Origin of the sequence: Paenibacillus sp. YIM B09110 (assembly GCF_037167145.1) — a bacterium.
In the GTDB taxonomy this organism is placed as follows: Bacteria; Bacillota; Bacilli; order Paenibacillales; family Paenibacillaceae; genus Pristimantibacillus.
The window spans coordinates 115344-173014 of sequence record NZ_JBANSP010000004.1 but is presented as its reverse complement, the minus strand read 5'-3'; the positions used below and the strand labels follow the sequence as shown (position 1 = coordinate 173014).

General features: G+C 51.6%; 55 protein-coding genes and 1 other annotated feature (2 of these 56 cut by a window edge). Of the genes, 51 read left to right on the top strand and 4 right to left on the bottom strand.

Going from position 1 to position 57671, the window contains the following annotated elements; all coding sequences use genetic code 11:
- From hemA to murC, 12 genes are all read left to right on the top strand, one after another.
- Positions 1-371, top strand: the 3' portion of a protein-coding gene (gene hemA, locus V8F51_RS07520; RefSeq protein ID WP_337099556.1) for a glutamyl-tRNA reductase. It extends 1012 nt beyond the left edge of the window; 371 of the gene's 1383 nt are visible here — the last part of the coding sequence; its start codon lies off the left edge, out of view; it ends in the stop codon at positions 369-371.
- A gap of 45 nt (positions 372-416) precedes the next feature.
- Positions 417-1229 carry a cytochrome C assembly family protein gene (locus V8F51_RS07515; RefSeq protein ID WP_337099555.1) on the top strand — a complete coding sequence of 271 codons (813 nt, stop codon included), beginning with the start codon at positions 417-419 and terminating at the stop codon, positions 1227-1229.
- Positions 1230-1263: 34 nt separating this feature from the next.
- On the top strand, positions 1264-1962 hold the full coding sequence (locus tag V8F51_RS07510) for a precorrin-2 dehydrogenase/sirohydrochlorin ferrochelatase family protein (RefSeq protein WP_337099554.1): 699 nt from the start codon (positions 1264-1266) through the stop codon (positions 1960-1962).
- Positions 1946-2911: a hydroxymethylbilane synthase gene (gene hemC / locus V8F51_RS07505; protein WP_337099553.1), complete on the top strand. Its 966-nt coding sequence runs from the start codon at positions 1946-1948 to the stop codon at positions 2909-2911. Before V8F51_RS07510 ends, hemC begins: the two co-directional genes overlap by 17 nt.
- Positions 2912-2914: 3 nt before the next feature.
- Positions 2915-4465, top strand: a complete 1551-nt coding sequence (gene cobA / locus V8F51_RS07500; RefSeq protein WP_337099552.1) for a uroporphyrinogen-III C-methyltransferase — start codon at positions 2915-2917, stop codon at positions 4463-4465.
- A gap of 16 nt (positions 4466-4481) precedes the next feature.
- Positions 4482-5480, top strand: a complete 999-nt coding sequence (gene hemB / locus V8F51_RS07495) for a porphobilinogen synthase (RefSeq protein WP_337099551.1) — start codon at positions 4482-4484, stop codon at positions 5478-5480.
- Between the two features lie 4 nt (positions 5481-5484).
- Positions 5485-6786, top strand: a complete 1302-nt coding sequence (gene hemL / locus V8F51_RS07490) for a glutamate-1-semialdehyde 2,1-aminomutase (protein ID WP_337099550.1) — start codon at positions 5485-5487, stop codon at positions 6784-6786.
- Between the two features lie 110 nt (positions 6787-6896).
- A complete protein-coding gene (locus V8F51_RS07485) occupies positions 6897-7850 on the top strand; it encodes an RluA family pseudouridine synthase (protein ID WP_337099549.1) in 954 nt (317 codons plus the stop codon).
- 190 nt (positions 7851-8040) lie between these two features.
- Positions 8041-9423: a LysM peptidoglycan-binding domain-containing protein gene (locus V8F51_RS07480; protein WP_337099548.1), complete on the top strand. Its 1383-nt coding sequence runs from the start codon at positions 8041-8043 to the stop codon at positions 9421-9423.
- A 602-nt stretch (positions 9424-10025) separates the two neighbouring features.
- Positions 10026-10282: a binding site (T-box leader), on the top strand.
- A 54-nt stretch (positions 10283-10336) separates the two neighbouring features.
- Positions 10337-12997 (top strand): valine--tRNA ligase, encoded by a 2661-nt coding sequence (locus V8F51_RS07475; RefSeq protein WP_337099547.1) that lies wholly within the window; start codon positions 10337-10339, stop codon positions 12995-12997.
- 26 nt (positions 12998-13023) lie between these two features.
- Complete coding sequence (locus V8F51_RS07470) at positions 13024-14409, top strand: bifunctional folylpolyglutamate synthase/dihydrofolate synthase (protein ID WP_337099546.1); 1386 nt, start codon at positions 13024-13026, stop codon at positions 14407-14409.
- A gap of 7 nt (positions 14410-14416) precedes the next feature.
- A complete protein-coding gene (gene murC / locus V8F51_RS07465) occupies positions 14417-15811 on the top strand; it encodes a UDP-N-acetylmuramate--L-alanine ligase (protein WP_337099545.1) in 1395 nt (464 codons plus the stop codon).
- Positions 15812-15924: 113 nt separating this feature from the next.
- Here murC and V8F51_RS07460 read toward each other — a convergent pair whose 3' ends face one another.
- Positions 15925-16680 carry a class I SAM-dependent methyltransferase gene (locus tag V8F51_RS07460; protein WP_337099544.1) on the bottom strand — a complete coding sequence of 252 codons (756 nt, stop codon included), beginning with the start codon at positions 16678-16680 and terminating at the stop codon, positions 15925-15927.
- Positions 16681-16683: 3 nt separating this feature from the next.
- On the bottom strand, positions 16684-17064 hold the full coding sequence (locus V8F51_RS07455) for a VOC family protein (protein WP_337099543.1): 381 nt from the start codon (positions 17062-17064) through the stop codon (positions 16684-16686).
- A 259-nt stretch (positions 17065-17323) separates the two neighbouring features.
- Between V8F51_RS07455 and V8F51_RS07450 the strand changes: the two genes are divergently transcribed.
- From V8F51_RS07450 to yajC, 31 genes are all read left to right on the top strand, one after another.
- Positions 17324-18763, top strand: a complete 1440-nt coding sequence (locus V8F51_RS07450; RefSeq protein WP_337099542.1) for an SPOR domain-containing protein — start codon at positions 17324-17326, stop codon at positions 18761-18763.
- Between the two features lie 61 nt (positions 18764-18824).
- Complete coding sequence (locus tag V8F51_RS07445; protein ID WP_337099541.1) at positions 18825-19067, top strand: DUF4321 domain-containing protein; 243 nt, start codon at positions 18825-18827, stop codon at positions 19065-19067.
- Between the two features lie 111 nt (positions 19068-19178).
- Complete coding sequence (locus V8F51_RS07440) at positions 19179-19808, top strand: Maf family protein (protein WP_337099540.1); 630 nt, start codon at positions 19179-19181, stop codon at positions 19806-19808.
- Between the two features lie 194 nt (positions 19809-20002).
- The gene (gene radC / locus V8F51_RS07435; protein WP_337099539.1) at positions 20003-20692 is read left to right on the top strand and encodes a RadC family protein; all 690 of its coding nucleotides are present in this window, start codon (positions 20003-20005) and stop codon (positions 20690-20692) included.
- Between the two features lie 40 nt (positions 20693-20732).
- A complete protein-coding gene (locus V8F51_RS07430; RefSeq protein ID WP_337099538.1) occupies positions 20733-21767 on the top strand; it encodes a rod shape-determining protein in 1035 nt (344 codons plus the stop codon).
- Between the two features lie 36 nt (positions 21768-21803).
- Entirely contained in the window at positions 21804-22688 is an 885-nt protein-coding gene (mreC, locus tag V8F51_RS07425; protein WP_337099537.1) for a rod shape-determining protein MreC, read from the top strand.
- On the top strand, positions 22685-23209 hold the full coding sequence (gene mreD, locus V8F51_RS07420) for a rod shape-determining protein MreD (protein WP_337099536.1): 525 nt from the start codon (positions 22685-22687) through the stop codon (positions 23207-23209). The genes mreC and mreD overlap by 4 nt, the downstream gene beginning before the upstream one ends.
- Before the next feature lie 95 nt (positions 23210-23304).
- The gene (locus V8F51_RS07415; protein WP_442956409.1) at positions 23305-23970 is read left to right on the top strand and encodes a septum site-determining protein MinC; all 666 of its coding nucleotides are present in this window, start codon (positions 23305-23307) and stop codon (positions 23968-23970) included.
- A gap of 3 nt (positions 23971-23973) precedes the next feature.
- On the top strand, positions 23974-24765 hold the full coding sequence (gene minD, locus V8F51_RS07410) for a septum site-determining protein MinD (protein ID WP_337099535.1): 792 nt from the start codon (positions 23974-23976) through the stop codon (positions 24763-24765).
- Between the two features lie 7 nt (positions 24766-24772).
- Entirely contained in the window at positions 24773-25921 is a 1149-nt protein-coding gene (locus tag V8F51_RS07405; protein WP_337099534.1) for an FtsW/RodA/SpoVE family cell cycle protein, read from the top strand.
- A 148-nt stretch (positions 25922-26069) separates the two neighbouring features.
- Entirely contained in the window at positions 26070-26984 is a 915-nt protein-coding gene (locus V8F51_RS07400) for a M23 family metallopeptidase (protein ID WP_337099533.1), read from the top strand.
- Positions 26977-27858, top strand: coding sequence for a M50 family metallopeptidase (locus V8F51_RS07395; RefSeq protein WP_337099532.1), 882 nt, complete (start codon positions 26977-26979; stop codon positions 27856-27858). Before V8F51_RS07400 ends, V8F51_RS07395 begins: the two co-directional genes overlap by 8 nt.
- Before the next feature lie 35 nt (positions 27859-27893).
- The gene (locus tag V8F51_RS07390) at positions 27894-29087 is read left to right on the top strand and encodes an Rne/Rng family ribonuclease (RefSeq protein ID WP_337099531.1); all 1194 of its coding nucleotides are present in this window, start codon (positions 27894-27896) and stop codon (positions 29085-29087) included.
- A gap of 171 nt (positions 29088-29258) precedes the next feature.
- Positions 29259-29570, top strand: a complete 312-nt coding sequence (gene rplU / locus V8F51_RS07385; RefSeq protein ID WP_337099530.1) for a 50S ribosomal protein L21 — start codon at positions 29259-29261, stop codon at positions 29568-29570.
- 13 nt (positions 29571-29583) lie between these two features.
- Positions 29584-29919: a ribosomal-processing cysteine protease Prp gene (locus V8F51_RS07380; RefSeq protein WP_337099529.1), complete on the top strand. Its 336-nt coding sequence runs from the start codon at positions 29584-29586 to the stop codon at positions 29917-29919.
- Between the two features lie 56 nt (positions 29920-29975).
- Positions 29976-30287, top strand: a complete 312-nt coding sequence (gene rpmA, locus V8F51_RS07375; RefSeq protein WP_337099528.1) for a 50S ribosomal protein L27 — start codon at positions 29976-29978, stop codon at positions 30285-30287.
- Between the two features lie 137 nt (positions 30288-30424).
- A complete protein-coding gene (locus V8F51_RS07370; protein WP_337099527.1) occupies positions 30425-31162 on the top strand; it encodes a Spo0B domain-containing protein in 738 nt (245 codons plus the stop codon).
- Positions 31163-31175: 13 nt separating this feature from the next.
- Complete coding sequence (obgE, locus tag V8F51_RS07365) at positions 31176-32501, top strand: GTPase ObgE (protein WP_337099526.1); 1326 nt, start codon at positions 31176-31178, stop codon at positions 32499-32501.
- Positions 32502-32665: 164 nt separating this feature from the next.
- Entirely contained in the window at positions 32666-33103 is a 438-nt protein-coding gene (locus V8F51_RS07360) for an ACT domain-containing protein (RefSeq protein ID WP_337099525.1), read from the top strand.
- Between the two features lie 39 nt (positions 33104-33142).
- On the top strand, positions 33143-34429 hold the full coding sequence (locus V8F51_RS07355; RefSeq protein WP_337099524.1) for a homoserine dehydrogenase: 1287 nt from the start codon (positions 33143-33145) through the stop codon (positions 34427-34429).
- 13 nt (positions 34430-34442) lie between these two features.
- Positions 34443-35420 (top strand): homoserine kinase, encoded by a 978-nt coding sequence (thrB, locus tag V8F51_RS07350; RefSeq protein WP_337099523.1) that lies wholly within the window; start codon positions 34443-34445, stop codon positions 35418-35420.
- Positions 35417-36298 carry a prephenate dehydratase gene (gene pheA / locus V8F51_RS07345; protein ID WP_337099522.1) on the top strand — a complete coding sequence of 294 codons (882 nt, stop codon included), beginning with the start codon at positions 35417-35419 and terminating at the stop codon, positions 36296-36298. The genes thrB and pheA overlap by 4 nt, the downstream gene beginning before the upstream one ends.
- 192 nt (positions 36299-36490) lie before the next feature.
- Positions 36491-38293, top strand: a complete 1803-nt coding sequence (locus V8F51_RS07340; RefSeq protein ID WP_337099521.1) for a LysM peptidoglycan-binding domain-containing protein — start codon at positions 36491-36493, stop codon at positions 38291-38293.
- Between the two features lie 139 nt (positions 38294-38432).
- Positions 38433-39065 (top strand): BofC C-terminal domain-containing protein, encoded by a 633-nt coding sequence (locus tag V8F51_RS07335; protein WP_337099520.1) that lies wholly within the window; start codon positions 38433-38435, stop codon positions 39063-39065.
- 278 nt (positions 39066-39343) lie between these two features.
- Positions 39344-39847, top strand: a complete 504-nt coding sequence (gene ruvC, locus V8F51_RS07330) for a crossover junction endodeoxyribonuclease RuvC (RefSeq protein WP_337099519.1) — start codon at positions 39344-39346, stop codon at positions 39845-39847.
- Positions 39844-40479: a Holliday junction branch migration protein RuvA gene (ruvA, locus tag V8F51_RS07325; RefSeq protein WP_337099518.1), complete on the top strand. Its 636-nt coding sequence runs from the start codon at positions 39844-39846 to the stop codon at positions 40477-40479. The genes ruvC and ruvA overlap by 4 nt, the downstream gene beginning before the upstream one ends.
- Before the next feature lie 20 nt (positions 40480-40499).
- A complete protein-coding gene (ruvB, locus tag V8F51_RS07320) occupies positions 40500-41507 on the top strand; it encodes a Holliday junction branch migration DNA helicase RuvB (protein WP_337099517.1) in 1008 nt (335 codons plus the stop codon).
- A 47-nt stretch (positions 41508-41554) separates the two neighbouring features.
- Positions 41555-43669 (top strand): SpoIID/LytB domain-containing protein, encoded by a 2115-nt coding sequence (locus tag V8F51_RS07315; protein ID WP_337099516.1) that lies wholly within the window; start codon positions 41555-41557, stop codon positions 43667-43669.
- Between the two features lie 10 nt (positions 43670-43679).
- Complete coding sequence (gene queA / locus V8F51_RS07310) at positions 43680-44726, top strand: tRNA preQ1(34) S-adenosylmethionine ribosyltransferase-isomerase QueA (protein ID WP_337099515.1); 1047 nt, start codon at positions 43680-43682, stop codon at positions 44724-44726.
- A 24-nt stretch (positions 44727-44750) separates the two neighbouring features.
- A complete protein-coding gene (gene tgt, locus V8F51_RS07305; protein ID WP_337099514.1) occupies positions 44751-45884 on the top strand; it encodes a tRNA guanosine(34) transglycosylase Tgt in 1134 nt (377 codons plus the stop codon).
- Positions 45885-45898: 14 nt separating this feature from the next.
- Entirely contained in the window at positions 45899-46219 is a 321-nt protein-coding gene (gene yajC, locus V8F51_RS07300; protein ID WP_337099513.1) for a preprotein translocase subunit YajC, read from the top strand.
- A gap of 98 nt (positions 46220-46317) precedes the next feature.
- Here yajC and V8F51_RS07295 read toward each other — a convergent pair whose 3' ends face one another.
- Positions 46318-46710, bottom strand: a complete 393-nt coding sequence (locus V8F51_RS07295; RefSeq protein WP_337099512.1) for a TIGR04086 family membrane protein — start codon at positions 46708-46710, stop codon at positions 46318-46320.
- A gap of 226 nt (positions 46711-46936) precedes the next feature.
- On the opposite strand from V8F51_RS07295, the gene V8F51_RS07290 reads away from it, so the two are divergent.
- Complete coding sequence (locus V8F51_RS07290; RefSeq protein WP_337099511.1) at positions 46937-47725, top strand: DUF421 domain-containing protein; 789 nt, start codon at positions 46937-46939, stop codon at positions 47723-47725.
- Between the two features lie 47 nt (positions 47726-47772).
- Here V8F51_RS07290 and spoVB read toward each other — a convergent pair whose 3' ends face one another.
- A complete protein-coding gene (spoVB, locus tag V8F51_RS07285; protein ID WP_337099510.1) occupies positions 47773-49323 on the bottom strand; it encodes a stage V sporulation protein B in 1551 nt (516 codons plus the stop codon).
- Between the two features lie 214 nt (positions 49324-49537).
- Between spoVB and V8F51_RS07280 the strand changes: the two genes are divergently transcribed.
- From V8F51_RS07280 to V8F51_RS07250, 7 genes are all read left to right on the top strand, one after another.
- Positions 49538-49783 carry a post-transcriptional regulator gene (locus V8F51_RS07280; RefSeq protein WP_337099509.1) on the top strand — a complete coding sequence of 82 codons (246 nt, stop codon included), beginning with the start codon at positions 49538-49540 and terminating at the stop codon, positions 49781-49783.
- A gap of 83 nt (positions 49784-49866) precedes the next feature.
- Entirely contained in the window at positions 49867-51099 is a 1233-nt protein-coding gene (gene secD, locus V8F51_RS07275) for a protein translocase subunit SecD (protein WP_337099508.1), read from the top strand.
- Positions 51089-52009 (top strand): protein translocase subunit SecF, encoded by a 921-nt coding sequence (gene secF / locus V8F51_RS07270; RefSeq protein ID WP_337099507.1) that lies wholly within the window; start codon positions 51089-51091, stop codon positions 52007-52009. The genes secD and secF overlap by 11 nt, the downstream gene beginning before the upstream one ends.
- Positions 52010-52187: 178 nt before the next feature.
- On the top strand, positions 52188-53105 hold the full coding sequence (locus V8F51_RS07265; protein ID WP_337099506.1) for a cation diffusion facilitator family transporter: 918 nt from the start codon (positions 52188-52190) through the stop codon (positions 53103-53105).
- A gap of 37 nt (positions 53106-53142) precedes the next feature.
- A complete protein-coding gene (recJ, locus tag V8F51_RS07260) occupies positions 53143-55155 on the top strand; it encodes a single-stranded-DNA-specific exonuclease RecJ (protein ID WP_337099505.1) in 2013 nt (670 codons plus the stop codon).
- 51 nt (positions 55156-55206) lie between these two features.
- The gene (locus V8F51_RS07255; protein WP_337099504.1) at positions 55207-55737 is read left to right on the top strand and encodes an adenine phosphoribosyltransferase; all 531 of its coding nucleotides are present in this window, start codon (positions 55207-55209) and stop codon (positions 55735-55737) included.
- A gap of 399 nt (positions 55738-56136) precedes the next feature.
- Positions 56137-57671, top strand: the 5' portion of a protein-coding gene (locus V8F51_RS07250) for a RelA/SpoT family protein (protein ID WP_337099503.1). Its footprint extends 646 nt past the window's final position; only the first 1535 of its 2181 coding nucleotides appear in the window; it begins with the start codon at positions 56137-56139; its stop codon lies beyond the right edge, outside the window.

Genomic DNA, 57671 nt, shown 5'->3' with positions numbered 1-57671 from the left:
CGCTGGGCGTTGTGCCGCTCATTCGTGCTCTTCAGACGAAGGCCGCCGATATTCACGAAGAAACGATGAACAGCTTGACGAATAAGCTGCCGGATCTCGATGAGCATCAGTTGAAGGTGATCCGCAAGCTGACGAAAAGCATCGTCAATCAGATGATGCAGGATCCGATCCTGCGTATTAAGGAAATGGCAGGCGAGAAGAAAGCAGACGAAGCGATGGATATGTTCGTCAAGCTGTTCGCGCTTGAGGAACAAATGACAAAAACGCGGCAAACAGAGCTTCAAGCGGCATCGGGGCCTGTGACTGCAACACAAACCAAAAACATACAAGACCATGCACCTGCCGCGGCGCTGGCACCTGCTGTTCAGTAAAGGATGCCCGCGAAATTTAGTTAAGGGCCGCAATATGGAGGCGCTATGGTTACACAAAATGTACTGTACGACGCGATACTTTATGTTTACGCCCTGAGCCTTCTGTTTTACTTCTCCGACTTCATGAATGCGAGCCGGAAAGCGAAGCGGATAGGTACAGGGCTGCTTATTTTTGTTTGGGTTTTGCAGACTGCTTACGTCACGGTAAGAACCGTATCTCATTTTCAGCTGACGCCCGTATCTACTTTTGAATATTGGCTTTGGTTCTCATGGCTGCTCGTTACGGTGTCGCTAGTTATAAGCCGGTTTTTCAAAATCGACTTTATCGTCTTTTTCGTAAATGTGATCGGATTCGCCGTACTTGCTCTTAATCTGTACAGCAGTACGAATAACGGTCAGTCCTCTGAACTGTGGCAGACAACAAGAGAGCTGCTCTATGTTCATATTAGTCTCGTATTATGCGCTTATGCGGTATTTACCTTCGGGGCGCTGTTTGCCGGCATGTATTTGTTTCTGCACAATCGTCTGAAGAGCAAGCAATGGACCAAAGCGGTTCGCAGGCTGCCTAGCCTGGAAATGATGGAGCGATATATGGATCGCGCTGTGATTGTCGGTGTACCGCTGCTTGCGATGTCGCTTGCGATTGCAGCAGTTTCGTTAATTGTAGAAGGAAGATCCGCGCTGCTGCTGGACTTTAAGGTGCTGACGTCTGTTGCCACGCTAGTCTTGTTTATCATTTTCGTCTATCAACGGGCTGCGCAGAAGCGGCCGGGACCGCAGATGGCAATGCTTTATATTGCTTCATTCCTGATGTTGCTTATTAATTTGCTCTCTAATTACGTTTCTAGGTTTCATTAATAATCATTTCGGTCAATCCTATGGGGGATCAAGCATGAATGGCTATTACCCGGTCGTCCTCCAATTGCGCGGCCAAAAAATCGTCGTTATCGGCGGAGGCGGCGTTGCGGAGCGGAAGGTCATCGGCTTATTGGAAGCCGGTGCAGATGATGTAAGGATCGTCAGCCCGGAGGTTACGGAGCGGCTGGCCGGTCTTGCCGAGGAAGGCAAGTTGCGGATTGAGCTTAGAGGGTACAAAGAGAGCGATGCAAGCGGAGCGTGGCTCCTATTCGCGGCATCAGGCAATCGCGAAGTCAACGCAGCAGTTGTAGCGGATGGCAAACGTTGCGGTGCGCTGGTGAATGCTGCGGATTTACATGACGAAGGCGACTTTCTCGCTCCTTCTGTCATTCGACGGGGCGATCTGCTGCTGTCGGTGACGACAGCCGGCGCAAGCCCATCGCTAGCGGCAGCGATAAAGAAGGAGCTGGAAGCGCAATACGGGGAAAGTTACATAGAAGCAGTGGACCGTCTGCGCCGTTTGCGAACACTTGTCATGAACAGCGAGATAGATCGAGTAGCTAAACAGGCTATACTTAAGCTAGCGGCGTTAGAAGCGGCTGAGGCGGCGAAGAGCGATGCTTCAGCCGCAGATAGCGGGGAAAAAGTTGAAGGCAGCGACCATGAATGGCTGAACAGCCTGCTGCGTCGCATCGGAATAACGGGAGGCTTACATAATGAAGGAAACAGCTAATGCACATCGAGTGATCGTTGTAGGAACGAGACAGAGCGCGCTTGCGCTTACGCAGACAGGACAAGTGATCGATCAATTGCAGCAGCTAAGCGACGAGCAAGGCTTCTCTTATAAGTTTGAGGTAAAGAAGATCGTAACGAAGGGCGACCGGATTCTCGATGTTACGTTGTCCAAGGTAGGCGGCAAAGGGTTGTTCGTTAAGGAAATTGAGCAAGCGCTCATCGATGGCGATATCGACTTGGCGGTACACAGCATGAAGGACATGCCCTATGAATTGCCGGAAGGTTTAATGAACGGAGCCATTCCGCTGCGCGTCGATCCGAGAGACTGCTTGGTTATGAAGGACGGCCTGCATAGTCTGTCAGACTTGCCCGTTGGAGCGCGTGTCGGCACGAGCAGCTTGCGCCGTTCTTGCCAGCTCAAGAACGTTAGACCGGACCTGAAGCTGGAGTCGATCAGAGGTAATATCGATTCCCGTATCCGTAAGCTAGAGACGGAAGGTTTCGATGCGGTTGTGTTAGCGACGGCTGGGTTGACAAGAATGGGATGGCAGGATCGCATTTCGGCAGCCGTGCCGGTTGATGTCTGTATCCCTGCGGTAGGACAAGGGGCGCTCGGCATCGAATGCCGGAGCGATGATGCACAGATTAGAGAGCTGCTTGGGCTGCTGAACGATAGAGAAAGCGAGTTGGCCGTCCGCGCAGAGCGCAGCTTCCTTGGCGCGCTGAACGGCGGCTGCCAAGTGCCGATCGGCGCTTATGCCGTATTGTTGGATGACGCTGGAAGCGAGCCGCTATTGGAGCTGACCGGTATGGTTGGTTCGCCAGACGGAGAGACGTTGCTTAAGGAACAGTTGAGGGGGAAGAATCCCGAACAGCTTGGACGGGATGTGGCGGCAGCGCTTATCGCGCGCGGCGCTGATCGTATTTTGGCAGGAATTGGGGGATGACCGGTGAATAAGGGGAAAGTTTATTTGGTCGGAGCCGGTCCCGGCGATCCGAAGCTCATTACCGTTCGCGGGCGCGAATGTCTTGAGCTGTGCGATGTCGTCGTATATGATCGGCTTGCCAGCCCTCGGCTGCTGCGTCATGTGAAGCCGGGCACGGAGAAAATTTATGTAGGCAAGCTGCCTGACAGACACACGATGAAACAAGAGGAAATTAATCAATTGCTCGTCGATTTGGCGCTTCAAGGCAAGACCGTTACGCGCCTTAAGGGCGGCGACCCGACGATATTCGGCCGCGTGGGAGAAGAGGCCGAATTGCTGTACGATAACGGCGTCGAGTTCGAGATCGTGCCAGGCATTACGTCGGCGATTGCCGTACCAGCGTATGCGGGCATACCGGTAACGCATCGCGATCTTGCTTCGTCGCTGTCGATCGTAACGGGCCATGAGAGTCCGGACAAGCTCGACCGCTCGATTCATTGGGACAAAGTGACGAATGCGACAGGAACGCTTATCTTCCTGATGGGCGTTGCGAAGATCGGCTATATTGCCGATCAGCTGATCAAGCATGGCAAGTCGCCGCAAACGCCGGTTGCGCTTGTCCGCTGGGGGACGAGAGTGGAGCAGCAGACGATCGTCGGTACGCTCGAGACGATCGAAGCCATCGTCCGCGAGGCTAACTTCCAGCCGCCCGCGGTCATCGTTGTGGGCGAGGTTGTGCTGCAGCGGGAGAAGCTGAGATGGTATGAGAACAAGCCGTTGTTCGGCATGCGAATACTGGTTACCCGCGCGCGGGCGCAGGCAAGCGAGCTTGCCGATCAGATTGAGAGCTTAGGCGGCGAGCCTTGCGAGTTTCCGGTTATCGAGACGCAAGAGCCTTCGAATTCAGAAGCGATAGATAGGCTGAGAACGCATCTAGAGCAAGCGGAGAACTATAGCTGGGTCATGTTCACGAGCGTGAACGGCGTCGATTATTTCTTCCGCTGGCTGCAGCGGTTCGGCATCGATATTCGGCGGTTCCACGGTGCTCGTCTTGCAGCCGTCGGTCCGAAGACGGCCGAGGCGCTGCGTATGCGCGGCTTGACGTTCGAAGAGCTGCCTGTTCAATTCCATGCCGAGGGACTGCTGGAGCAGCTCGATCCGCACTTGAAAGCCGGCGAAAGAGTATTGCTGCCGCGTGGCGATCTGGCGCGCGAGGTGCTGCCAAGAGAGCTTCAGGCTAAGGGGCTTGAAGCAGTGGAGATTGATGTCTACGAGACCGTGCTGGCGGATACGCAGGACGAGCTGGCACTTACGTGGCTGCGCGATAAGCGGATTCATATGATTACGTTCACCAGCTCGTCTACGGTAACGAATCTGCTTGAATTGCTTAGACGCAGAGGCATTGAGGATCCGGCTGGGCATCTCGCTGGCATACCGATCGCCAGTATCGGTCCGATCACATCGAAGACTGTAATAGAAGCGGGACTTACCGTTACGGTAGAGCCTGAACATTCGACCATTGACAGCTTAATAGACGCTATTGCCGCCTATCGCGCGGCCAAAGCGAACGTGTAGAGGAGGAACTATTCAAATGAGCTTTCCTATAGTGAGAAATCGCAGATTGCGCCGAACAGCCGGCCTTCGCAGCCTGGTGCGCGAGACGGTACTAAGCGCTAATGACTTTATATATCCGCTTTTTGTAACGTATGGCGTGAACGTAAAGGAAGAGATTCCTTCGATGCCGGGCGTATACCATTTCTCGATGGATCGCCTTGAGGAAGAAATTCGCGACGTTGTCGCAAGCGGCGTTCAGTCGGTGCTTATGTTCGGCGTTCCTGAGCATAAGGATGCAGTCGGCACATCGGCTTACGACGCTAACGGCATTATGCAGCAAGCGATCCGTGCGATTAAGGGATGGGCGCCTGAGCTTGTCGTTATTGCCGATACATGCTTATGCGGGTTTACCGATCACGGCCATTGCGGCGTCGTTCATGTCGACGAGCATTCCTGTGAGGCTACCGTAGATAACGACGCGTCACTTGAGCTGCTTGTGCGTACGGCAATATCGCAAGCCGAAGCGGGAGCCGATATTATCGCGCCTTCGAATATGATGGACGGCTTCGTCCATGCGATTCGCGGCGGGCTTGATGAAGCGGGCTACAGCGAAATCCCGATTCTGTCTTACTCCGTGAAATACGCATCTGCGTTCTATGGTCCATTCCGTGACGCGGCGCATTCCGCGCCGCAATTCGGAGACCGCAAGACGTATCAGATGGACCCGGCTAACGTACGCGAAGCGCTGCGCGAAGCGGAATCGGATGTGGCAGAAGGCGCGGATATGCTAATGGTGAAGCCGGCACTGGCTTACTTGGATGTCGTGCGCTTGCTGAAAGAAAACTATGATTTGCCGGTTGTCGCATATAACGTAAGTGCTGAGTATTCGATGGTAAAGGCAGCAGCCGCGAACGGCTGGATTAACGAAAAGGCGATTGTGCTGGAGACGCTCACGGGTATGAAGCGCGCAGGCGCTGATATTATCATTACCTACCATGCGAAAGACGCTGCGCGCTGGCTGAAAGGGGAGGCTTAACAAGATGAGCAACCATTCTCGTATCGCTAACAACTCGCGTTCCGTAGAAGCATTCGCAAGGGCGAAGAAGGTAATCCCCGGCGGTGTGAACAGTCCGGTGCGCGCCTTCAAGTCGGTAGATCTTAATCCCGTCTACATGGATCGCGGCGAAGGCAGCCGCGTCTACGATATTGACGGCAACAGCTATATTGATTACGTCGGTTCATGGGGTCCGCTTATTATGGGTCACGCGCATCCGGAAGTGATTGAAGCGATCCAGCGTACAGCCGAGAAAGGCACGAGCTTCGGAGCTCCGACCGAGCTGGAGACGCTGATGGCCGAGCTTGTCGTAGAGCGTGTGCCATCGGTGGATATCGTCCGTATGGTCAACTCGGGAACGGAAGCGACGATGAGCGCCCTGCGTCTCGCGCGCGGTTATACGAAACGCAGCAAGATTCTGAAGTTCGAAGGCTCTTACCACGGCCACGCCGACAGCTTGCTGATCAAAGCGGGTTCTGGCGTTGCAACGCTTGGACTGCCGGACAGTCCGGGTGTCCCGGAGCATGTCGCTTCGCATACAATTACCGTCCCGTACAACGATCTAGCGTCTGTGAAGCTGGCGTTCGAGAAATTTGGCGAGGAGATCGCTTGCGTTATCGTGGAGCCGATCGCCGGCAATATGGGCGTAGTACCGCCGCTGCCCGGCTTCCTGCAAGGACTGCGCGACGTGACGGAGAAATACGGCACTATTCTTATTTTCGACGAAGTAATGACCGGCTTCCGTGTCGGCTACAACTGTGCGCAAGGACTGTACGGCGTAACGCCGGATCTGACTTGCTTCGGCAAAGTGATCGGCGGCGGCTTGCCGGTTGGCGCATACGGCGGCAAGCGCGAGCTCATGGAGCAGATCGCGCCAAGCGGTCCGATCTACCAAGCAGGTACGCTATCGGGCAATCCGCTGGCTATGGCGGCGGGCTATACGACGCTTAAGCTGCTAACGCCAGAAGTGTATGAGCAATTGGAACGCCAAGCCGTGAAGCTGCAGCTCGGCTTCGAAGCGAACGCCAGTAAGCACGGTATTGCGAATACGATTAACCGCGTTGGCTCGATGGTTTGTCCATTCTTCACGGATAACTTCGTTATTAACTTCGAGACGGCAAAGACGTCTGATATTACTCGCTTCAAGGCTTACTTCGCAGCTATGCTTGACCTTGGCGTCAATATTGCGCCATCGCAGTTCGAGGGTATGTTCGTATCGGCTGCCCATTCGGATGAAGACATTGATGCGACGATTGCTGCGCATGATATCGCGTTCAGCAGATTGTAGCATATGAGATATAACTAGCTCGCCACACACCCTCTTAATTGCATTGCATAGCAGCAGGCATTAGGAGGGTTTGTTGTGGGACGAGATGAACATAGGAGGCGGCAATGAGAATGGAACAAGCAGTTCGTAATGGAGAATGGCTCGAGCTAGACTGGTCGGCGCTTGCTGACGCTGGTAAGGGAACAGGGGAGCTTGAACAGCCAGAAGCCGGAAGCCATCCGCATGAAGTGAGGAAATGGCTGCTGGCTCGAGGACTCTTTTCGGAAAAATGGGTGAATCGGTTGTTCTCGGTAGGCGGCATCAAGTGGGAAGGCGATAAGCTTCGTTTGCTTACGTTCCCGGCTGTTGATCCGAAGACGCATCCTTTCTATCGCCAGGCGATATCGGGACCGACGATCGATATTCCACCCGTGCTGTACGAGGACGACTTCTGCGTCGTGTTCCATAAGCCGGCAGGGATGAAGGTTCATGAGACGTATGCGGGGGAGCGGGGAACGCTGGATGAAGCTGCCGCAAGGCATGCGCTGAAAGCGAAGGATCCATTGCCGCTGCGCCATATTCATAGGCTTGATGATTACACGTCAGGACCGGTCCTCTATGCGAAGTGCGATCTGGCTCAGTGGAATCTCGATGAAGCGATGCGGGACAAGACAATTGATAGGCAATATATTGCGGTCGTTCAAGGCAAGCTTGCGAAGCGAGCTGGTACGATTGACGAGCCGATCGGCAAGGATCGTCATCATAGAGCTAGGCGTATGGTAACGCCATCGGGCGAACATGCCGTCTCTCACTATGAGAGAGTGGAGGCGTATGCGAAAGCTTCGATTGTCCGCGTTCGGCTCGAGACGGGAAGGACGCATCAAATACGTGTTCATATGAGCTATATAGGTCATCCGGTCGTTGGCGATGAGCTGTATGGCGGAAACACGCGACTGCTAACCCACCAAGCGCTGCACGGTGAGCGGCTGCTATTCCCTCATCCATGGACTGGAGAGACGATAGAGGTCGTTGCAGCATGGCCGTCTTGGCTGGAAAAGCTCGTATCATCCGTCAGCGGCATGTAAATAAAAGTCATGCTCTAGCCTATCCAACCATATAGATAAGTAGTGAATGTAACTTTAAATATAAGTGAGGATAAGCTTTGTGCTCATCCTCATCTTATATGGCTTGCGTAACGGTCTTCATTGCCGTCCTGCGGAAGGCGGCAGCCGTTAACGCTTCCGAGCATTCAGTACGAGAAGGGAGGACTTAGGCGTGTCGGAACAAACGAGTGGGTTACGCTTTGATGTGTATGAGCGCGTTCATCTGCCGGACGACGTTGCGGCTATCGATGAGTTGGAGGAAATCGAGCTGGTTCCACGCATCCAAGTGATCGATCAGGGGGATCATGCGGTATTGAAGGGTCAGCTGCTTCTAAGCGGCGTATATCGGGGGCAAAATGCGGAAGAAGCGCCGCTTGTGCTGGAGCACTGGATTCCGGTTGAAATTACGCTGCCGATGAACCGAATATCAAGGCTGGACGATATCTCCATCGATATCGACAACTTTGATGTGGATCTGCTGTCAGCCAGAACGTTGAACGTTACTGGCGTCTTGTCGTTGCGCGGCATCTCCGTCGATCCTGTGGAAGAGCCTGAGGAGGCGTGGAGAGAAGAGCCGATTACGGTCGTTCATGAACGGAGCTTCTATGGTTCGCAGCAGCCCGGAGAGGAACAGGAACAAGAGCCTATACAGGACAATGCGTTCCAACAAGAGGCGCCGGCGTACATAGCAGAGGACGAGTCCTTCTATGCGTCAGCGGAGGGCTTCGAGCAGCGAATCGCCGAAGCACAAGCACAAGCGCAAGCGCAGGAACGGGAGAATGAGATCCAGCATGAGCGTGAGGCAACCGTGTCGATCTCATCATCTCCGAATGATTCAGGCTGGTCGTCTTCACAGCTATTCGCGGTGAACGACGGCAGACAGCCTCGGGAGGAGCAGCAGGAAATTACGCTTGCCTCTCAACAGAATAGCGATGACGGGTGGCTCGCCTCCTCTTCTCAATATGTGGACGAACCAAGCGAGTTCACCGAGCAGGAACGGAATGAGGAGCTGGAGCAGGCAGAGGAGCAAGCTGAGGAAGAGGCAGCTTTCGCCGAAGCGTATGCGCTTCTGGCGCTTGAAGAGCAAGCTCAGCGCGAGCTTGAGGCGGAGCTGGAAGCTCAGCAAGCATCTCAGCAAGCTGTGCAGCAAGTCGTTCAGCAGCCTGAGAAGCAAGAGCCGCGCGTCGCCTTCGCAAGCAAACCTCCGGAGGAGCAAGCTGAACAGCCGCCTAATGTCGGCATTATGACGCTGCTTCAGACGAGCCGCCGCGAGCAAGCTGCCCGTCAGGCAGCCGAGCAAGAGATCGCTACTCAGCAAGCGGCTGAGGATGCGCGTGCGCTGTCGTCCGGCGACGAGATTGAGTGGAAGAACTTATTCCTCGGCCGCAATGCAGAGGAGAATGAATTCCGCAAGATCCGGTTATGCATTGTTCAGCGCGATGAGACGCTTGATTCGATTGCGCTTCGCTACAGCATTAATCCTCGAGAAATATTAGTGCGCAATAATCTTAATGAGTCGGCCGTGTCGGAAGGGCAACTGCTTTATATTCCGTGAAATCCTTAATCAATAAAAATGGGTCCTATCACTCGTTCATTCGTGAACTGTGAAGGACCTTTTTTATGGAACGCACTATACGAGCCTAATCGAACTTCGTATCTTCGCCGTAAGAGCCTATATGCACTTACAGGGGCGATCACAAACTAAGCTTCTCTCTGTAAGAACAAATATGCTCTTACACGAGGCGTACGAGCGTAATTGAACTTCGTAATCGCGCTGTAAGAGCCTATATGCACTTACAGGGTCGATCACACACTCAGTCTCTCATTGTAAGACCATATATGCTCTTACACGAGGCACGCGTGCGTAATCGAACTTCGTAATCGCGCTGTAAGAGCCTATGCGCACTTACAGAGGCGATCACAAACCCAGTCTATCTCTGTAAGACCATATTCGAGGCGCGCGAGCCTATTCGAACTTTTTAATGGCGCTGTAAGAGCCTATATTCAATTTCAGAGGTGGATCCTACACCGAGCTTCTCTCTGTAAGAAGAAACATGCTCTTACACGAGGTGAGATTTATGTCAAAACGATGGGTTTTTCACCTGCTAAAGTTGACTCTAGCGCATAACAACGGTATTATGTATACATATAAGTGTCATAAAGACGTTGAAGGGGAATAGTACGCAGTGAAGCCTTCAGAGAGCGGAACCGTTACGCTGAGAGGTTCTGCAGGAAGTGACTGCTACGGGTCGCCCCGGAGTTGCCTGGATCAAGCGGAGAGTTTGCGAAACAATGCATCTCTCGCCCGCCTAAGTCAGGCCGGCTGCAGCCGTTATCTGTTCGAGTGTCGCGCGAATGATGTTTTTGCGTGAAACAAAGGTGGTACCACGGAAGCTAAACCTTTCGTCCTTTATTATGAGGGCGAGAGGTTTTTTTGTATTTATATCGATGTATGGAGGATGGAATCAATGTCAGAAAATCAAACAACGACTACGTCTACGGAAATGCCGACGACTTACGATCCGAAGGCAGCCGAGCAGAAATGGTATGACTATTGGCAGCAGGGCAAGTTTTTCGAAGCGGGCAAGCGTCCTGACGCGAAGCCTTATACGATTGTAATTCCGCCGCCGAACGTAACCGGCATGCTGCATATCGGGCATGCGCTCGACTTTACTTTGCAGGACATCTTGATTCGCACGAAGAGAATGCAAGGTTATGATGCGCTTTGGCTGCCGGGAACAGACCATGCCGGCATTGCGACGCAGACTCGCGTTGAGAGCAAGCTGCGCGAACAGGGCATTAGCCGCTACGATCTCGGACGCGAAGCATTCCTGGAGAAGGTATGGGAGTGGAAGGATCAATACGCGAGCACGATTCGTGATCAATGGGGCAAGATGGGCCTCTCGCTAGACTACTCCAGAGAGCGTTTCACGCTGGATGAGGGTCTCTCCAAGGCGGTTCGCGAAGTATTCGTTCGTCTGTACGAGAAAGGTCTCATCTACCGCGGCAAAAAAATCATTAACTGGGATCCTGCGGCACGCACGGCGCTCTCCGATATCGAAGTAGAATACAAAGAAGTGAACGGCAACCTGTACCATCTCCAATATCCGCTTAAGGACGGCTCCGGCTTCATAACGGTCGCAACGACTCGTCCGGAGACGATGCTTGGCGATACGGCTGTAGCTGTTCATCCGGAGGACGATGGCTACAAGCATCTTATCGGCCAAATGCTCATTCTGCCGATCGTTGGACGCGAGATTCCAATTATTGCAGACGAATATGTGGAGAAGGACTTCGGCTCCGGCGCGGTTAAGATTACGCCTGCTCATGACCCGAACGACTTCGAGGTAGGCCAGCGTCATAACCTGCCGCAAATTATTGTCATGGACGAAACGGGCACAATGAACGATCAAGCAGGTCCTTATGAAGGTCTGGATCGTACGGATTGCCGCAAGAAACTCGTGAAGGACTTGCAGGAGCAGGGCATCTGCATCCGTATCGAGGAGCATGTGCATCAGGTTGGCCACAGCGAGCGCAGCGGCGCCGTTGTTGAGCCATATTTGTCGACGCAATGGTTCGTTGCAATGAAACCTCTTGCCGAAGCGGCAATTGCGGCCCAAAAATCGGGCAAGGGCACGAACTTTATTCCTGAGCGGTTCGAGAAGATCTATATGAACTGGATCGAAAATGTTCGTGACTGGTGTATTTCCCGCCAATTGTGGTGGGGACACCGCATTCCGGCATGGTACAACGATGCTACCGGCGAGATTACCGTATCGCGTGACGACGTTCAAAATACGGAAGGCGCAACGTTCACACAGGATAACGACGTACTGGACACTTGGTTCAGCTCTGCTTTGTGGCCGTTCTCGACGCTTGGCTGGCCGGAGGAGACAGAAGAATTCAAGCGCTACTACCCAACGGACGTGCTCGTTACGGGTTACGACATCATCTACTTCTGGGTAGCGCGAATGATCTTCACGGCGCTTGAATTCACAGACGAAATTCCGTTCAAGGACGTGCTGATCCACGGTCTTGTCCGTGACGAGAACGGGCAGAAGATGTCCAAGTCGCTCGGCAACGGCGTTGATCCGCTCGATGTTATCGAGATGTACGGCGCGGACGCTATGCGTTATATGCTCTCAACGAGCAGCACGCCAGGCCAAGACTTGCGTTACCGCAAAGAGCGTGTCGAGCAGGCGCGCAACTTTGCCAACAAAATATGGAACGCATCTCGCTTCGCTCTTATGAATCTGGAAGGGTTCACCGCAGCGGATATCGATATAACTGTTAATCTCGGCACGTCCGACCGTTGGATCCTGCATCGCCTGAACGAAACGGTGCGCGATGTTACCCGCCTGATCGATAGCTACGAGTTCGGAGAGACGGGACGGTTGCTTAATAACTTCATCTGGGATGATCTTTGCGACTGGTATATCGAGTTTGCCAAGCTCAGCCTATATTCAACAGACGAAGCGGCTAAAAAAGCGACGCAGTCCGTCCTTGCTTATGTGCTTGACCGCACGCAGCGCTTGATTCATCCGTTCATGCCGTTCATCAGCGAGGAAATTTGGCAGCACTTGCCGCATGTCGGCGAGACGATCACTCTTGCGGAATGGCCGGTATACGATGCGGCGCTTGAAGCGCCTGAAGCAGTGAAAGAGATGGAGCTGCTGATGGGCCTCATCCGCTCCGTGCGTAATATTCGCGCAGAAGTGAATGTGCCAATGAGCAAGAAGGTTGAGCTTCTCATCAAGCCTTCGAGTGATGCGGAAGCGGCGATTCTCGCACGAAATGAAGAGTTCATCAAACGGTTCTGCGGCACATCGTTGCTAGAGACCGGAACTCACATCAGCGCTCCGGACAAAGCGATGTCAGCAGTCATTACTGGAGCGGAGCTATACTTGCCGCTGGCAGGCTTGATTGACATCGAGCAGGAAATCGCCCGTCTTGAGAAAGAACGTCAGAATTTAACGGCCGAAGTTGAGCGTGTGGAGAAGAAGCTGGGCAATGAAGGCTTCGTAGCGAAAGCGCCGGCTAAAGTCATCGAAGAGGAAAAAGCGAAGATGGCCGATTATGCGGAGAAACGCGAGAAGGTAGCGGCACGTATTGCGGAATTGCGCGGCTGAGAATAAGGGAAGAAGGATCGATACGTATGACGGAACAGTTCAACGAGCAGCGGCCGGCAGGGCCGCTGCATTCCTATACTGAAGCGGTGGAGTGGATTACAGGCCTCATCCCATTCGGAATTCGTCCGGGCCTCGACCGGATCGAGAAGCTGATGGAGCTGCTGGACAATCCTCATCGCAGACTGAAGTTCATTCATGTTGCCGGTACGAACGGCAAAGGCTCGACATGTTCGTTTTTGACGAGCGTGCTGCTTAAGAGCGGTTATGACGTCGGTACGTTCACGTCGCCATATATCACGAAGTTCACGAATCGCTTTCAATACAATGGCGTGGATATTGAGGAAGAGACGCTGCTGAAGCTTGCGAATGAGCTGAAGCCGCATGTCGAGGCAATTGCCGAGACGGAGCTCGGTTCGCCGACCATGTTCGAGGTATCGACGGCTCTTGCTATTTTGTTCTACGCCAAAGTGACGTATCCTGACTATGTCGTGTGGGAGACCGGACTCGGCGGCAGGCTGGATGTAACGAATATCGTTCATCCGGTTGTGTCTGTCATTACGAACATTGGACATGATCATATGGATCGTCTCGGCGATACGCTTGCTGCAGTCGCGAGCGAGAAAGCGGGCATTATAAAGGCCGGCATTCCGGTCGTCAGCGCCGTGTCGCAGCCGGAGGCAGTAGCTGTTATTAAACAAACTGCTGCCAATAAGCATAGCACGCTTTACTTGCTAGGCGAGCAATTCGGCGAGACGGCCGTTTCCGTTCAGGAAGACGAGCAGACTTTCCGCTTCGACGGATTATTCCGCTCGATCGAGCCGCTGACGATAACGCTTAACGGAGCGCATCAACGAACGAATGCGGCAGTTGCCGTAATGACGCTAGAGGTGCTGCGTCAGTACAATGCGCTGGTCGTAGAAGATGAAGCGCTGGAGGAAGGACTCCGGGCAGCAGCTTGGGCGGGCAGACTTGAAATGGTGTCGCGCTCGCCGCGTATTTTGCTGGACGGAGCCCATAATCCGGAAGGTGCGGAGACGCTCGTAAGCGCGCTTCGGTCAACGTATAAGTACGACCGTCTTCATCTCATGATGGGGATGCTGGAGAATAAGAATCATCAGGATGTACTCAAGCATATACTACCAATAGTGGATACGCTTATTTTGACCGAGCCTGATTTTCGAATGAAGATGGATGCACCCGCGTTAGCTGCTATCGTTAGCGATATGAATAATCAACAGCCTGCGGAAAGCTCGTTCGAGCTCATCGTAGAGCCGGATTACCGCGCTGCGCTTCAAAAATTACAACAGTTAACCGGGGAAACAGACCTTGGGGTCGTGACAGGCACGCTATATTTGATTGCTGACGTTCGCTCCCGCATATTGTACAACTCGGATTCTGAAAAAGGTTGGTGAACCGTCTTTGAATACGGCAGAACACGTTCATTTCATCGGAATCGGCGGTTACGGAATGAGTGCCATAGCCCGCGTCATGCTGGAAATGGGCTATAAGGTTACCGGTTCCGATGTCGCGCGTCAGGAGCTTACGGAGAAGCTCGCGGCGAAGGGAGCCGATATTTATATCGGCCATCAGCCCGAGCATGTGAATGGAGCAGATTTGGTCGTTTATTCGACTGCGATCTCGAAGGACGACGTCGAGCGGAGGGCGGCGGAGCAGCTTAACATCCCTGTTCTGCACCGCTCGCAAATGCTGGCGAGATTGATGAATATTGGTAAAGGCATCGCCGTTGCCGGCGCGCACGGGAAGACGACGACTTCCTCGATGATTGCTCTTGTCATGGAGTCCTGCAATGCGGATCCGACTTACATTATCGGCGGCGAGATTGTTAACTTGGGTACAAACGCGAAGGCAGGCAAAGGCGAATACGTTGTTGCAGAGGCCGACGAAAGCGACGGGTCGTTCTTGCATTATCACCCTACGCTTGCAATCGTGACGAACATCGAGCCAGACCATTTGGAAAATTATGACGGAGACTTCGGCAAGCTGAAGGCAGCGTATGTTCAGTTCCTGCAGCAAGTCAAATCCGGCGGCAAAGCTATCGTATGCGCGGATGACGATAATGTGAAGGAACTGATCCCGCTTGTATATACGGGAGCGGAAGGCGAATCGCAGCTTGTGACGTACGCTATCGATGGCGAAGCGGAATATAGAGCGGGCAATATCGTCTTGGGCGACCGCAAAGTATCGTTCGATATGACCCATAACGGATCATCTCTCGGTACGATCGTACTGTCCGTTCCGGGCCGCCATAACGTATACAATGCAATGGCGACAGTGATCACTTGCTTGGAATCGGGATTGTCGTTCGGGGAGATCGCCGAAGCGATTCGCGAGTTCAGTGGCGCGAAGCGCCGTTTCCAGGTGCTCGGGGAAGTCAATGACATTCTGGTCATTGACGATTACGCGCATCATCCGACAGAGATTCAAGCGACGATCAGTGCGGCCAAAGCAACGGGTAAGCGGATCATTGCCGTATTCCAGCCGCAGCGGTATACGCGGACCTTCTTCTTGTTCGATCAATTCAGTCGCGCTTTCCCGGAAGCTGATGAAGTCCTAATTACCGACATCTACTCTCCGGCTGGCGAACAGCAGATCGAAGGCGTGCACTCGCATAAGCTCGTTGAGCTCATTAAGAGCAACAGCAATGCGAACACTCACTATTTGCCGACCAAAGAAGATGTCCTCTCTTATTTGACGGAGAGGGTAGCGCCGGGCGATCTTGTCATAACGATGGGCGCCGGCGATATTTGGAAAGTAGCCGACCAGCTCGCCAAGTCGCTGAAGGCCGCCAACTAAAAATAAAACCTAACCTTGCCGATAAGGCGGGGTTAGGTTTTTTTTTCGGCATGCAGGTGGTGGAAAGTAGCCATACGTGAACATGCTGGATGAAGCTGGCTATTGTTTAGGTCTTAAACCTCGCCGACATATATTTCTGTCTCATAATCGATGCTTACTGTTCCGCTTTGCTGGTTGTTATCGAATATCGCTTGAAGCTCGGACAGCATGAGGTGATGATTATGTTGTTCTGTAGTCGGCGTATAGGAGGAGGATAGCAAACGGCCTTTCAGGCTTTCGAAGTCGAAGCGCTGATGAATTGTAAATTTCGCTTCATGGATCAGGCCGTCCTTGAAGAAGGATTGCAACGTTTGTTTGGTTATATTTCGATGATTGACTTGCTTGTAATCATTGCCGAACGTTTGGACAAGCTGTTCATATAGCTCTAAGAAAGCTGAGCCTGTCGTCTTTCTGATATTCCATATCAAAACAACTTTACCGCCGGGCTTCAGAATACGGCGAAACTCCGCTTGGGCCGCCGTACGGTCAAACCAATGGAAGGCTTGGGCGCAAGTGATATAATCAACTGATTCGCTCTCCAAGCCAGTCGCTTCCGCCGAGCCATTCCAAGCTGTAAATTTTGGATAAGCGCCGAGCTTTTGAACAGATGCTTCGCGCATAGCGGCATTAGGCTCGACGGCAATGACGTGGCTTCCGCGTTCCAACAACAGCTCTGAGAAAATGCCTGTCCCCGCGCCGACGTCAGCAACAGAGCTGCTTGCTGTCACACCGACGTTTCCAAACAAATAATCAATGGCTTCCTTCGGATAGCTTGGGCGGTGCTTGACATATGTTTCTACCCGATTCGTAAATCTTTCCTTGTTGTTCATCGTTCAACACTCTCCGCTCTCGATAAATTCAATCCGATTGCCAAATGGATCGTTCAGAAAAAAACGCGTCAGCCCTTCGTCCTCTCGATTATCGTCATCGATCACGGTAATTTGATGCTGAATAAGATTCTCTCGCAATGCAGCGATATGTTTGACCTGAAAGGCGGGATGAGCCTTCTCGGCAGGAATAAAATTTTTCTGTACTCCAATATGAACCTGATGCTTCCCGCATTGGAACCAAACGCCGCCCCGATCAATTAACCTTTCAGGCTTACGTATTTCAATCCAACCGAGCACTCCGCCAAAAAAGCTCCTTGCAGCCTTTTCGCATCCTGCAGGCGCCGCAAGCTGGACATGATCAATTCCGACAAAAGTAAAAGGCATTCTCGTCACTCCTTCAATAGTTTCATTGTATAAAACTAAGTTTCATTTTGTCTCTTCTTATTAGCTAATGTACCACATCCAAAGATTAATTACCAGTCTTTGGAGGGGGGAAGATTGTAAGCATCTGCCGCTCATCCACGATAAATAAATCGATAGAATAGATTGGGTGGTTAATGAGTTGAAATGTAATTAACGGGTCTAAATCTCTTATATCGCTCATAGAATACTAGCAGAAGTTATGGGACAAGGAGAGATTTGCATGAGTTCAAAAAACCGGATTACCTATCGTTTTGACCACGCAGGTCGCAACGTGACTGATAAACCTAACAAGGAGGTTAAGCGTACGGATACTCACGCGGAGATTGCGGGGAGTCCGGCGAAGTCGAATGTCGTGCCTCTATATCCTCCGCATGAATCGCCCGTTATGAGTGAGCTGACGCCTTGGAACAGCCCGTTCCAGGAGGACATTGTGGCGTTGGAGCAATTAATTCGCGACACAGAGCCGAAGTCGAAGGAGACTGCTTCAGGCAAGCTGCTGCCTAATTTTCCTGTGAAGGATGGAGTCCAAGGACCGATTCTACTAAATAAATTGGATGCTCCTCTAGCGCCGACTGAAAGTGATCCGTTCGAATCTGTCCTGCTGCCTATCGATGATAGTGAAGAAGAGAGGAAACCTTTGGCAGCCGCGGCTAAAGCCGACAACGGACTAAATTATGAGTATGCTGACGAACTCTTTTATGATGAAACAGAGGATTTAAGCAGAAACAAAGGAAAATACAAAGCCGTTCGTTACAAAAGACCGTCGTCTCCGCCGTCATGGTTTAACGTTTTTTTGTCTGTCGCTGGCGCGCTTGCAACCGGAGCCTTGTTCGGTTATTTGCTCCTGTCGCTATTCACGGGGTCGCCCGTAATACCAGGCGGCGACAAGGCTTCAGACGGGAAGCAACCAGCTGCCGTCGGCACCGATGCCGATCAACCGGCAATAGGCGGAGTGGGAGTCAGCGATCCTGATTCTGATCCGAAGGAAATGCTGCCTGACGAGGGAGACCCGGTAACGGACGGACCTATGGCTGCCTTGACTGGTCTTGAGCAAACCTACTATTTGTTGCAATTCGGCGTGTTCAGCAATACGGAAGGCAGAGATACGGCGCTAGCACAGTTGAAGGACAAAGGGCTTGCAGCCGCTTCGCTGGCGACGAAGGACGATTACCGCGTCTTCGCGGGCATTGCCGGAAATAAGGTTCAAGCGACTGCGCTGCGAGCCGCGATGACGGATACCGAACTGTTCGTAAAGGCGCTAACGGTCTCCGCACCTGCCGAAATTCCATTCGATGGCGATGCCGCAGGCGCTCAGCTGTTCTTCGAGCGAACAAAAGAAGTCGTCCAAATGCTGGATGATTTGGCACTGGCGCAGCTCGAGCAGCCCGCTTTATCGCCGCTTAGCGACGCCGCATCCGATGCATGGGAGAACAATTACCAGCTCTGGAAACAGTCTATACCGGTTATGCAGAAAGGGACGAAGTCCGCGGAACATCTAGCATTTCTGGACTCTATCGTCACTGCGCTGGACAATGCGGCCAAAGCGATGCTCGAGTATGACAAAAAACCTTCCGCGGCGCATCTATGGTCTGCGCAATCCTCGTTAATGGCAGCGGTCATTGCACAAAAAGGGTGGTTTGAGTCCATCAGCGCATTGTAAACGAATAGGGATCTGCGTATAATAGACTCAGGTGTCATTTCGTGGCGAGAGGCGTTGAAAGATGAAGAAAAACGGCTGGATCCTACTTATTTTCATCGTATTAGGCTTATTAGCCGGCGCGTTGGTTGCCAGATGGCTTACTCCGGTTCCGGGAATATCATTTCTTACGGATCCGCTTGAGGCTGCTTGGTCGCCTGCAATCGATTTATATGTACTCAGCTTCAATCTGTCGATTCATCTGCAAGTTAGCATGCTAAGCATCATTGGTGCTATAATTGCTATCTGGCTTTATCGCAAAATATAAGCTGCCCAAGCGTAAACGGAAAGTATAGTATAGGTGTGAAACTTATACTTTCCTATATTTGGACAAAGCCGAGCTGCGGTGGCAGCAATGAAGGAGCATCGTTATTCATTAATGGGACATACACAACTAGGCAATGAACCGATAAGCCGGATTGTATTGGCTTCTTCGTCACCGCGCCGGAAGGAACTGGTCGCATCGCTGGGCCTTTCCTTGCCGGTTTATATTTTGTCTACAGATACCGATGAATCGATTGAACTCGGCTGGAAACCGGATTATATCGTCGAGCAGCTCAGCTTGCGGAAAGCCTCCGCTGCTGTCCACATGCTGCAAAATGAATCCGATAACCAGCCGTCGCTCGTTATTGGAGCAGACACGATCGTCGTGCTTGATGGCGAAGCGCTCGGCAAGCCGAAGGACGAAGCGGATGCGAAGCATATGCTGCAGCGTCTGCAAGGGCGATCCCATGAGGTCTATACAGGGGTGGCCTGCGTGCCTTCCATGAATGGCGAGACGATTGTCATGCACCGTATGACGAGGGTGTGGATGAAGCCGCTTAACGACAGGCAGATCGCGAATTATGTCGCATCGGGCGAACCGATGGACAAGGCGGGCTCCTATGGCATTCAGGGGCTCGGCGGAACGATAGTCGAACGCATTGACGGCTGTTACTTCAACGTCGTCGGATTGCCGCTGTCGCTGCTCTCGGATATGCTGGCGCGTTATGACATTGCTGTGTTTTGAGGAATGAACGAGTCGTTTAAAAGTTAGGCAAAAGAAAAAAGAAAACGAATGTGAAGGAAGCCGGTAAGCTCAAAGTCGTCGATTTGCTACCGCAACATGCGGTCATACAATATAGAATGGCCTTGAAAGCATTTTTTTTCAAAAATTAGGCAGGATATGAGAGAAATCTAATGTAGCGAAGGCGGGATCGGGACATGGAGCCGCAATACTCCGTTTTGCGTGATGTCCCCCATGAAGAACGTCCAAGAGAGCGCATGATGCGATATGGGGCAGAAGCACTTAGCCATGCAGAGCTGCTGGCTATCTTATTACGAACCGGCACGCAACGGCAATCCGCGATTCATCTAGCGGGTTCGATCTTGCAGCAGTGCGGCAGCCTGCGCAATTTGATGGATATGAGCATGGAGCAATTGACCGCTATCCGCGGCATCGGACCGGCAAAGGCGCTGCAATTGCGCGCCGGCATCGAGCTAGGCAGACGCATTACGCGGAGCAAGCTTGGGGACACGGTTACCGTTCGCAAGCCGCAGGATGCTGCCGACTATGTCATGGAGGAGCTTCGTTATTTGAAGAAGGAGCACTTCCTTTGTCTGTTTCTCAATACCAAAAATCATATTATTGCCCGAGAAACGTTGTCTGTAGGCACGCTCAACGCCTCGCTTGTTCATCCGCGCGAAGTATTCCGAGCAGCCATTCAGCGCAGCAGCGCGTCGATTATATGTGTCCATAATCATCCTAGCGGCGACCCGGCGCCCAGTCCGGAAGACATTGCGCTTACGAAACGACTGGTGGAAGCGGGAGAGCTCGTCGGAATTGAGGTATTGGATCATCTGGTCATCGGAGACGCGCGTTTTGTAAGTTTGAAGGAACAAGGATATATGTAATATAATATAAGGGATTGTGCAATGAGAAGGGAGCAACATCATGTTTGGTGGTTTTTCGAAAGATTTGGGGATTGACTTGGGTACTGCGAATACGCTCGTATTCGTGAAAGGTAAAGGAATTGTCGTAAGGGAGCCTTCCGTGGTAGCCCTGCGTACCGATACGAAAACAATTGAAGCTGTAGGCGAGGACGCTAAAAAAATGATCGGCAGAACGCCTGGGAACATTCGCGCGGTTCGACCGATGAAGGACGGCGTTATTGCCGACTTCGAGACGACGGCTACGATGATTAAATATTTCATTCGTCAAGCGCAGAAGCAGCGCTCGTTGTTCCCGCGCCATCCGAACGTTATGGTATGTGTGCCGTCCGGCATTACTGCTGTTGAGAAGCGTGCGGTTGAGGATGCGGCGAAGCAAGCCGGCGCGCGTGAAGCGTACACGATCGAAGAACCGTTCGCAGCTGCGATCGGCGCTGATCTTCCGGTATGGGAGCCGACAGGCAGCATGGTTGTTGATATCGGCGGCGGTACTACCGAGGTTGCGGTTATCTCGCTAGGCGGCATCGTAACAAGCCGCTCCATTCGTGTGGCTGGCGACGAAATGGATGAAGCGATTATTCAATATATTAAACGCGCGTACAACCTGATGATCGGCGAGAGGACATCGGAGCAACTAAAGATGGAGATTGGCTCGGCTTTGCCGCTGGACATGCCTGAGAAAATCGAAATCCGCGGCCGTGACCTCGTATCCGGCTTGCCGAAGACGCTTGCGATTACATCGGATGAGATTACCGATGCGCTTACGGATACGGTGAACTCGATCGTGGATGCCGTTAAAATTACGCTTGAGAAATGTCCTCCTGAGCTTTCTGCCGATATTATGGATCGCGGCATCGTCCTTACTGGCGGCGGAGCGCTGCTTCGTAATCTGGACAAGCTGCTGCAACGCGAGACGGGGATGCCGGTTATTGTAGCGGACAATCCGCTTGACTGCGTAGCAATCGGAACGGGCCGTTCGCTGGACAATATTCATCTGTTCAAGAGCAGAGGCAGTTCGTCATCGCGCTCCAAGCGATAAGAAGCGTCCATAGGGGAATGGATATGAAACGGGCAGGTGATTGAGCTGTTTAAGCTAATGCGAAATAAGCGGATGTTTATGCTTATGATCGGGTTTATTCTGTTCATTGCGGTGATCGGCTTCTCGCTTAGCGACCGCAAGGAATTGACTTGGCCGGAAAAATTCATCAAGGATACGTCCGCATACGTTCAGCAATGGTTTTACAAGCCCGCTGGTTCTATAGCGGGCTTCTTTGAGGATGTAAGCGAGCTTCGTCTTCTCTATGAAGAGAACGAACAATTACGTATAACGGCAGCGGCATACGCTAGAGAAAAAGTGAATTACAACTTCGTGCAGAAGGAAAACGAGCGATTGAAAGAAGCGCTCTCCTTCACCGAACGCCAGAAACAAATGTATAACTATAATTATCTCATTGCACAGGTTGTATCGGTAAGCAATGACGCCAATAACCGTTCGATGAATATTAACCTTGGTTCCAAAAACGGCATTAAGCCAAATATGGCGGTAACGACGATTGACGGACTTATTGGACTTGTTGATTCCGTAACGCCGTATACGGCAACGGTAACGCCGATAACGGAGCTGGATGAATCGTCGCCTACCTTCAACTCTATCGCGGTTACCGTAATGGGACGCGAGGATCGTTCCTTCGGTATTCTTAGCAGCTATAATACGGAGACGCAAAGACTTCTTATGACGAAGATCGCAGAAATCGATCCGATGACCGTCGGCGACACTGTCATTACTTCGGGACTCGGAAACGTGTATCCCCGAGGTCTGGTGATCGGCAGGGTGGAGACGAAGCAGGTTGGCGATTTCGGTCTGACTTATACGGCAACCATCGATCTTGCTGCAAGCTTTGATCATTTGACCGAGGTGTTTGTCGTAGAGGTTCCCGCATTGGAGGACGTCAAGGAATGACGATTAACCGTATTATCGGGTTGATGATTCTTTTATTTATCGTAGAAGGCACTATTATGCCGTGGATTATTCCTGCGGGGTACGGTGAGCGCATTATTACCCATTTTACGTTCGTTATGGTTATCTACTCTGCGATGTACAGCGGAAGACATTATGCCTTATTGTTCGGGATTGGCTTTGGCATGCTGCAGGATATCGTATATTTTGGACATTTGATCGGGGCTCATGCTTTCGCTGTGGGACTTATCGGGTATTTCACTGGTGTATTGTTTGAGCGCAAGCGAGCCACGATCATGATGGCGTTATCCGTGATCGGCATAGCCTGCTTGCTGTACGATACGATGATCTTCTTTATTTACAAAGCATTCCGAATTACGAACGAGACGTATGCCTGGGCTGTGCTCGATCATATTTTGCCAAGCTTATTCATCCAGCTTGCGTTCGCGTTGGCGGTTTATGTTCCAGCAAGACGCATGTTCGAGTCGCAGAATAAGCTGAAGACCGAGGAAGAGGAACAATGATTAGCAACCGAAGGCAGTTTTCGCGGTAAATATTGGGGCATTAGCAGGAATTTGCGCCTTGCATCAAGAATCCAATAGGTTGGGGAGGGGCTAACGTGACCGAGAAGCAACATATAATGATAAAAGGCGTTAAGGAAGGTCTCGTTTTCCTTCTCAACGATCAGTGTGAATTCGCTACACTATTGGATGAGTTGCAATATAAGCTGGAGAAGACGCACCAACAATTGCTGACAGGGCCGCTCGTGCACGTGCATGTGAAGCTAGGGACACGGCAATTGTCCGATGATGACAAAGAGCGGATTAAGACGGTCATTCGGTCGCAGGGCAATCTTATGGTTCAGTCGATTGAATCCGAGGCGAAGGCAGTAAGCGAACATCAGGTGAACGCTCAGCAGCTTCACGCTCTGACGACGATCGTAAGATCGGGACAGACGGTCGAGCATGATGGCGATTTGCTGCTGATCGGCGATGTGAATCCGGGAGGAACGCTTCTATGCACCGGCGACATCTATGTGCTGGGCGCGTTGCGCGGCGTAGCGCATGCCGGGACAAGCGGTCGAACGGATGTCATTATCGCAGCTTCGCTGATGAGGCCGACGCAGCTTCGGATCGCTGAGGTCATAAGCAGACCGCCGGAGGAATGGATGACCGGTGATGCGGCAATGGAGTTTGCTTTTCTGAACGAAGGCCGTATGCAAATTGATAAAATTACGCATTTATTCCGCATCAGGCATAATCCTATTATGTTTAAAGGAGTGTAGAACATGGGAGAAGCGATTGTTGTAACATCGGGCAAGGGCGGCGTAGGCAAGACGACGACATCGGCCAATTTGGGTACAGCTCTAGCATTGCTTGGCAAAAAGGTATGTATGGTCGACACGGATATCGGCCTGCGCAACCTGGACGTTGTAATGGGGCTCGAAAATAGAATTATATATGATTTGGTCGACGTAGCGGAAGGTCGCTGCAGGCTTAGTCAAGCGCTTGTGAAGGATAAGCGTTTCGACGAGCTTTATATGCTGCCTGCCGCACAGACGAAGGATAAAGATTCTGTAACGCCTGAGCAAGTGCGCGACATGGTGCTGGAATTAAAGAAGGACCATGATTATGTCATTATCGATTGCCCTGCGGGAATTGAGCAAGGCTTTCGCAACGCGATAGCGGGGGCGGATCGAGCCATCGTTATTACGACACCGGAAAATGCGGCTGTCCGCGACGCCGATCGCGTAATCGGCTTGCTGGAACAAGAAAAAATACCAGCTAAGCTCATCATTAACCGTATTCGCCAAAATATGATGAAAACCGGGGAAATGCTTGATATCGATGAAATTTGTCAGGTGCTCGCAATCGACCTGGTAGGTATCGTCCCTGACGATGAGAAAGTCATCTCTGCAGCGAACAGCGGCGAGCCGACCGTAATGAATCCGGCATCCCGCGCAGCTATCGCTTATCGCAATATTGCGCGCCGTATTCTGGGAGATATGGTGCCGCTTATGCTGCTCGATGAGAAGGCAGGCGCGTTCAAGCGTTTCCGCAAGTTTCTTGGAATAGGATGATTGCCCCGTGCTTAACAAATTAAAGAAGCTTGACTGGGGAATATTAGGCATATTGCTCCTCTTCATGGTTATTAGCTCCGTGGTTCTCCATAGCGCTACGATCAATGATCCAAGGTATGCCAGCTCGGATACAAAACAAATTATTTTTTATGGACTCGGTTTTTTTGTAGCGATTGTCGCTTCGATGTTCGATTACCGAATCGTGCTGAAGAGCTGGCATGTGTTATATGGCATAGGGGTTACTTCGCTTATACTCGTTTATTTCGTTGGAGCGAAGATCAACGGTGCGCGAGGTTGGTTCAAAATAACGGAGACGTTAACGATTCAGCCCGCGGAGATCGTGAAGATTATTATTATAATAGGCATCGCTTACTTGATGGGACGAAGACAAGGCGACAAGCTGACCTTTATGCGGGATTTGGTGCCGATCGGCGCATTTGCCGCTTTGCCGTTCATGCTCGTTATGATCCAGCCCGATCTAGGGAATGCCATTATCTATTTGGTCATTGTGCTCGGCATGCTGTGGATCGGCAACGTCAAGTACACTCATGTGCTGGTCGGTCTTGGAACGGTTATAGCGAGCATCGTGTTATTCGTCAGTCTGTTCACGATGTTCAATAGCGAGATCAAGGAATTTATGATTGATAAGGATCTATCTCACTGGTATGAGCGTATCAATACGTACATTAACCCGGAAGAGGCAAGCGCTGACGCGAAGCATCAATCGCTTAATGCGAAGATCGCGATCGGTTCAGGCGGCCTGAGCGGCGACGGATACTTAAAGGGAGATATGAAGAACGGCGGCTTCGTGCCTTATCCGTATTCGGATTCCATCTTCGTCGTCATCGGAGAGGAATTCGGCTTCCAAGGCGCGGCGATTCTGTTGCTGCTGTACTTCCTGCTTATTTATCGAATGATCATTGTCGCGTTCAAGTGTTACGATATGAAGGCATCGTTTATCGTCATTGGCATCGTATCGATGTATGTGTTCCAGGTGTTCCAAAACATCGGCATGATGATTGGCCTTATGCCCATTACGGGCATCACGCTTCCGTTCATCAGCTATGGCGGCACGTCGCTGCTGCTTAATATGTTGTCGGTCGGACTTGTGCTAAGCATCAAGTCTCATCAAGAGGTATATGAGCTGGCGGATTAGATATCCAGCTCAGCTTAACGAACCGTTCATGCGGAAAGCATGAACGGTTTTTTTGCGTATTGAGCCGCATACTTGTCTACTCCCGCTCATAGGATGAAGGAAGTGATAGTGATACAAGCTCTCTCTAGGGCAGGGGAGGAAGAACGAGATGAATACGAAGGATAGCGTGAAGCTGCGTCGGCAGCAAAAAATAAAGCAGTTGATGGAGCAGCAGCCGGCCGGCAAGGAAACGGAGATGCCTTTCTATGACGGTGGCGCGACTGACGCGCCGATCTATTACGAGCCCGCATATCGGGAAGAAGTGATCGAGCTCGATCCGGAGACTGCTTGGAAGAGCAATCCCAATCCTTGGGCAAGCTGGCGGGAGGATGTAGGGTTCGGCGAGCATAAAACGTTCATTAAGAGCGCCTATGACCCGACAAGGCATGCGAAGCCGCCCAAAAAACACCCGTTCCGGCGCGAGTTCATGTGGAAGCTCGCAATAGCCGTACTGCTATTCGGCGGCGTGTGGGCGATGTTCGGCAACGATTCGGAATGGTCGCTTAAGGGACAGGCGATCGTAAAGAACGCGTTGACGGAGGAGATTGATTTTGCAGCGGCAGCTGCCTGGTATAAAGAAACGTTTGCAGGAGCGCCATCCTTTATTCCGATCTTCGAGGACAATAAGGGCGAGGCGATCGGCGCTGACGGATCGGTCAAACTGCCGGTCGTCGCGCCGCTTGTTAGCGGTGCGCTCGTTCGTACGTTCGCTGAGACGCTGAACGGCGTGGAACTGGCGGGCGCATCGGAGGAGACGGTTGTAGCCGTTGAGACGGGACAAGTTATTGTGATTACGGACGGAGACGACAAAGGCGCATCGATCGTGATACAGCATGCTAATAAACGCGTAAGCGTGTACGGCAAGCTGGGCGAGATGGAAGTTAAGGTAGATGATTGGGTGGAGGCGGGCGACCCGATCGGCAAGCTGCTGAAGGCCAGCGATACGGAGCCGAGCTTGCTCTATTTTGCGGTAATGGAGAATGACAAGTATGTCGATCCGCTGGACGTGATTCCGTTTGATTAAATGGAAAGGGATCGTTTGGTCGGTCCATCCGTTGTTCGTCATGATTATGTTGGCTTCGGTATTTACTGGTTATTTTGCCGAGCTGTTGACGTTGTTTCTCTTGGTTATCGTTCATGAGCTTGGACATGTCATCATGGCTCGTAGCTTTGGATGGACGGTACGGGAGGTAAAGCTGCTGCCTTTCGGCGGCGTTGCGGAGGTCGAAGAGGCCGGGGGAGTATCCGCGGCCGAGGATGCGATGGTCGCGATTGCCGGGCCGCTGCAAAATCTATGGATGGGACTGGCTGCTTGGGGCTGCGGGCAGCTCGGACTTTGGGATGCGGACTGGGCAGCGTATGTGTGGAAGGCGAATCTGATGATTGGCATGTTCAATCTGCTCCCGATCTATCCGCTCGACGGAGGCAAGCTGCTCCAGGCAGCGCTTAGTTACGTGATGAATTATTATTCCATGCTTATCTGGTCGGCTCGAATTAGCTTGCTGCTCAGCGCCTGTATGATCATCGGCTCTTTGCTGCCTTGGCTGATCTATGCGGACGGCATTCAATTGAATTTGCTTGTTGTCGGCTTCTTTTTGATAATGACGAACTGGACGTATTCGCGCAATCGTCCTTTTTTGTTCTACCGGTTTCTCATGCATCGGGGCAGAGTGGCGGCCCGCGTTCTGACTAGGGGCGAGCAGGCGAGTCCGCTCATCGTTAGCGGAAGACAGTCCATTCTGTCGGTCGCGCGATTATTTCGCAGGGAACGATATCATCTCATCTATCTAGTCGAGCCATATGACAAGCAGGTGAAGGTGCTGCCTGAGCAAACGATAGTTGAGGGCTGTTTGTCGAATCATAATCCAAATCGTGCAGTATTGGAGCTTTTCAGGTAAAATAAATGAAAAGCGACTGGATGGTGATGCCCGGAATGAAGCAAATGTTCATGCACGCAAGCAGCGAAATGCTGCAGACTGCCGTGCTGCAAGACGGCCGGCTTTTCGATTATTTCGTCGAGCGAGCCAAAGGAAGCGGTTTGGTAGGCAATATATACAAAGGCCGTGTCGTCAACGTATTGCCGGGCATGCAGGCGGCTTTCGTCGATATAGGAATCGGCAAAAATGCGTTTCTGTATATCGATGATCTGCTCCATCCCCACCTGGAGAAGCAGCCCGAGACTAAGCCGTCGATACAGGACATAGTAAGTGCTGGCCAAGAGCTGATCGTACAAGTGATGAAAGAGCCATTGGGCGGCAAAGGGGCAAGAGTGACCACTCACTTCTCCTTGCCGGGCCGCTGGCTTGTCTATATGCCAATTGCCGATTATATCGGCGTATCGAAGAAAATTGCAAGCGAGCAGGAGCGATTGCGCCTTCGCGAGATCGGAGAGCGGCTGCGCCTCAGCGAGGAAGGCTTCATTATCCGAACTGCTGCGGAAGGTGAGAATGAGCGGTCTATTGGAGCCGATGTTAATGAGCAGCGCGAGCTGTGGCGTTCGATTGAAGCGAGGAGCGCTGAGGTGAAGGCTCCAGCGGTGCTTCATCTCGAAGCGGGTCTGCTGCGCCGGGTTATACGGGATAATATGAAACCTGATATTGATGAGATATGGATCGATGACCCCATCAAGCATGCCGAAGCAGCTTCTCTGCTGAAGGAGATGACTCCGTCATTAAGCGATCGGCTTCGACTGTACAAGCTGCCTGCATCGAAGGCGCTGTTCGACGCTTATCGAGTCAATGATCAGATCCATTCGGCTTTTGAGAGGAAAATATCGTTGCCGAGCGGCGGCTATCTCGTATGGGACAAGACCGAGGCGCTTACGGTTGTCGATGTCAATACAGGCAAGTTCATCGGCACATCCGATCTGGAGGATACCGTCTTCCAGACGAATATGGAGGCGGCCGCTGAGATTGCCAGACTTCTTAGAGTACGCGATGTAGGCGGCATCGTCATTATAGACTTTATAGATATGGAGCAGGAGCAAAATCGCGAGAAGGTTCTGCATCAGCTTATGGAAGGCACTCGTTCTGATCAGACGAAAAGCACGGTCGTTGGCTGGACAAGGCTAGGCCTTGTGGAGCTCACGCGCAAGAAGTCGCGCGAGAATTCTTTTGCGAATACGTGAGAATAGGTTGATCTAGGCAATAATGTATGATAAACTGTTTTGGTGTATGTCTGACACATACGTGATTCAGGCATATGGATACCGCTCCGATCGGGTAAGCAAGCGCATGCGGCATACGTCGCAAGCCACCTGGATTAGGCGAGTCTTCGAAAATAAGGAGGTGCACTAACTATGTTCGCAATTATTGAAACTGGTGGCAAGCAATACAAAGTCCAAGAGGGCGATGTGATCTACATCGAGAAACTGGACGTTAACGCAGGTGAAAATGTAACTTTTGACCGTGTTTTGGCCGTATCCAAAGGTGAAGGTCTTGTGACTGGAACTCCGGTTGTTTCCGGTGCGACGGTTTCCGCTAAAGTCGAGAAACAAGGCAGAGGCCAAAAAATCATCGTTTACAAATACAAAGCCAAAAAGAACTACCGCCGCAAGCAAGGTCATCGTCAACCGTTCACAAAAGTAACAATCGAGAAAATCCAAGCGTAAGAGGAATTTCGCGATGATTGACATTACTTTTGTCAGGCAGGCCGCTGACAGGCGTATCGTATCCTTCGCTGTCGTAGGACATGCTAAGTACGCGAAGCACGGTAAAGATATCGTGTGCGCCGGCGTATCGACCGTTACGGTTGGTACCGTCAATTCGATTGAGACATTAGCAGGCGTAGAGCTTCCCGCTCGGATGAAGGACGGCTGGCTGTCATCGGATATTCCGGTGCTCCAGGACGCCGAAGCCGACGGAAGGATGCAGCTTTTGCTTGAATCGATGGTTGTCATGCTTGAGTCGATAGCTACATCATACGGCAAACACGTCGTCTTGCATGAGACGCTTGTATAAGCGCCCATGAGGACGAATTCGATCATTAAATTCCTTAAATAAGGAGGGAAATTACTATGTTGAAACTGAATCTTCAGCTATTCGCTTCGAAGAAAGGTGTAGGCTCCACGAAGAACGGACGTGACTCGCAGTCGAAGCGCCTTGGCGCTAAACGTGCTGACGGTCAAGTCGTATCGGCAGGAAGCATCTTGTTCCGCCAACGCGGAACGAAGATCCACCCAGGAACTAACGTAGGCATCGGCAAAGACGACACTCTTTACGCTAAGGTTGAAGGCGTAGTGAAGTTCGAACGTTGGGGACGCGATCGCAAAAAAGTGAGCGTATACCCAGTTGATCTGGCTCCGGTAGCCGCAGCAGTAGAAGCTTAATTTTTGATATTTGCATCAAGCTCCGGCCTGCATCGCGCTAGGCCGGGCTTTTTTTTTGTGCTGGTAAGTGACCGGTAGTCCTCGCGCATGCTATACTGGATAAGCTAGGAAACACGGGTGAAAGTGGGTTTAATCAAATGGAACGCTTAACAACGCCTAAGTATTATGCAGCGGCATCGGTATTGTTGCCTTGCGCTGCTGTGCTTATATGGCCTTCTAAAGTGTGGTTAACTGCTGTGTTTCTCATTTGGATCATCGCTGCGGCCGGTTTCTGGATCCGGCTAGAACGGAAGGAATACGAGGAGCGCAGTGAAAGAACGATTCATTCCTTGCAGTCATCGGCTATTCGGACGTTGAACCATCATCGTCATGACTGGATGAATGATTTGCAGGTCTTGTATGGCTATATTCGGCTTCAGAAGCTGGATAAAACGGTTGATTATATGGAGAAAATAAGAGAGAAGATGGGCAACGAGAGCAGCATCGGCAGGCTTGGCAGCCCGCTACTTGTCAGCTTCATCCAATCGTTTCGGACGATGACGAATGCGCTGGAGCTTGAAGTCGACGTTAAAGGCGAGATACAACTTAGTGATTTCGCTGGTGATTGCGACAAGATTGCCGATACTCTTATACATACAATCAATGCTTATCGCTTCGCTACGAAGCCTGGGCATGGAGCTGTAGCAACGCTGCGCGTGGAGCTGTCGAAGGATAGCGAGGCGCTTTATGCGGCATTTTATTATGAGGGCGAGCTTATGAACGAACAGCAATGGAAGCAAAAAATACAACAGCAGTTGGAAGGCGCGCCTATGCAACCGATCAACTTCGAGCAGCCTTATTCCAAGGTGCTGCTGAAGGCGGAATTGCGCGCTTGAACGGGGGCACACCATGTTTGTCGATAAAGCGAAAATATTTGTAAAAGGCGGCGACGGCGGCGACGGCATCATCTCATTCCGTCGCGAGAAGTATGTCGAGAACGGCGGTCCGGCAGGCGGCGACGGCGGTCGCGGCGGCGACTTGATCTTTCAAGTCGACGAAGGATTGCGTACGCTTATGGACTTCCGCTATCAGAAGCACTTCAAGGCGCAGCGCGGCGAGCGCGGCAAAGTGAAGACTATGCACGGCGCAGGCGCTGAGGATACAATCGTCCGTATCCCGCCCGGAACGGTCATCATCGATGATGATACGCAGGAAGTCATCGCGGATATGACGCGTCATGGTCAGAAGATCGTCATTGCGAAGGGCGGACGCGGCGGACGGGGCAATACTCGGTTCGCGACAGCGAACAATCCGGCTCCGTACATTTCGGAGAACGGAGAGGAAGGCCAAGAGCGCTGGGTCGTGCTGGAACTGAAAGTGATGGCGGACATCGGACTAGTCGGATTCCCAAGCGTAGGCAAGTCAACGCTGCTCTCGGTCGTATCGGGTGCGAAGCCGAAGATCGGCGCTTATCACTTCACGACGATTACGCCGAATCTCGGCGTTGTTGATGTCGGAGATGGACGCAGCTTCGTCATGGCAGATTTGCCGGGCTTGATCGAAGGCGCTCATGAGGGCGTTGGCCTCGGGCATGAGTTCCTGCGTCATGTCGAGCGTACGAGAGTCATTATCCACGTTATCGATATGTCGGCGTCTGAAGGACGCGATCCGTTTGATGACTGGGTGAAGATCAATGCCGAGCTCTCGCTATACAACGAGAAGTTGGCGGATCGTCCGCAGATCATTGCAGCCAATAAGATGGACATGCCGGAGTCGGCTGATAATCTTGAACTGTTCAAGCAGCAGCTTGACGAGGTGCGCGGTGAGCGGAACTATGAGATCTTGCCTATATCCTCGCTAACGAAGCAAGGTATTCAGGAGCTTCTGTACAAGGCGGCAGACGTGCTGGATACAGTCGTCGAGCAAGCTCCGGTCGAAGAAGTGAAAGATATCGAAGAGCGTAAAGTATATACGTACGAGAAACGCGAGGAGACGACGTTCACCATCCACAAGGAGGACGAAGTATTCGTTGTCGTGAGCGAAGGCATCGAACGTTATATGAAGCGTATGAACTTGAACTCGTACGACGCTGTTATGCGATTCGCTCGAATGATGCGCAAGATGGGTGTCGATGCAGCGCTGCGTAAGCAAGGTGCGAGAGACGGCGATATGGTCAGAATCAACGACTTTGCTTTCGAGTTCTTCGAGGGCAATGATTACGATCCGAGCCGATAACTGCAGCACAGGCTGCATGATTTGAAATGAGAGACGGCGAATGCCGTCTTTTTTTCGTTTATGAGGCCATTAACCTGCCCGCGATTTAACTATTGCCCCGAGCTTGATATTCCGATATAATGTCCACTATAGGAATACATTTGTCTTTTTGAGGAGGACGCATAGTGACTGAGCGCTATTATGTCGTTCGAGAGGACATTTTACCGGAAGCGATCATAAAGACGATACAAGTGAAAGAGATGCTCGGACGCGGCGAGTCGCTCACCGTGCACGAGGCGGTGGAACGCGTGGGGCTTAGCCGCAGCGCCTTTTATAAGTATAAAGACGGCGTATATGCGCTCAATCAGCTGGAACGCGAACGCATCGCAACGATCTCGATGGATCTGGAGCATCGTTCCGGCGTGTTGTCCACGGTGCTTGGACTAGTCGCTGGATTGGAGGGCAATGTGCTCACGATGAATCAGAGCATTCCGTTGCAAGGATTCGCCAACGTCGTCATTTCGGTCGATATATCGCAGCTTTCCGGGGAACTGTCATCGCTTGTCGAGACGCTTCGCAATCAGGCGGGCGTTCGCAAAGCATCGGTTATAGGGCAAGGCTAACAGCAGGCAGCAGCTTGACACATATTGGAGGGTATTATGATGAAGCCGATTAAGGTAGGTTTATTGGGTTTAGGAACAGTTGGAACAGGCGTTGTCCGTATCGTTGAAGGACATCAGGACGATCTGCAAAGCCAAGTGGGCTCTCCGATTGTAATCGAGAAGGTGCTCGTTCAAAATAAAAACAAATCGCGCAGCATTTCAATTGACGCGGACAAGATGACGGAGGACCCGTGGGAAATTATCCGCCATCCGGATATCGACGTCATCGTTGAGGTAATGGGCGGCGTAGCGCAAACGAAGGAATATATCTTAGAGGCGCTGGAACGCGGCAAACATGTTGTAACGGCCAATAAAGACTTAATGGCGATGCACGGAACGGAAATTTTGGAGAAGGCGAAGCGCCACCAATGCGACATCTTGTATGAAGCTTCAGTAGCGGGCGGCATTCCGATTCTGCGAACGCTTGTAGAAGGCTTTTCTTCGGATCGCATTACGAAGATTATGGGCATCGTGAACGGAACGACGAACTTCATCCTCACGAAGATGAGTCAAGAGGGCGCATCGTATGCCGACGTGCTGAAGGAAGCACAAGAACTTGGATATGCGGAAGCGGATCCGACTTCCGACGTTGAAGGGCTCGACGCAGCTCGCAAAATGACGATTCTCGCGACGCTTGGTTTCCACACTAACGTAGCGCTTGAGGACGTATCGGCGCAAGGCATTTCTTCAGTTACGAAGGACGATATCGCTTACGCGAAACGTCTCGGCTACGAAGTAAAGCTGCTCGGCATCGCAGAGCGTCAAGACGATCTAATCAGCGTCAGCGTTCAGCCGACGATGGTGAAGCAATCGCATCCGATCGCTTCGGTTAACGGCGTATTCAATGCCGTATACGTGCACGGCGAAGCGGTAGGCGAGACGATGTTCTATGGCGCAGGCGCAGGAGAGCTGCCGACGGCAACTTCGATCGTTGCCGATCTTGTTGCGGTTGTGAAGAACATTAAGCTTGGCGTTAACGGCAAGCAAAGCGGCGGCGCATACAAGGAGAAGAAGCTCAAGACTGATGAGCAGATCTCGTCGAAATACTTCCTGCTGCTGCAAGTAGCTGACCGCGCTGGCGTGCTCGCACGCATTACGCAAGTGTTCGCCGACTTCGAAGTCAGCCTGGAGTCGGTGCTGCAACAACCGAACCCGAATATTGCGCAAGCGGAAATTATCGTCATAACACATGATGCGAACAAAGCGGCTATCCAGAAGGTGCTTGCAAGCTTCGAGTCGCTCGACGTCGTACACAAAGTGAAGAGCGTATATCGCGTCGAAGGATAAGGGGAAAAGCAGCATGAATAATCGTCGAGTAATTGTTAAGGTGCCGGCTAGCACGGCTAACTTGGGTCCCGGCTTCGATACGCTGGGCATGGCCCTTTCATTGTATGCATGGATAGAGATGAGCGTAGCTGATCGGACAGAGTTCCAATTCTATGGGGATCAGATGCAAGGCTTGCCTCGCGACAAAAGCAACTTACTCTATAAAGTAGCCCAGCTTGTATTTACAGAAGCGGGCGTATCCATACCTGAGCTGTCGATTTCGATGGTCAGCGATATTCCGCTGACACGCGGCCTCGGCAGCAGCGCCTCGGCGATTATCGGGGCGCTGGCAGCGGCTAACGCGCTGATCGGCAGTCCGCTCACGGACGACAAGCTGTTCCAGATGGCAACAGCGCTAGAGGGTCATCCCGACAACGTCGGGGCCTCGCTATTCGGAGGCATCGTCGTGTCGGCATGGGACGGCCAGCGCGCGGATTACGTGCGGCTGGCGCCGAATGAGAGGCTGGAGACGCTAGTTGCGATTCCAGCGTTCCAGCTCTCTACGGAGAAGGCGCGGCATGCGCTGCCTTCGCAGATCAGCATGGCCGACGCCGTATTCAACGTCGGCCGCAGCTCGCTGCTCGTCGCGGCGCTGGCCAGCGGCGAGCTTGGACTGATCCGTCATGCGATGAAGGATCGGCTGCACCAGCCTTACCGTGCAGCTCTCATCCCCGGCATGACGGCTATCTTGGAGCGCGCAGCCGACTATGGCGCGCTGGGCGCAGCGCTCAGCGGAGCGGGTCCGACGCTGATCGCGTTCGTATCAACCGATTGCCCGGACAAAGGGGCGATCGAGCGGTTTCTGCTGGATACATTGAAGCAAGAGGGCATCGAAGCGGAGACGCTATGGCTAGCGCCGTGCCCGAACGGCCCACAAATAACGGTAGAGGACATATCGGCGGTTGCCCCTATGCCGCTCCCGGATCGTATTAAAGGAGAAGTTAAGGCATGAAGACAATCGCGCTATTACCCGCTGGTTCGGTATCGGATGAAGCGGCGAAACATTTAATCGGAACGCAAAATGTAACCTGGGATCATCATCGGCTCATCTCTGACGTCTTCTTATCTACCGTGAATGGTGTTAGCAATTATAGCGTCATTCCAATCGAGAATACGATTGAGGGCTCGGTCAGTCTGCATATGGATTGGCTCGTGCACGAGGTAGACTTGCCGATACGCGCAGAGTGGGTCTATCCATCGATTCAGAACCTGATCGGCAGGAAGAGCGAACTGCTGGGCGAGGACGGCGAGATCGACTTCAGCCGTATTAAGAAGGTTATCAGCCATCCCGTCGCTATGGCTCAGTGCCTGCAATTTCTTCGCAGCAAGATGCCGCAGGCAATTACCGAGCATGTTAGCAGCACCGCCGAATCCGTTCGTATCGTGCGCGATAACCCGGGTCAAGGCATCGTGGCGATCGGTACGACAACGGCCGCTGTGAATAACGGGCTTGACATACTGGCAAGCGGCGTGACCGATCATGACAACAACTATACGCGGTTCTTGCTAGTGGGACCTGAAGCGTATTCGGAGCGTCAATCGGATGCGGTGAAAACAAGCATTCTAATTACGCTGCCGGAAGATTTTCCAGGCGCGCTGCATCAGGTGCTGGCGGCGTTCGCATGGCGGAAGATCAACTTATCGCGCATCGAATCGCGTCCCACGAAGAAGAAGCTCGGTAATTACTACTTTTTCATCGATATCGATATGTCGCTGGAATCCGTGCTTCTGCCCTCCGCTTTGGAAGAGATCGAGGCGCTTGGCTGCCAGGTTCGTATCCTAGGATGTTATCCTAGCTTTACGTATGAGCAGCTCGCTGTAACCGAATAGAGATAGGATGTCGGGGATGTGGCCCTGCATATAAAGTGAAGTTAGGCCCTTATGACAAAATATGGGCCAAGCTTCACTTTTTTTTTGCGTGAAAGTGGAGACACCTGCCCATATTCTGCATAGGATGTAAGGATCGATAGCAGGCATTAGCCGTGCCTTGTTATTCAGAACGTGACAGGAGGTAATTGGCGCGTGAAAATTCATATCGTAAAAAAAGGCGAGTCGTTATACTTAATCGGCCAAAAGTATAATGTAACGCTGGAAGAAATTTTGAAGCTTAATCCGGGGATCACGAATCCGGACGCAATCGAGATCGGGATGAAGGTAAAGATTCCATCCAGTCATCCAGGGAGCGGCGGCGGCATGGACATTATGCACCAGCATATCGTGAAGCAGGGCGATACGCTTTGGAAACTGTCCAAGTCATGGGGAGTTCCGCTTGCGGACATGATTAAAGCGAATCCGCAGCTCAAAAATCCGAATGTGTTATTGACCGGCGAGATCGTTAACATCCCGAAGGTAGGCACGACCCCGCCTGATGTGACGGGTCTTCCGGGTACGACCGTGGCGCAAAGCGCTGGCAATCAGAAGTCGCTTATGCAGAACGTCCAAGGCTGGGTCGGCAAGCTTAGCACCGCGCCTATCCTAGGCAAGACACCAACGGGACCGGCCACGACGACGCCTGGCAAGACGTCTACGGCGCCAGCTGCCGGTAAGACCCCAACAGCTCCAATCGTCACTCCAACGCCGCCAGCGCCATTGCCAGCTCCTCCTCCGGCAGCTGTGAAGCCAGCGCCAGAGAAGACAAAGCCGGCTGAGAAAATCAAGCCAGCTGAGAAGACGAAAGCAGCTGCAGAGAAAACACTTCCGATCGAGAAGCCGGTTGAGAAAAAATTATCGCCTATCCATTCGGAGTATCAACCGAACGTTGATCTGTTCAAACAATATGGCATTCCTGCAACGGAAGCGATGTCGTTGTACGATTTGCCGAAAGCGCCTGAAGCCGTATCGCCGGCTATGCAACAGCCTTATTACGGCGGTTACGGTAACGGCTATGGCCAGCCGATGGTGCACCCTGCACAGATGGGAACAGGCTATGGCAACTGGCAGCAGCCTACGCCGTTCAGCCCTATGGTCAGCCCAGCTTCCGAAAATGCTGCAAATGCATTGAACGCGATGAATGCGATGAATGCAGCTCATGCAGCCAACGCGGCCAACGCAGCCAATGTAGCTCCACTGGCGAATGCTGCTAATGTATCGCCTTTAGCGAATACGGCTCATGCCGCTAACGCCGCTAATGTGGTTCAAGCAGCAAATGCCGAAGAATGTCCGCCGGGAATGGTCATGACGACGGGAGGCTACGGCTACGGCATGCCGTTCGTGTCCCCGCAAAGCGAAGGGCCTTGGGGATATGGAGCGCCAATGGTAAGTCCATTTACTCAAGGGCTTGGTGAAAACAACAGTCCGCTTGTAGCAGGAGCTAGCACATTGCCAGAGCAAGACCATTACGGTCACGGCATGGTGTCCCCAGCATCCTTACAGCCAGAGTATGGCCACTACGGTCAGGGCATGGTGTCTCCAGCGTCCGTACAGCCTGAATATGGTCACTACGGTTACGGAGGCATGGTGTCTCCGGCATCCGTACAGCCTGAATATGGCTACTACGGCCAAGGTGCTGTATCGCCAGCATCCATACAGCCGGATTACGGGTACGGCGGGGCCGTCTCTCCGATTGCCGGCGGTCATGGCTATTATTCGCCATATCCAACATGGCCGCAAACAGCGGGAGCCGGAACCGGCCCAAGCAATGATTGCGGCTGCGGCGGAGAGCGCGAACCGCAGGTTGGCGCGAACGTGTCTGAGATTAACGAATCACCAATCGGAACCAAGCCGGCTGTGGCGAAGAAGTCTGCCAAGAAGGCCGTTATCCGCACGATCTCTACTCGCTCCAGCAAACCAAAGAGCGGGTTCAGCCGTCCATGGATTAATCGATAATTAAATACAAAGCAGAGAGCAGGCGAGGAGACGATCTTCTAGCCTGTTCTTTGTATGTTCAAAACATTTGGCGATTATTGAATAATTAGGAAGCGGTGGTGCACACTAACAGCAAAAATACAATAAAGGGGTCTTCCTTATGATGGAATTCAGCCTTTGGAAGCAGCTAAAACGACGTTTGCGCCGCAAACGAAGACCGTTATGGATGCTGGGAGGTTTGTTGCCTCTGCTTTTTATGACTGTTGTCATTCCACAGCAGGCATATGCAGCCATTTCTGCGGAAGACAATCACGCGACAGTCCTCCAGGCGCTCCGCAGCCAGCATGGGCCGGTTACGGTTAACGTTCACCGGCTGTACGTATGCGGAGAAGAGATGAGGCCGCTTGGACGCATCGATTCCAAGCAGCTTGTCCAGCTGCTTACCGCTCATCCCGAATGGGAAGCGGCAGCTTTTGATCAAAGCAACAGCAGTCTATTGATTGAGCATCATGTCGACGATTTGTCGGCCTACTGCAAGAGCCATGCCTATATCGGAATGGATAAGGACGGTAACCTAACCTTATTCGACGGCGAGCCGAAAAAAGAGAAGGTCGTGCGGACTTTTTTCCAACTGGATGTCCGTTACATGGAGAGCAGCCTGCCCCAGGACAAGCTGGATCAACTGAGTCGGGGCATACGGATTAGCGATATCGACGAATATAACAGCGTGTTATCGACGTTCAGCGATTTTGCAAGATCGGATAACGAGAAAGTAATGAAACCGTCGTATTAGATTGCAATAAAGAAGAGCGGCCTGTTTAGTCAGGTCGCTCTTCTTGTTATGTCGGGGCTGGACGCGATGCGCATTCAGCAGCTGTAAGAGCACATACGCGCTTACAGCACCAAGCTCACAAACGTTCCCCATCTGTAAGAGCACATACGCCCTTACAGAGGTTCTTTCGGATGTGCTAGAGGAGAATGATAGGCTCGAAATATCAAACGCGCGTTCTCATTCTCGGCAACTTTTGCTATAATGAAAGGATGATTAGTGTTCATTGAGGAGTTGGCGGGTTGCGAGTGCTAGGAATTGACCCCGGTATTGCGATAGCGGGCTTTGGATTTATTGATAAGATGGGACATAAGCTGACCCCCGTTCAATATGGCTGCATTCAGACCGAGGCGCATACGCCTCCCGAGGAGCGGCTGCTCCAAATCTATGAAGCCGCAGGCGCGCTCATGGATAAATACAAGCCGGATTCCGTTGCTGTCGAGAAACTGTTCTTCAATCGCAACGTAACGACCGCATTTGCCGTCGGTCAGGCTAGAGGCGTTATTATCCTTGCCGCTGCGCAGCGGAAGCTGCCGGTAGCGGAATATACGCCGTTGCAAGTGAAACAGGCTGTCGTCGGATACGGCAAGGCGGAGAAGCGACAGGTGCAGGAAATGGTCAAAATGTTTTTGAAGCTGTCTGCCATTCCAAAGCCGGACGATGTGGCCGATGCGCTCGCCATAGCGATTTGTCATGCCCATTCGGCTGTATTGACTCAAAAAATAAATGAGGTGAACCGTTCGTGATCGATTTTTTAAGAGGACTTGTCGTACATATGGATACTGAGTACATCGTCATGGACGTAAGAGATACAGGCTATCGCGTGTTCACGCCTAATCCGTATGCCTTCGCGAAGAAGGAAGAGGCGGTTACCGTCTATATTCATCATCATGTTCGCGAGGATGCCATTCTGCTATTCGGCTTCGAGACACGCGAGGAGCAGACATTATTCCGCAAGCTGCTGGAAGTGTCAGGCATCGGTCCGCGCGTTGCGCTTGGCATTCTATCAGCCGGCAAGCCGGAAGCCATTATATCGGCTGTACATAACGAGAACATTGCATTCTTGACGAAGCTGCCGGGCATAGGCAAGAAGACGGCGCAGCGCATTATATTGGATCTGAAGGATAAGCTTGCAAACTTCGGAATGAATACCGGCTTGTTCGCGATTGGCGGACTTTCCCCGGATATGGAGGGCGCTGTCGGTTCGAAGCAAGGTGCGGGCACGGCATGGCAGGAAGCGCGCGAAGCATTGATCGCGCTTGGTTACACGGCCGCAGAGCTGGACCGCGCTTGGAGCGGGCTCGAGCAATCCGTTACGGCTGAGGACAGCGTAGAAGTATTGATGAAACGGGCATTGCAGCAACTGTTCAAAGGTTGACGGAAGGAGAGTAAGCTTACATGGATGATCGAATCATATCCGCTAACCTGATGATGGAAGACCAGGCTGCCGAGTTTAGTCTTCGTCCGCGTTATTTGGGCGAATACATCGGGCAGACAAAAGTGAAAGAGAACTTAACGATATATATCGAAGCAGCTAAAATGCGCAAGGAAGCGCTTGATCATGTGCTGCTCTATGGGCCGCCGGGCCTTGGCAAGACGACGCTGTCCAACATTATCGCCAATGAGCTTGGCGTTAATCTGCGGACGACTTCCGGCCCAGCGATAGAGAGGCCGGGCGATCTCGCAGCTCTGCTGACGAATCTGCAGGAAGGCGACGTACTGTTCATAGATGAGATTCATCGTCTTCATAGAACGGTCGAAGAAGTGTTGTATCCGGCGATGGAAGATTTCGCCCTCGATATTATGATCGGCAAAGGTCCGAGCGCACGATCCGTTCGCCTTGACTTGCCGCCATTCACGTTAATCGGCGCCACAACGCGCGCGGGCTTATTGTCTGCTCCGCTTCGTGATAGATTCGGCGTCGTTAGCCGATTGGAGTTCTATACGGTGGACGAGCTCGCTTTCATTATCTCCCGCACCTCCGAAATATTGAATGCGGGTATTGTCGGCGAAGCGGCGATGGAGATCGCCCTGCGTTCAAGGGGAACGCCGAGGATAGCCAATCGCCTGTTGAAACGGGTTCGTGACTTCGCGCAGGTTCGCGGTGACGGTATCATCACGCAGGAGATTGCTGGTCTAGCGCTTGAATTGCTCCAAGTCGACCCGATGGGACTAGATAGTATCGACCACAAGATGCTTCATGCGATGATGACGACTTTCTCCGGCCGTCCTGTCGGACTAGATACAATAGCCGCAACGATCGGCGAAGAGAGCCAGACGATAGAGGATGTGTACGAGCCGTATTTGATGCAAATCGGTTTTCTGCAGCGAACGCCCCGCGGAAGGATTGCTACCGAGCAAGCCTACCGCCACTTAGGAATTCCTTATCCGGACGGAAACCGGTAATCAATGCCGGCAACAGCACATTGGCACATAAGGAGAGGAGTAAGATCATGTCCGTAAATATGAAGCGGCTCGCGCTTTCAGCGCTGTCCGCCTTGCTGCTTATATCGTTATGCGCTGCGATTCCTGCGCAGGCAGCAGTACCCAAGCTCGATACGATCCGAGTCGCTATGTTCTTACAATTGCCTGGGAAATATACCGAAACAACTGCTGCTGCCACATTCTCGGCAGCTGGCGGGTTGTCGATCGGCTTAAGAACGCCAAGCGGCGTTCAGAAATGGTTCCAGACAGCAGCAGGCTCGCAAACAAGGTTTGCATTGGACAGCTTCAAGGTGAAGGTGTTTGAATCATCCAACTTCGCATCCGCGCAAGCCGTGTACAAGCGTATTGTTGCAGCGAAGGGAGCGGGCTATCTAACTTCAGCGGCGAAGAAAGGAACGATCGTCTATCAGGTCACCGAAGGTACATATGCGACGCTAGCAGATGCGAAGACAGCTACGACGCGTTGGGCAACAGATGCAGAGCTTGCTAAGCTGACAGCTGGGTTCAAGTCTTCGGTGCAAGGTACGCTTCGGTTGGAGACGCCGGCACTCGCGAATAAGGCAGCAGCCGTAACAACTATGAACAGCTACGCGGCAGCCGGCTTGGATGCGTATGTGGCTGTACGCGCATCGGCTGCAGGAGCGGCTGTATATTCGGTAATGGTTGGCTCAGCAGCCGACGCAGCGGAACTGCAGATCGTTAAGGCAGCAGCTGCAGGTGTAGCAGGCGCAGCAACGCTCAAGCAAGCCGACTTGGCAGTACCTTATTTGCTGCTGAAGAACGATCATGCCGTTACTGGCAAGGCGGAGAGCAGCCTTGAGCTTTACAGCTTCCCGCAAGCAGCCGTGAAGGTATGGATCGAATCGCTTGCAGCCGACCCGATTAAACTGACGGAGAGAAGCGGTCGTACTTACCGCGGACAATTCGAGCTCAGCTCGCTTAACGGGGCAATGGCCGTCGTTAACGAGCTTCCTTTCGAGCAATATTTATATTCGGTAGTTGGCAGTGAGATGTATGCCACTTGGCCGGCGGAAGCACTTAAGTCACAGGCCGTTGCGTCGCGTAACTACATTCTCTCCAAAGGGTTCGGTTTCCAAATTGCTAATGTCGTCGATACCGTGCTAAGCCAAGCTTATAATGGTGTCGGTTCAGAGCGGCAATCAACGATTGATGCTGTCGAGGCGACTCGAGGCGAAGTGTTAATGTATAAAGGCAAGCTGATCGAAGCGTTGTATTCGTCGAATGCCGGCGGCATGACGGCGGATGCGACAGAAGCATGGAATAATTCGATTGCATACATGCAAGCGATAAAGAGCCCGGATAATTCTTCCGAGACAGGCTTGAAGAGCTGGTACAGGGTCGTGCTTTCAAGCGGCTTGATCGGTTATATCCGTGAGGATCTGCTTAACGATACGGGCTCGACAACGGCTGCCGGAAGTAAAATCATGCAAGTAAATACAGACAGTACGAAAGTGCGGCAACATCCCGTTATTCAAGACACGATCGCGTTGATCGCGACCGTTAATTCGGGAACGAAAGTGACGGTGCTGGAGAAGACGATCGAATCCAATTCAATGAATTGGGTTAGAGGGCCTTATAAACCGGAAGAGCTGCTCACGGTTATTAATGCGAGAGTGAAGACGAAGATAGCAGGTCCGATTCGTACACTTGAGGTTAGCGGGCGCGGGCCATCCGGCCGAGCGACGGAAATAATGGCTAATGGAACGAAGCTAGACGTAGCGAATCCCGATGCGTTCAGATCCACGCTAGGCGTACAGGGCTCGTTGCCTAGCACGAAGTTCCAAATCGATGAGACTGCCAAGGTTGCTATGATAGGAGCGGGCTCTCAGCAAAGAATGAAACCTAATGACAGCAATCCCGTATATATCATTGGCGCCGGCGGCAAAACGACAGAGCTTACGGATTCGAATCTGTTCATTCAAGACGGCAAAGGCAACCTCAGAGCAGCGACGAAGGAGCCTTCGTTCCGATTTGTCGGAACTGGCTACGGACATGGAGTCGGTATGTCCCAATTCGGAGCGCTTAGCCTTGCACAGCAAGGGTATGACTACCAATATATTTTGAAATACTACTATAAAGATGTAACTATCGCTAAGGAATGATTGCAACGTTATGAACGTAGATTGGTTTGACTTTGAATTGCCAGAGGAACTTATCGCGCAGACGCCTCTGCTGGAGCGTACCGCTTCAAGGCTGCTTGCGCTTAACAAACGGACAGGTAATATCGAGCATCGTACCTTCACCGACCTGGAGCAATATGTCCAGGAGGGAGATGTCCTCGTATTGAATGATACGAGAGTGATGCCGGCAAGGCTTATGGGCATGAAGAGCGATACAGGCGCCAAGGTTGAGCTGCTTCTCTTGAAGCAGCTCGAAGGAGATCGTTGGGAGACGCTTGCCAAGCCCGCCAAACGGTTGAAGATCGGCACTCCTCTTTCTTTCGGAGACGACGGCAACGGCAATCCTCTGCTGCGGGCGTTTATTGAAGAAGAAGGCGATATGGGTGCGAGAGTTGTGCGGTTCGAATATGAAGGTATATTCCCTGAGCTGCTGGATCGACTAGGCGAGATGCCGCTGCCTCCTTATATTAAGGAGCGGCTGGAGGAGAAGGAACGTTACCAAACGGTATATTCTAAGCATGAAGGTTCGGCGGCTGCGCCTACCGCAGGACTTCACTTTACGAAGGCGTTTCTGGAGCGTCTTCAGAGCAAAGGCGTAAAGCTAGCTTACGTAACGCTGCATGTTGGTCTTGGCACCTTCCGTCCGATGTCGGCGGAGAAGGTAGAGGACCATGAGATGCACGCCGAATATTATGAACTGGATGAAACGAACGCGAAGCTGATCCGCGAAGCTAAGGCCGAAGGTGCTCGTATTATCGCGGTTGGGACAACCTCCTCTAGAACGTTAGAGACGGTCGCTCAGCGATTTGGAGATGCGCCGATTGGGGCGTGCAGCGGCTGGACTTCGATATTTATTTTTCCAGGATATGAGTTTAAGCTGGTGAATGCGTTGTTAACGAACTTCCATTTGCCGAAATCAACGCTCGTCATGCTTGTCAGCGCTTTGGCGGGACGCGATCATATTATGGCTGCTTACCATGCTGCAATTGAGGAACGATACCGGTTCTTCAGCTTCGGCGATGCGATGTTTATTTATTAACTATAGAAATAGGGTGCGAGAGCAGTGGCAGTCAAATACGAATTTATTAAACAATGCAAGCAATCGGGAGCGCGTCTAGGTCGCGTTCATACACCGCATGGCGTGATCGAGACTCCGACTTTCATGCCTGTAGGCACGCAAGCGACAGTGAAGACGATGAGCCCTGAAGAGCTTAAGGCAATGGATGCCCAAATCATCCTTAGCAACACCTATCATTTATTTCTGCGACCTGGCCATGATCTCATTAAGCGTGCGGGCGGGCTGCATAAGTTCATGAACTGGGATCGTCCGATTCTGACAGATAGCGGCGGCTTCCAAGTGTTCAGTCTAAGCGAAATGAGAAAGATCACGGAAGAGGGCGTTCACTTCCGTTCCCACTTGAATGGAGACAAGCTGTTCTTGTCGCCGGAAGTGGCAATGGAAATTCAGAATGCGCTCGGTCCGGATATTATGATGGCATTCGATGAGTGTGCGCCGTTTCCGGCTGAGTACGACTATGTGAAGCAGTCGCTTGAGCGGACGACTCGTTGGGCAGAGCGTTGCTTGAAGTCTCATGCTAGGCCGCAGGATCAAGCGTTGTTCGCAATCGTTCAAGGCGGGATGTTCAATGATTTGCGCATTCAGAGCGCTAAGGATTTGACTTCCATGGATTTCCCGGGGTATGCTATTGGTGGACTAAGTGTAGGCGAGCCTAAGCATCTTATGTATGATGTTCTGGACCATACCGTTCCCATTCTGCCTGCCGACAAACCTCGTTACTTGATGGGCGTCGGTTCGCCTGATGCTTTGATTGAAGGGTCCATCCGCGGTATCGATATGTTCGACTGCGTTCTGCCGACCCGGATTGCCCGCAATGGGACAACGATGACAAGCACGGGAAGACTCGTCATACGCAATGCGAAGTACGCAGAGGACTTCGGTCCGCTTGACCCGAATTGCTCTTGCTATACATGTACGAACTATTCGCGGGCTTACATACGGCACTTGCTTAAAGCAGACGAGACGTTTGGCATGAGGCTGACAACGTATCACAATTTGCACTTCTTATTGCAACTCATGAGGGACGTTCGCCAAGCGATAATGGATGACCGGCTGCTTGATTTCCGGGATGAATTCTTTACGCGGTACGGCCTGTTCGATAATGAGAAAGGATTTTGAAAGGGGGGATTACGATGTGGCTAGCAGCAGATGCAGGTGGCGGTACTAATATCTTGGGAATGATTTGGCCGTTTCTTCTTATGTTTGCGGTATTTTATTTTCTTCTAATTCGTCCGCAGCAGAAGAAGCAGAAACAACGCTCGTCCATGCTTAACCAAATCAAGAAGGGTGACAAAATCACTACGATTGGCGGTTTGCACGGAACGGTAGTAGAGTTGACTGACGATACGGTTATTATTCGCGTAAACGATACGACGAAGATGACGTTCGAGCGCAGCGCGGTTAATACAATCGTGAGCGCGGCTCCTACAGCAGCGGTTGACTTGGAAAAATAAGCTTATACATGTAAAGGAGTTGTCCTGCAAGGTTGCGATTGCACCTGTCGGACAGCTCCTTTTTAATTGGATACACGTTCACTGTGAGTAGTATGCGACTATTTTCTCATATTAACGCCAATCATCCCGCCAAAAGCACCTGCAAGCGCTACCGCGCCAACGATAAGCGCACTGCGGAGCGTAATCGATGCATCAGATGCCAGGAAACTGATTATTAATACGATTAGACCGTATATTAGACCTAATAAAGCTCCGTAGTACCAGCCGCGCTTCTCCGTTCGTTTCCCTGTTGCGAAGCCGCCCGTCAAAGCTGATACAGCATGGACAATGAGCGCTCCCGATGGCAGATTCGCTTCCTTCATACTGGTGAAGTGCAGCAGAATCGACAAGAGCAATGAGCCAGCCGCCAGCCACAATATCGAAAAAACGATTCCCGCCGCTATCGGTGAAGAGATGACCATAGCTTTAGGACCTTGCTTGATCGAGTTCATCATTCGTTTCCTCCCGCCTTTTTGGTACGTATTATTAATCCTTATGGTCAAGCTTGATGGAATATTACGGCTTGTCATGTTTTATTCAAGTTGGAGGGGGCATTTGCTGTTGCCAATTATTCGTCTGTCGCCGCTCGTATGATGTCTAGAGGCTGAGGCTAGAATAGCTGTACGGACAACAACAACTGAACACAGTTGGCATAACATGTCGAGGAGGCGGATTCCAGTGGAGTTTTGGAGCCTGTTAGTCCGGACGGTTATTATTTATTTCGTCGTATTTCTCATCATGAGGTTCATGGGAAAACGCGAGATAGGCAAGCTATCGGTGCTTGATCTTGTTATTTCGGTTATGATTGCCGAAATTGCGGTCATTGTCATCGAGGATGTGGGACGGCCGATGTGGGACGGTATACTGCCGATGGTTGTGCTCATGCTTATTCAAGTGGGGAGCGCTATCGTTTCGATGAAAAATCGGAAGCTCAGGCTGCTGCTCGACGGCAAACCGAATGTCATTATCGACAAGGGTAAGATTAACAAGGATATTATGCGCAAGCAGCGTTACAACTTGGATGATCTTATGCTTCAATTGCGTGAAAATAAAATCAGCTCCGTAGCCGACGTTGAATTTGCGATTTTGGAGACGAGCGGCAAGCTGTCTGTTATTCCTCGGGAGAATAGCGCAGCGGCAGATGAATTGCAAGAAGGTACCGAAGACGAATCAACTGATAGTAATGCGTCTTCTTTCACAAACGCGGAATCGGAGCATCAGAAGCTTAAGCCGGAATGGAGGAAAAACATTATCCCTCCTCATTATCGGTTCGAAATATTGCCGATACCGCTTATTATGGATGGTAAAGTGCAGGATGAAAATTTAACCAAAATCGAAAAAACCAGGTTTTGGCTCAAAAATGTGCTGCAGGAAGAAGGCGTTACCGACTTCAAGGACGTATTTTTCTGTTCGATCGATCATCGCGGCAAGCTATTTGTCGATACGCATAAGCGACGTCCGAACTAAAAGCAAAGACAGCGTAGAGGTTACTCGATACGCTGTCTTTTTTTGATTTATTTAAACCATCTTCGCAATAAGGGGATCCGAACCATATCGTAGCGGTCGATAAATTTCATCCAAATCATGAGCAGCAGGTAGACCAGTGCGCTGGCTGCGCAAGCAATAATCAGGTTGACCCATTCCGCTGAAAGCGGTTCTTGATTCATAGTAAAGCGTGCGGCAGCTCCCATAATGAACATGGCAGCAATCACTTTGACGAAGTCAAGGAACTTCATTCTGAAGCCGATAAATCGAAGCACACTAGTCGCATGCAGCAGCGTAACAAGCACGATATTGACGTTAATTGCGATAAGCGCGCCATAGATGCCGAACTTCGGATCGGACGCTAGTTGCACGATCAATATGAGCTTGACGGCTGCCCCAAAGAAGGTGTTGACTAGCGCGGTACCAGGCTTGTCAAGCGCTTGTAGGGCAGCCTGAAGCGGTCCTTGCAAATAAATGAACAGCCCAATCGGAGCGATAAGCTGGAGCATAGGGGCAATATCTGCATTGTTGTATAGAATGCGGCAGATCGGTTCGGCAAATAATAACATGACGACGACGAATGGCGCTCCAAAAACGAGCGACAGCCGCATCGATTGGTGAAGCCGCTTATGAATGAGAGCGCGGTCTCCCTTAGCTGCAGCCTCCGACAGAGACGGGACAAGAGAGACGGAGAGCGAGTAGGTGAGCGCGGTAGGCAGTAGCAAAAGCGGGATAATCATCCCTTGCATCGCGCCGTACTGAGCGGTTGCAATACCTGTTGCTATGCCTGCTGCCGCCAAGCTCCTTGCGGTGAAGATCGATTCCAGCAAGTATGACAATGAGCCTACGAGACGGCTGCCTGTTACGGGAATCGATAGGCTAAGCAGCCGTCGAAGCGCTGGTGTTGCCTTCGAATTCGCAGTCGATTTTTCAGCAAGACCGCTTTCCCTTTTGTCGCGCATGTATCTCCATGCCAGCACCGTGAAACCGCCGACCTCGCCTACTACTGCGCCAAGCATAGCTCCAGCCGAAGCCCATTCCAATCCTCGCGGCAGCAGCAGATACGCGAAAGTGAGGGAGGCGATTATACGGATAACGGTCTCCGTTATTTGTGAGATCGCGCTTGGGAGCATATTTTGTTTACCTTGAAAATAGCCCCGATAGACCGATGAAACGGCAATAATGAGCAGCATGGGCGTCATAGCGACGAATGTGCGGTACACACGCTCGTCAGGAAGCACATGGGTCGTAATCCAAGGGGCGAACAGCAATAGAAGGGCTGTCATGACGATGCCTAATGTTGTAACTAGTCCCATTGCAGCCTTGAATATTTGCTTCACGCGGGCGGAGTCGCCTTGGCTCTCAGCTTCGGCGATCCACTTCGCAACGGCCAGCGGAATGCCGCCTGTTATGATAGTGAGCATGACCGTTAAGAACGGATAGCTTAGCTGGTATAAGCCAACGCCTTCGGCCCCGATAATGCGAGGCAATGCGATTCGCGGCACAAATCCGAGCAAGCGATTGATGATGCCTGCCGCCAGCAGAATCATCGCTCCTTTAATAAACGTTTGCTTCGTCATAGATCATTGCCTCTTCTCTTCCGTATAGGGATGGCCCGCTTATTTTCGGATCAATGATTAGACAGGCTGGTAGTATCATCTTTATGCGAAGCATGTCCGGTTCAATGTCAGTCATTTTTCTGAAATCGCGAATGCAGGGCAGGAATATGTGCAACGGGCATCGAATAATACATGTTAGTCCGCTTACAGAGGAACAGATTAGGGGAGGTGCGTCATGGCTATCGAAAGCGAAGAGCTCAGCGAAATGATCGAGGAGTTGTGCAACAGCAAGGCAGAAGAATTCAGACTGATCGGCTACGAGCATGTTACGGGCAAGGAAGTATGGGAGTGCGTAAATGCAAAGTATGTCAAGAAAGGGCAGCCTGAATTGCATCAACTCGTCAATGACATCTTATCGCTTAAGGTGACGCAGTTCATGAATTATATGACGCTCAGCGCGTTCAAAGGAACTCCATTCTAACGAAAGGAGTTCTTTTCTTTTTGACTCGATTTTGCAGCGTCTGTATAATAGGAATATTGAGATCATAAGGAGGATTCAGACGTATGTTTGGGAAGAGAATATTTGCCTTCCTTGCGATCGTGGTGATTATGTTTGGCGTAATCGCTTGGACAAGCCCGTCGCTCGTGAAAAATGTTCGATTAGGCCTTGATTTGAAAGGCGGCTTCGAGGTTCTGTACGAGGCGGTTCCGCTTGAAGGCGGGGAAGCGGTTACACCTGAATCGCTGAAAGAGACGGCAAGAAGCCTGGAAGAACGTGCTGACGCGCTCGGTATCGCCGAGCCGGAGATTACGACTGAAGGCACGAACCGTATCCGCGTTAAGATTGCGGGAGTTACAACGGAGGAAGAAGTTAAAGAAGTGCTAGCAAAGCCGATTAACCTTACCTTCCGCGACCCTGAAGGTAAGATCAGGCTGGACGGCAGCGACTTCGTACCTGATGGCGCGGGAATCGGCTATGATGAGTTGAACCAGCCGTTTGTTACAATCAAGTTGAAGGACGCAAAGAAATTTGAAGACCTTACAAGAGAATTGATCGGTAAAGCTTTATCGATATATCTCGACGAAGAGCCATTGTCATCGCCAATGGTCAACAGTGCAATCCCTGGCGGATCGGCAACGATTACAGGCAATTACACAACAGATGAAGCGAAAGACTTGCGCGACAAAATCAATCTGGGCGCATTGCCGCTCCAGCTTAATGAAAAATATACGCAATCCGTAGGGGCGAAGCTTGGACAAGAGTCGCTTCAGGATACAGTTACGGCAGGCATTATCGGTACGGCCATTATCCTCGTGTTCCTCGTTATTTTGTTCCGGATTCCGGGAGTCGTTGCCGGTATTACGGTAATAACGTATACGTGGCTTCTGGTTGCCGTGTTTAACTTGATGAATGCGACATTAACCTTGCCTGGTATAGCGGCCTTCGTTCTCGGGATAGGGATGGCCGTCGATGCGAATATCATTATGTACGAGCGGATCAAAGAAGAGATTAGAAGCGGCAAGAGCTTGCTGTCGTCGCTTAAAGCCGGTTCGAAAAACTCATTCCGTACGATTATGGACGCGAACATTACGAATATTATCGCGAGCGCCGTATTGTATTACATCGGCAACGGAGCGATTCGAGGCTTCGCGCTTACGATGATCTTCAGTATTCTTGTAAGTATGCTTACGAATATTTTCTTGTCGCGTTTCCTTATTATGCTGTTAATTAAGAGCAATATGTTTACGAAACCAAGCTACTATGGCGTGAAGGAGGCTGAGATTCGTGAACTATAATACGAAGATTCGGTACGATTTTATTAAGAATCGGAATAAGTTTTTTATATTCTCGATCGCGCTGACTGTATTGGGGATTTTATCGCTGCTCATCTTCAATCTGAACTTCGGGGTTGATTTCAAAGCGGGTACGAATATGGATATATCCGTTGGCAAGAGCACGACGCAAGCGGAAGCGAAAGCGGTAATTGAACAGGCGGGTATTAAAGGCATCACGCCGACAGTCGGCGGTGCGGGCAACGAGCGTGTGTCCGCAAGGTTCGACGAGGTGCTCTCGCAAGATAAAATTACAGAAATCAAGAAGCTGTTCACGGAGAAATACGGCGAGCATGTATCGGCAGAGGTCAACGTTGTATCGCCCGATATGGCGCAAGAGCTAGGCATCAAGACGATCTGGGCGATTCTGATCGCCAGCGTAGCGATTATGATCTATGTGATGATTCGTTTCGAGTGGCGCTTCGCGCTTGCGGCGAATATCGCGATCCTGTATGACGCTTTCGTCGTTATCGCGCTATTCTCGATCTTCCGGCTGGAAGTCGATCTGCCGTTTATCGCGGCGGTGCTTACGACGATCGGTTACTCAATCAACGACAAAATCGTTATTTTTGACCGGATCAGGGAAAACCTTCGTTTCGGTCAGTTCAAGACCCGCGAGCAGCTTGCGGACATGGTTAACGCGAGTATTTGGCAAACGATGGCACGGAACATTTATACCGTACTTGCCGTGTTAGTTGTAGCTCTCAGCTTGTTCATCTTCGGCAGCGAATCGATCAAACTGTTCGCCCTGGCGAAAATTATCGGTCTGACAAGCGGCGCGTATTCTTCGATCTGTATCGCTAGCCCGTTGTGGCTGATGTTCAAAGGCGATCCGAAGACGAAAAAAGCGGCCAAAGTTTCAACAACGCCATAATAAAGATACAAAGCAGCGGTTAGGTTTGCGCAAGCGAGCCTAGCCGCTCGCCTCGCTTATGAGGCTGCAAAAGGAAAAAGTCAATGCTTACGAAGTAAGTTTTGCTTCGCAAAACTTTAAGTTAATGCTTACGAAGTAAGTTTTGCTTCGCAAAACTTTTTAGGAGGGTGCAGGTGCCATGTCAACCGCACAGCGATATGCACAAGCAGAGGCCGAAGGATGGTCCGGCTTATGGGGACACATGCTGCTTACAATTATAAAAGGCGTTGTCGGCTGGCTGTCGGGCAGCAAAGCGTTGCTTGCTGACGCATTCCGCTCGGCTGCCGAGGCTGCGGGAGCTTTTGCCGCGCTGTCAGGCTTGCGCGACAATCGTCTGCGTAAGGAAAATAAGAAGACGATATCGACGAGTACGCAAGTGTCCGGCTCGAGTACTGGTGCACGAATTTTAATGTCTGTCCTGCTGCTCATTATCGGTTTGGAGATTGGTATCTCGGCCATCCGCGAATTAGTAGAGGGAGTTGTTGATGCGCCTCACTGGAGCGCGCTTGTGGCGATTGCTGCGGGCTGGCTTTTCAAAGAGCTGTTCTCAGCACAGAAGGAGAGGCATTCCGGTCTGTATTGCTCGCTCGCGGCCTTTATTGGTGCCGGTGCGGCAATGGCCGGGAAGGCGCTGGACATTTCTGCGCTATATTATTTTGACCCGGCGGCGGCGCTCGTCATAGCCGTTATTGTCGTATACAACGGCTTCCAATTGGTACAGGCAATCGCTCGGAAGGACGCCAAGCAAGAGGCTCATGAAGAAGATCCGGATGAGCTTATGCAGCTCATTCAACGGGTGGAAGGTGTCGTAACGGTTGAAGCGCTGCGCGCTAGGGAACATGGACATTACGTTGTTGCTGATGTGGTCATTAGTGTTAATCCGCGGATTACCGTGCTTGAAGGACAGGAAATAGCTAAGCGTGTAAAGCAACTGCTGATGAAACGATTTTTGCATCTGACTGATGTATCTATATATGTAGAGCCGTACGATCCAGGATATCCGTACAAATCGAATCATGATCCGAATCAGGAGCAGGTGCCAACGCTGCTGCAATAATGGCTGTGAGCAGACAGCGGAAGGGGGAAGCTTGAAAATGATCCATAGGAAGACAAGATGGGAGATCGCGCCATGGAGCGAGCAGGACGAACGCCAAGCCGGTCTTATAGCGGAGGCGCTTCGCGTACCGTCTCTTGTTGCGAGACTGCTTGTCCAGCGAGGTCATAACAGCCCTGAGGCGGCAACGCGCTTTATTAACGGAGGGGAAGAACATCTTCACGATCCGTATTTGCTTCTAGGCATGGATAAGGCTGTGGAGCGCATTCGAGCTGCCGGAGCTGTCGGGGACAAAATTCGCATATACGGCGATTACGATGCCGACGGCGTCTCAAGCACATCGTTGCTTATCTATTTATTTCGTCATTTAGGCTATCATTTTGATTATTATATTCCGCATCGCGCATTGGAAGGGTACGGTATGAACCGCGCGGCAATCGCACTGGCGGCCGAGGAAGGCGTTAAGCTGATCGTTACGGTCGACACCGGCATAAGCGCTTATGAAGAGATCGAATACGCGAAGGAGCTCGGTATAGAAGTAGTAGTAACCGATCATCACGAGGCACCCGAGCGTATTCCGAACGCGTATGCGGTCGTTAATCCGAAGCAGCAGGGCTGCGGTTATCCGTTCAAGGGGCTTGCAGGCGTCGGCGTAGCGTTCAAGCTTGCTACGGCGCTATTGGAGCGCCCGCCGCTTGAATGGACCGATATTGTCAGCTTAGGCACGATTGCGGACTTAATGCCGCTAGTCGATGAGAATCGCATCTTTGTCAAATATGGCTTAGAGCGGATTCGCTCCGATGCGGGTGTCGGCTTCCGAGCGTTGTCTGAGGCTTGCGGCATTGAGCTTGATGTCATGACGTCAACGTCTGTCGCCTTCGGTATCGCGCCGCGTATCAATGCGGCAGGACGCCTCGATCATGCGAAGCGGGCCGTTGAGCTATTAACGACGACCGATTACGATACAGCTATATTAGCCGCATCGGGTCTCGACAGCTTAAATAAGGAACGCCAGCGTATTGTAGAATCGATGGTAAAGGATGCCGAGCTTCAGTGGCTTGCAAAGTGCGCAGCGGCGGAAGAGTCAGGCAAGCCTTCGCCATCGGTCATTGTGCTTGCAGGGGAAGGCTGGAATGTCGGCGTAATCGGCATCGTAGCTTCGAAGCTGCTCGAACGGAATTATAAACCGGTAATCATACTCGGTATCGATGAACAGTCAGGTATGTGCAAAGGGTCGGCTAGATCGATAGAAGGTTATGATCTGCACGCTGCCTTGACGGAATGCGAGCAATGGCTCGATCATTATGGCGGACATCAGGCCGCCGCTGGCATGAGCCTGCATCGCGACAATCTGAAGGCGTTCGAGCAGAGGTTATGCGAGCTTGCGGAAACATGGCTTACCGAAGAGGACTGGATCCCGAAGACGGCAGTCGATGTTGTATGCAAGCTGGATGACGCATCGTTAGAAACGGTCACGCAGCTTGCTCAGCTTGAACCATTCGGGATGGGAAACCTTTCTCCGCGGTTGTTGTTCCAGTCGGTCGAGCTTGCAGAGAAACGAACGATAGGCAAAGAGTCGAAGCATCTGAAGCTGCTGCTCGGAAGCGGCAGAAAGCTGCTTGACGCCATTGGCTTCAGCATGGGACCGATATCGGAAGGGTTGGATCCGGGCTGTTCGATCGATATCATCGGGGAATTATCGATCAATGAATGGAACGGGAGACGCAAGCCTCAGCTTCAACTGCAAGATCTTCATTACCAAGCGGTAGAGAAAAAGAATCAGTTCCCCGAACGGGAGCAGTTTATTATTATATACCAGCAGCTCAAGAAGCTAGGCAGCGCTCCGCTTGACGGCTTAGTCGCCAAGCTTGCAATCCAGCATCGAATGCCTCGCGAGACGATAGAGCTAATGCTGGACGTCTTCGAGGAGTTAGCTTTCATTGAACGGCGAGACGGCTTGATGAACGCGGCATTGTCTCCTAGCAAGCGGGACTTATCCACTTCAAAACGCTATACGGATGCGCGAGAAATTGCCATGTTGCAGAAAGCGTAGATTATGTTAGGATAGAACAGTGATACAAGGAATAGAAAGGGTTGACGGTTCGTGTCGAATACAGAATACAACTTTAAAGATTATATAAGGGTAATCCATGATTTCCCGCAGCCAGGCATTCGTTTCAAGGATATTACGACTTTGCTTAAGGATGGCGGCGCTTATCGCGCAGCTATTGAAGAAATGCGCAAAGCCGTTGCTGATATGAAGATCGACATCGTTGCAGGTCCTGAAGCGCGCGGCTTCGTGGTAGGAGCTCCGCTTGCGCTTGCGCTAGGCGTAGGCTTCGCCCCTATTCGCAAGAGCGGCAAGCTGCCGGGCGAGACGATTACGGCAAGCTACGACCTCGAGTACGGCAATGATCAACTTGCTATGCATAAAGATTCGATTGAGCCGGGTCAGCGTGTACTGATTGCTGACGATCTGCTTGCGACGGGCGGCACAACTGCGACTTCAATCAACCTTATTCGTCAGCTTGGCGGAGAAGTTGTGGGAGCTGCATTCTTGATCGAGCTTGCATACTTAACGGGACGCGAGAAGCTGGAAGGCATTGATGTATTCTCGCTTATGACCTATAACTAACGACCAACCCGCTGCCCGCAGCGGGATCAACCGCCACTCTCGCTGCCTTATGGACGCGGGAAGGGCGGTTTTTGCCAATAATAGAGGAAATTAGCAGTGGCAGCTGTTTACGCTGAACAGTTGACGCAATGCTGTAGTTACAGGCATAATATTAGAAAACTCGGAAAACGCATGGGCAGTCCTCAACTGCGATGCTTTCGATAGAATTACCGACATTATATTCACAGCATAAATTTCATCGCGAAACGAGCTTCCGCTGATATTCAGCTTCAGCCGTTTACGCTTTAAATTTATTGGTGATTGGATCTCCGGTATCACCATCACAGCATAAATTTCATCGCGAAACGAGCTTCCGCTGATATTCAGCTTCAGCCGTTTACGCTTGGAAAGGGAAGTTTCATGGGCATTGAGCAATTACTTGAGAAGGCATCCGCCTATATGAAAGAGCAAGACCTCATACGCATTCAGGAAGCCTATGATTTCGCGGAACAAGCCCATCACGGACAAGTTCGAAAATCGGGAGAGCCCTATATCCTTCATCCGGTTACGGTTGCAGACATCCTTGTGGATATGCAGATGGACGTGCTGTCGATTATCGCAGCGCTGCTTCATGACGTTGTAGAAGATACAACGGTTGATTTGCAGACCGTGCGCGCGAAATTTGGCGAAACCTGTGCGATGCTTGTCGACGGCCTTACGAAGCTGGAGAAAATCCGTTTCCAGTCGAAAGAAGAGCAGCAGAACGAAAATTATCGCAAAATGTTCGTCGCCATGGCGCAGGACATTCGCGTTATCTTGATTAAATTGGCGGATCGTCTTCATAATATGCGGACGCTTAAATTCCAGTCCGAGGAGGCGCAGCGGCGGATCGCTTACGAGACGCTCGAGATCTTCTGCCCAATCGCGCACCGGCTCGGTATTTCGGCGATCAAATGGGAAATGGAAGACATCGCTCTTCGTTATTTGAATCCGCAGCAATATTATCGCATCGCCAATTTGATGAAGAAGAAACGGGCTGAACGCGAGCAATTTATTGAGGATGTCATCTCAAGAATTACCGAGAAGCTCGATGAAATGGGTATTGAAGGCGATATTTCGGGCAGACCGAAGCATCTGTACAGCATTTACAAAAAAATGACCAGCCGCAACAAACAGTTCAACGAAATTTACGATTTGATGGCTATTCGGATCATCGTCGACAATATCAAGGACTGTTATGCGACGCTGGGCATTATTCATACGCTTTGGAAGCCGATGCCGGGCCGCTTCAAGGACTATATCGCTATGCCGAAGGCCAATATGTACCAATCGCTTCATACGACGGTCATCGGTCCTAACGGCGAGCCGACCGAAGTACAGATTCGTACATGGGAAATGCATCGGACGAGCGAATACGGTATCGCGGCGCATTGGGCGTACAAGGAAGGCTCGATTGTACCAGGCGGAAGTTTCGAGGATAAGATGACGTGGTTCCGCGAAATTTTGGAGCTTCAGCACGAAGCGCGTGATGCATCCGAATTTATGGAATCGCTCAAAATGGACTTTTTCGCCGATTTATTATTCGTATTTACACCGAGCGGAGAAGTAATTGAGCTGCCTGCGGGCTCCGTTCCGCTAGACTTCGCATACCGCATTCATACGGAAGTCGGAAACCGTACGATTGGCGCGAAAGTAAACGGAAGAATCGTTCCGCTTGATCATAAGCTTAAGACCGGCGATATTGTCGAGATTCTGACCTCCAAGCATTCGTACGGACCGAGTCAGGATTGGGTGAAGATCGCTCAGTCTTCCCATGCAAGAAGCAAGATCAGGCAATGGTTCAAGAAGGAGAAGCGCGAGGAGAACGTGGCGAAGGGCCGCGATCTGCTGGAGCGCGAGCTGAAGCGTCTTGGTCTTGAGCCGTCTGCTTGGCTGAGCGAGGATAAGCTGCAGGA

Coding starts and splice junctions, on each gene's coding strand:
- V8F51_RS07485 (WP_337099549.1), top strand. CDS start 6,897: ATGGAACAAGCAGTTCGTAATGGAGAATGGCTCGAGCTAGACTGGTCG.
- secD (WP_337099508.1), top strand. CDS start 49,867: ATGTTTGGGAAGAGAATATTTGCCTTCCTTGCGATCGTGGTGATTATG.
- V8F51_RS07450 (WP_337099542.1), top strand. CDS start 17,324: ATGAGTTCAAAAAACCGGATTACCTATCGTTTTGACCACGCAGGTCGC.
- ruvB (WP_337099517.1), top strand. CDS start 40,500: ATGGATGATCGAATCATATCCGCTAACCTGATGATGGAAGACCAGGCT.
- pheA (WP_337099522.1), top strand. CDS start 35,417: ATGAAGACAATCGCGCTATTACCCGCTGGTTCGGTATCGGATGAAGCG.
- thrB (WP_337099523.1), top strand. CDS start 34,443: ATGAATAATCGTCGAGTAATTGTTAAGGTGCCGGCTAGCACGGCTAAC.
- minD (WP_337099535.1), top strand. CDS start 23,974: ATGGGAGAAGCGATTGTTGTAACATCGGGCAAGGGCGGCGTAGGCAAG.
- radC (WP_337099539.1), top strand. CDS start 20,003: ATGGAGCCGCAATACTCCGTTTTGCGTGATGTCCCCCATGAAGAACGT.
- rplU (WP_337099530.1), top strand. CDS start 29,259: ATGTTCGCAATTATTGAAACTGGTGGCAAGCAATACAAAGTCCAAGAG.
- hemL (WP_337099550.1), top strand. CDS start 5,485: ATGAGCAACCATTCTCGTATCGCTAACAACTCGCGTTCCGTAGAAGCA.
- V8F51_RS07335 (WP_337099520.1), top strand. CDS start 38,433: ATGATGGAATTCAGCCTTTGGAAGCAGCTAAAACGACGTTTGCGCCGC.
- hemC (WP_337099553.1), top strand. CDS start 1,946: ATGAAGGAAACAGCTAATGCACATCGAGTGATCGTTGTAGGAACGAGA.
- V8F51_RS07390 (WP_337099531.1), top strand. CDS start 27,894: ATGAAGCAAATGTTCATGCACGCAAGCAGCGAAATGCTGCAGACTGCC.
- V8F51_RS07440 (WP_337099540.1), top strand. CDS start 19,179: ATGGGACATACACAACTAGGCAATGAACCGATAAGCCGGATTGTATTG.
- V8F51_RS07455 (WP_337099543.1), bottom strand. CDS start 17,064: ATGCCTTTTACTTTTGTCGGAATTGATCATGTCCAGCTTGCGGCGCCT.
- queA (WP_337099515.1), top strand. CDS start 43,680: ATGAACGTAGATTGGTTTGACTTTGAATTGCCAGAGGAACTTATCGCG.
- V8F51_RS07515 (WP_337099555.1), top strand. CDS start 417: ATGGTTACACAAAATGTACTGTACGACGCGATACTTTATGTTTACGCC.
- V8F51_RS07370 (WP_337099527.1), top strand. CDS start 30,425: ATGGAACGCTTAACAACGCCTAAGTATTATGCAGCGGCATCGGTATTG.
- V8F51_RS07430 (WP_337099538.1), top strand. CDS start 20,733: ATGTTTGGTGGTTTTTCGAAAGATTTGGGGATTGACTTGGGTACTGCG.
- V8F51_RS07315 (WP_337099516.1), top strand. CDS start 41,555: ATGTCCGTAAATATGAAGCGGCTCGCGCTTTCAGCGCTGTCCGCCTTG.
- obgE (WP_337099526.1), top strand. CDS start 31,176: ATGTTTGTCGATAAAGCGAAAATATTTGTAAAAGGCGGCGACGGCGGC.
- V8F51_RS07475 (WP_337099547.1), top strand. CDS start 10,337: ATGTCAGAAAATCAAACAACGACTACGTCTACGGAAATGCCGACGACT.
- V8F51_RS07510 (WP_337099554.1), top strand. CDS start 1,264: ATGAATGGCTATTACCCGGTCGTCCTCCAATTGCGCGGCCAAAAAATC.
- V8F51_RS07295 (WP_337099512.1), bottom strand. CDS start 46,710: ATGAACTCGATCAAGCAAGGTCCTAAAGCTATGGTCATCTCTTCACCG.
- hemB (WP_337099551.1), top strand. CDS start 4,482: ATGAGCTTTCCTATAGTGAGAAATCGCAGATTGCGCCGAACAGCCGGC.
- recJ (WP_337099505.1), top strand. CDS start 53,143: ATGATCCATAGGAAGACAAGATGGGAGATCGCGCCATGGAGCGAGCAG.
- yajC (WP_337099513.1), top strand. CDS start 45,899: ATGTGGCTAGCAGCAGATGCAGGTGGCGGTACTAATATCTTGGGAATG.
- mreD (WP_337099536.1), top strand. CDS start 22,685: ATGACGATTAACCGTATTATCGGGTTGATGATTCTTTTATTTATCGTA.
- rpmA (WP_337099528.1), top strand. CDS start 29,976: ATGTTGAAACTGAATCTTCAGCTATTCGCTTCGAAGAAAGGTGTAGGC.
- V8F51_RS07280 (WP_337099509.1), top strand. CDS start 49,538: ATGGCTATCGAAAGCGAAGAGCTCAGCGAAATGATCGAGGAGTTGTGC.
- V8F51_RS07445 (WP_337099541.1), top strand. CDS start 18,825: ATGAAGAAAAACGGCTGGATCCTACTTATTTTCATCGTATTAGGCTTA.
- V8F51_RS07400 (WP_337099533.1), top strand. CDS start 26,070: ATGAATACGAAGGATAGCGTGAAGCTGCGTCGGCAGCAAAAAATAAAG.
- spoVB (WP_337099510.1), bottom strand. CDS start 49,323: ATGACGAAGCAAACGTTTATTAAAGGAGCGATGATTCTGCTGGCGGCA.
- V8F51_RS07265 (WP_337099506.1), top strand. CDS start 52,188: ATGTCAACCGCACAGCGATATGCACAAGCAGAGGCCGAAGGATGGTCC.
- V8F51_RS07460 (WP_337099544.1), bottom strand. CDS start 16,680: ATGAACAACAAGGAAAGATTTACGAATCGGGTAGAAACATATGTCAAG.
- V8F51_RS07470 (WP_337099546.1), top strand. CDS start 13,024: ATGACGGAACAGTTCAACGAGCAGCGGCCGGCAGGGCCGCTGCATTCC.
- V8F51_RS07355 (WP_337099524.1), top strand. CDS start 33,143: ATGAAGCCGATTAAGGTAGGTTTATTGGGTTTAGGAACAGTTGGAACA.
- V8F51_RS07380 (WP_337099529.1), top strand. CDS start 29,584: ATGATTGACATTACTTTTGTCAGGCAGGCCGCTGACAGGCGTATCGTA.